The organism is Streptomyces sp. NPDC001668, from assembly GCF_042893155.1.
In the GTDB taxonomy this organism is placed as follows: Bacteria; Actinomycetota; Actinomycetes; order Streptomycetales; family Streptomycetaceae; genus Streptomyces.
This window is the reverse complement of record NZ_JBIAUQ010000016.1, coordinates 1-57,671: the sequence shown is the minus strand read 5'-3', so window position 1 is coordinate 57,671 and position 57,671 is coordinate 1. Positions and strand designations below refer to the sequence as shown.

The 57,671-nt window shown below is 69.2% G+C and carries 38 protein-coding genes, 1 tRNA gene and 3 pseudogenes (1 of these 42 running past the window's edge); 15 read left to right on the top strand and 27 right to left on the bottom strand.

Annotated elements, in window-relative coordinates:
• The 5 genes from ACFYZ8_RS35965 to ACFYZ8_RS35945 all read right to left on the bottom strand — a co-directional run.
• On the bottom strand, positions 1-2,021 hold the 5' portion of the coding sequence (locus ACFYZ8_RS35965) for a KGGVGR-motif variant AAA ATPase (protein WP_388539401.1). 724 nt of this gene lie to the left of the window's left edge; 2,021 of the gene's 2,745 nt are visible here — the first part of the coding sequence; the start codon lies at positions 2,019-2,021; its stop codon lies off the left edge, out of view.
• Between the two features lie 18 nt (positions 2,022-2,039).
• Positions 2,040-2,462 (bottom strand): hypothetical protein, encoded by a 423-nt coding sequence (locus ACFYZ8_RS35960; RefSeq protein WP_388539403.1) that lies wholly within the window; start codon positions 2,460-2,462, stop codon positions 2,040-2,042.
• A 312-nt stretch (positions 2,463-2,774) separates the two neighbouring features.
• Positions 2,775-3,782, bottom strand: coding sequence for a hypothetical protein (locus ACFYZ8_RS35955; RefSeq protein WP_388539406.1), 1,008 nt, complete (start codon positions 3,780-3,782; stop codon positions 2,775-2,777).
• A gap of 418 nt (positions 3,783-4,200) precedes the next feature.
• The gene (locus ACFYZ8_RS35950; protein ID WP_388539408.1) at positions 4,201-5,043 is read right to left on the bottom strand and encodes a hypothetical protein; all 843 of its coding nucleotides are present in this window, start codon (positions 5,041-5,043) and stop codon (positions 4,201-4,203) included.
• Positions 5,040-9,623 carry an AAA domain-containing protein gene (locus ACFYZ8_RS35945; RefSeq protein ID WP_388539411.1) on the bottom strand — a complete coding sequence of 1,528 codons (4,584 nt, stop codon included), beginning with the start codon at positions 9,621-9,623 and terminating at the stop codon, positions 5,040-5,042. Before ACFYZ8_RS35945 ends, ACFYZ8_RS35950 begins: the two co-directional genes overlap by 4 nt.
• A gap of 630 nt (positions 9,624-10,253) precedes the next feature.
• Between ACFYZ8_RS35945 and ACFYZ8_RS35940 the strand changes: the two genes are divergently transcribed.
• From ACFYZ8_RS35940 to ACFYZ8_RS35930, 3 genes are all read left to right on the top strand, one after another.
• Entirely contained in the window at positions 10,254-13,658 is a 3,405-nt protein-coding gene (locus ACFYZ8_RS35940; protein WP_388539413.1) for a CHAT domain-containing protein, read from the top strand.
• Entirely contained in the window at positions 13,655-14,323 is a 669-nt protein-coding gene (locus tag ACFYZ8_RS35935; protein ID WP_388539416.1) for a hypothetical protein, read from the top strand. Before ACFYZ8_RS35940 ends, ACFYZ8_RS35935 begins: the two co-directional genes overlap by 4 nt.
• A gap of 171 nt (positions 14,324-14,494) precedes the next feature.
• Entirely contained in the window at positions 14,495-17,218 is a 2,724-nt protein-coding gene (locus ACFYZ8_RS35930) for an ATP-dependent RecD-like DNA helicase (protein WP_388539419.1), read from the top strand.
• A 71-nt stretch (positions 17,219-17,289) separates the two neighbouring features.
• On the opposite strand, the gene ACFYZ8_RS35925 is transcribed toward ACFYZ8_RS35930, so the two are convergent.
• From ACFYZ8_RS35925 to ACFYZ8_RS35880, 10 genes and pseudogenes are all read right to left on the bottom strand, one after another.
• On the bottom strand, positions 17,290-18,672 hold the full coding sequence (locus ACFYZ8_RS35925) for a Shedu anti-phage system protein SduA domain-containing protein (protein WP_388539493.1): 1,383 nt from the start codon (positions 18,670-18,672) through the stop codon (positions 17,290-17,292).
• Between the two features lie 429 nt (positions 18,673-19,101).
• Positions 19,102-19,639: pseudogene (locus tag ACFYZ8_RS35920) on the bottom strand (GNAT family N-acetyltransferase); the annotation flags it as partial.
• A pseudogene (locus tag ACFYZ8_RS35915) lies at positions 19,639-19,947 on the bottom strand (hypothetical protein); the annotation flags it as partial. The pseudogenes ACFYZ8_RS35920 and ACFYZ8_RS35915, both read right to left, overlap by 1 nt.
• 195 nt (positions 19,948-20,142) lie before the next feature.
• The gene (locus tag ACFYZ8_RS35910) at positions 20,143-21,186 is read right to left on the bottom strand and encodes a serine hydrolase domain-containing protein (protein ID WP_388539422.1); all 1,044 of its coding nucleotides are present in this window, start codon (positions 21,184-21,186) and stop codon (positions 20,143-20,145) included.
• Between the two features lie 111 nt (positions 21,187-21,297).
• Positions 21,298-22,419, bottom strand: coding sequence for a glycosyltransferase family 4 protein (locus ACFYZ8_RS35905; RefSeq protein ID WP_388539425.1), 1,122 nt, complete (start codon positions 22,417-22,419; stop codon positions 21,298-21,300).
• Positions 22,416-22,952 carry a deoxycytidine triphosphate deaminase gene (locus ACFYZ8_RS35900; RefSeq protein WP_266681477.1) on the bottom strand — a complete coding sequence of 179 codons (537 nt, stop codon included), beginning with the start codon at positions 22,950-22,952 and terminating at the stop codon, positions 22,416-22,418. Before ACFYZ8_RS35900 ends, ACFYZ8_RS35905 begins: the two co-directional genes overlap by 4 nt.
• On the bottom strand, positions 22,949-23,488 hold the full coding sequence (gene dcd / locus ACFYZ8_RS35895; protein WP_388539428.1) for a dCTP deaminase: 540 nt from the start codon (positions 23,486-23,488) through the stop codon (positions 22,949-22,951). Before dcd ends, ACFYZ8_RS35900 begins: the two co-directional genes overlap by 4 nt.
• A complete protein-coding gene (locus ACFYZ8_RS35890; protein ID WP_388539431.1) occupies positions 23,485-24,720 on the bottom strand; it encodes a bifunctional metallophosphatase/5'-nucleotidase in 1,236 nt (411 codons plus the stop codon). The genes dcd and ACFYZ8_RS35890 overlap by 4 nt, the downstream gene beginning before the upstream one ends.
• Complete coding sequence (locus ACFYZ8_RS35885; protein ID WP_388539495.1) at positions 24,717-26,000, bottom strand: UDP-N-acetylglucosamine 1-carboxyvinyltransferase; 1,284 nt, start codon at positions 25,998-26,000, stop codon at positions 24,717-24,719. The genes ACFYZ8_RS35890 and ACFYZ8_RS35885 overlap by 4 nt, the downstream gene beginning before the upstream one ends.
• A gap of 39 nt (positions 26,001-26,039) precedes the next feature.
• Positions 26,040-26,471 (bottom strand): ATP-binding protein, encoded by a 432-nt coding sequence (locus ACFYZ8_RS35880; RefSeq protein ID WP_388539433.1) that lies wholly within the window; start codon positions 26,469-26,471, stop codon positions 26,040-26,042.
• 175 nt (positions 26,472-26,646) lie between these two features.
• Here ACFYZ8_RS35880 and ACFYZ8_RS35875 point away from each other — a divergent pair, with 175 nt between their 5' ends.
• Positions 26,647-27,918, top strand: a complete 1,272-nt coding sequence (locus ACFYZ8_RS35875; protein ID WP_388539436.1) for a helix-turn-helix domain-containing protein — start codon at positions 26,647-26,649, stop codon at positions 27,916-27,918.
• Positions 27,915-28,460: a flavoprotein gene (locus tag ACFYZ8_RS35870; RefSeq protein ID WP_168509174.1), complete on the top strand. Its 546-nt coding sequence runs from the start codon at positions 27,915-27,917 to the stop codon at positions 28,458-28,460. The genes ACFYZ8_RS35875 and ACFYZ8_RS35870 overlap by 4 nt, the downstream gene beginning before the upstream one ends.
• On the opposite strand, the pseudogene ACFYZ8_RS35865 reads toward ACFYZ8_RS35870, so the two are convergent.
• The 7 genes and pseudogenes from ACFYZ8_RS35865 to ACFYZ8_RS35835 form a co-directional block, all read right to left on the bottom strand.
• Positions 28,461-29,543 (bottom strand): annotated as a pseudogene (locus ACFYZ8_RS35865) (mobilization protein); the annotation flags it as partial. It abuts the gene before it with no gap.
• A 144-nt stretch (positions 29,544-29,687) separates the two neighbouring features.
• Positions 29,688-29,760 (bottom strand) — tRNA-Arg (locus ACFYZ8_RS35860).
• Between the two features lie 107 nt (positions 29,761-29,867).
• Complete coding sequence (locus tag ACFYZ8_RS35855; RefSeq protein ID WP_359033015.1) at positions 29,868-31,307, bottom strand: polysaccharide deacetylase family protein; 1,440 nt, start codon at positions 31,305-31,307, stop codon at positions 29,868-29,870.
• 98 nt (positions 31,308-31,405) lie between these two features.
• Entirely contained in the window at positions 31,406-35,170 is a 3,765-nt protein-coding gene (locus ACFYZ8_RS35850) for a helix-turn-helix domain-containing protein (RefSeq protein ID WP_388539438.1), read from the bottom strand.
• Positions 35,171-35,270: 100 nt separating this feature from the next.
• Positions 35,271-38,681: a S8 family serine peptidase gene (locus tag ACFYZ8_RS35845; RefSeq protein ID WP_388539441.1), complete on the bottom strand. Its 3,411-nt coding sequence runs from the start codon at positions 38,679-38,681 to the stop codon at positions 35,271-35,273.
• A gap of 193 nt (positions 38,682-38,874) precedes the next feature.
• Positions 38,875-40,464: a helix-turn-helix domain-containing protein gene (locus tag ACFYZ8_RS35840; protein WP_388539444.1), complete on the bottom strand. Its 1,590-nt coding sequence runs from the start codon at positions 40,462-40,464 to the stop codon at positions 38,875-38,877.
• Between the two features lie 104 nt (positions 40,465-40,568).
• Positions 40,569-41,846, bottom strand: coding sequence for a M6 family metalloprotease domain-containing protein (locus ACFYZ8_RS35835; RefSeq protein WP_388539447.1), 1,278 nt, complete (start codon positions 41,844-41,846; stop codon positions 40,569-40,571).
• A gap of 251 nt (positions 41,847-42,097) precedes the next feature.
• On the opposite strand from ACFYZ8_RS35835, the gene ACFYZ8_RS35830 reads away from it, so the two are divergent.
• Both ACFYZ8_RS35830 and ACFYZ8_RS35825 read left to right on the top strand, forming a co-directional pair.
• A complete protein-coding gene (locus ACFYZ8_RS35830) occupies positions 42,098-42,736 on the top strand; it encodes a TetR/AcrR family transcriptional regulator (RefSeq protein ID WP_359033024.1) in 639 nt (212 codons plus the stop codon).
• Positions 42,737-42,871: 135 nt separating this feature from the next.
• A complete protein-coding gene (locus ACFYZ8_RS35825; RefSeq protein ID WP_388539450.1) occupies positions 42,872-44,407 on the top strand; it encodes an MFS transporter in 1,536 nt (511 codons plus the stop codon).
• 106 nt (positions 44,408-44,513) lie between these two features.
• Here the strand turns inward: ACFYZ8_RS35825 and ACFYZ8_RS35820 are convergent, their stop codons facing one another.
• On the bottom strand, positions 44,514-45,023 hold the full coding sequence (locus ACFYZ8_RS35820) for a MarR family transcriptional regulator (RefSeq protein ID WP_359033028.1): 510 nt from the start codon (positions 45,021-45,023) through the stop codon (positions 44,514-44,516).
• A 117-nt stretch (positions 45,024-45,140) separates the two neighbouring features.
• On the opposite strand from ACFYZ8_RS35820, the gene ACFYZ8_RS35815 reads away from it, so the two are divergent.
• A complete protein-coding gene (locus tag ACFYZ8_RS35815; protein ID WP_388539453.1) occupies positions 45,141-45,932 on the top strand; it encodes a dioxygenase in 792 nt (263 codons plus the stop codon).
• A 16-nt stretch (positions 45,933-45,948) separates the two neighbouring features.
• On the opposite strand, the gene ACFYZ8_RS35810 is transcribed toward ACFYZ8_RS35815, so the two are convergent.
• Positions 45,949-46,479, bottom strand: coding sequence for a GNAT family N-acetyltransferase (locus ACFYZ8_RS35810; protein WP_388539456.1), 531 nt, complete (start codon positions 46,477-46,479; stop codon positions 45,949-45,951).
• A gap of 193 nt (positions 46,480-46,672) precedes the next feature.
• Between ACFYZ8_RS35810 and ACFYZ8_RS35805 the strand changes: the two genes are divergently transcribed.
• The gene (locus ACFYZ8_RS35805; RefSeq protein ID WP_388539459.1) at positions 46,673-47,671 is read left to right on the top strand and encodes an RNA polymerase sigma factor RpoD/SigA; all 999 of its coding nucleotides are present in this window, start codon (positions 46,673-46,675) and stop codon (positions 47,669-47,671) included.
• A gap of 469 nt (positions 47,672-48,140) precedes the next feature.
• Here the strand turns inward: ACFYZ8_RS35805 and ACFYZ8_RS35800 are convergent, their stop codons facing one another.
• Positions 48,141-49,112, bottom strand: a complete 972-nt coding sequence (locus ACFYZ8_RS35800; RefSeq protein WP_388539461.1) for a helix-turn-helix transcriptional regulator — start codon at positions 49,110-49,112, stop codon at positions 48,141-48,143.
• Between the two features lie 62 nt (positions 49,113-49,174).
• On the opposite strand from ACFYZ8_RS35800, the gene ACFYZ8_RS35795 reads away from it, so the two are divergent.
• The 6 genes from ACFYZ8_RS35795 (at position 49,175) to ACFYZ8_RS35770 (ending at position 55,159) form a co-directional block, all read left to right on the top strand.
• Complete coding sequence (locus ACFYZ8_RS35795; protein ID WP_359033038.1) at positions 49,175-50,698, top strand: MFS transporter; 1,524 nt, start codon at positions 49,175-49,177, stop codon at positions 50,696-50,698.
• Positions 50,699-50,874: 176 nt separating this feature from the next.
• Positions 50,875-51,636, top strand: a complete 762-nt coding sequence (locus ACFYZ8_RS35790; protein WP_359033040.1) for a DeoR/GlpR family DNA-binding transcription regulator — start codon at positions 50,875-50,877, stop codon at positions 51,634-51,636.
• Positions 51,633-52,580 carry a 1-phosphofructokinase gene (pfkB, locus tag ACFYZ8_RS35785; RefSeq protein WP_359033042.1) on the top strand — a complete coding sequence of 316 codons (948 nt, stop codon included), beginning with the start codon at positions 51,633-51,635 and terminating at the stop codon, positions 52,578-52,580. The genes ACFYZ8_RS35790 and pfkB overlap by 4 nt, the downstream gene beginning before the upstream one ends.
• Positions 52,577-52,711, top strand: a complete 135-nt coding sequence (locus tag ACFYZ8_RS35780) for a hypothetical protein (RefSeq protein WP_388539464.1) — start codon at positions 52,577-52,579, stop codon at positions 52,709-52,711. Before pfkB ends, ACFYZ8_RS35780 begins: the two co-directional genes overlap by 4 nt.
• A gap of 45 nt (positions 52,712-52,756) precedes the next feature.
• Positions 52,757-54,805 (top strand): fructose-specific PTS transporter subunit EIIC, encoded by a 2,049-nt coding sequence (locus ACFYZ8_RS35775; protein WP_359033044.1) that lies wholly within the window; start codon positions 52,757-52,759, stop codon positions 54,803-54,805.
• A gap of 99 nt (positions 54,806-54,904) precedes the next feature.
• A complete protein-coding gene (locus ACFYZ8_RS35770; RefSeq protein ID WP_388539467.1) occupies positions 54,905-55,159 on the top strand; it encodes a hypothetical protein in 255 nt (84 codons plus the stop codon).
• 19 nt (positions 55,160-55,178) lie between these two features.
• On the opposite strand, the gene ACFYZ8_RS35765 is transcribed toward ACFYZ8_RS35770, so the two are convergent.
• Positions 55,179-55,925, bottom strand: a complete 747-nt coding sequence (locus ACFYZ8_RS35765) for a DUF6227 family protein (RefSeq protein ID WP_388539470.1) — start codon at positions 55,923-55,925, stop codon at positions 55,179-55,181.
• A gap of 177 nt (positions 55,926-56,102) precedes the next feature.
• Positions 56,103-57,320, bottom strand: a complete 1,218-nt coding sequence (locus tag ACFYZ8_RS35760) for an Ig-like domain-containing protein (protein ID WP_388539473.1) — start codon at positions 57,318-57,320, stop codon at positions 56,103-56,105.
• Positions 57,321-57,671 lie beyond the last annotated feature (351 nt).

Here is a 57,671-nt window from a genome sequence, read left to right as displayed (position 1 = left end):
CAGGCGAGCACGTCGATCAGCAGCACGCGCAGTGCCGTTCGCTTGGACTCGTTGTCGAGCGACTGCAGCAGGTCCTCGAGCCCGTCGATGACGAACACTGCCCGCGCTCGTTTGCCGAGCTCGGTCAGAGCGGCTTCCGCGCCGCTACTGTCCGGCGGATGTACACCTGCCGCAATGGCCAGGCACTCCAGCCACAAATGCCGCCATTGGAGTTCGTCTTGCGCATCAAGCGTCGTGAGTCCTCTTTTCAGCCGGTCCTTGATTTCTTGAGAGGTGGCAGCCCGGCCCGACTCCCCGCCGTGCCCAGTTACAAACGCGTCCCGCAAGTCCTGAGTCGTGAGGTCGTCATACTCCAGGTTGTCCGATTCGAGCACCGGAACCACGGGCACGCCCAGTTGAACGTCGTTGATGCCGGACTGCTCGGCAAACTTGTCCCAAGACTGGGCTGCACATGCCTTCGCGTACATGAAGGTTTTGCCGGCGCCTTTGGCGCCGACCACGAGCGCCTGGGGCGGCTCTGTGCGGTGGTCTCCCAGCAGCCTGCGTAGCGGATCGGTCACCAGGAAGCCGCTGGCCGACGACATGCCTTCTCGCTCGGCGTAGACGTACCGCTGAGCCGTTTCCGCTAGTCGGCGGCGAAGCGTGGTGAGGCCGACGGTGTCCAAGAGCTCCTTTGAACCGGACGCAGTCGGAGAGTCCAAAGTGGGCATGATCGGCTCTAGAACTTCGGCAACTTTGCAACTCTCTAGTACTCGCATCACGGCGTCCCAGGAGGAGGGGAGAGCGAGTAGCTCTTCTCGAAACGGGCTGAGCAGAGGCTGAGAAAGGAGGTCAGTGTCTACTTCGCCGGTGTCGTGAGTATCTGTATCTGGCTCATCGTTGGGGCGTCTGAGTGATGCGAACAGGGCACTGCCAAGTTCACTACGTGCACGTTCCGCTTGGTCCTCGTGTACGTCCTGCCGATACTGAGTGATGATCACAGAGCTTGCCGGGTCGACACCCTGCACCGTCGGCGCCCGGTGTCCCAGCTGCCGCAGTAGCCTCTCGGTTCCCGCCAGCGACTGATGGCTCAAGGTGGTGACGAAAACACGCTGGACACGGGGGTCGAGTAGTACAGGGGCGGACAACTCGGTTGCTCCTGCACGCAGGTCCACGACGATGGTGTCTGCACCGACGCGGGCGGCGAGTGCCACGAGTGCTTCGGTCAGGAAGTATGGGGAGCGGCCCGGCGTCAGTAGATCTTCTGGGTCGATCCGGGGTGGGCCCAGCAGTGGCCTGCGACTGGCAGGGACCACGGTCACGCGCCCCCCGCTGGTGTACCGTCCGACCTGCTGATTTGGCAGATACGCTGCGGCGATGTCTACGGCCGTCGACCAGCTGCCGTCCTCGCCTCCTTGCAAGAGAGCGAGCAGGTCCTCGTAACAGAAGTCGAGCTGACCCCCTTGGGCTCGGTGCATCCATGTGATTCCGGGAGCCTCAAGGTCGGCGTCGATCAGCAGAACGCTGCCGCCGCGCTGGGCCACGGCGTCAGCCATGGCGACCGCGTGAACCGTACGCCCCACTCCGCCCTTGAAGGAATGGAACGCCACCAGTTGTACGTCGTCGGCGAAGGACTCAGTGACGGGCCGTTCCAGTGGGTCCGCCAGCTGCGGAGTGATGTGCTTCTCGCGTAGCAGCGGGACACGGCGCGGCTGGATCACGTTCTCCGGTTCGGCACTGAGCGTGACGGGCAGGCCAGCAAACTCCGTAGACCGCGGATCGTCGAGCCCCAGCATGAGAGTGCCGTCGCGCCATTCGGTCGAACCCGCTCCGAATGCCTCGTCCAACCATTGCTTCACTTCTTCGGTATCCGTACCGGAGACAACAGTGAACTCGAGGCCGTCCCACCACCCATCCGCCGCTCGCAGCCAACGAGGCCACCGGCCCGCTGCCGCTAGGAGAGCAAGGTGGTCTTCCACGTCCACCCATGTGAACAGATGCTCGGGGGGAGCCAGCCCCTCCAGATCAGTTAGTTCGGCCACGGCCTTGTACTCCTACCCCTAGTCCTGCTCGCACCAGCTGATCAGAGCGCGAAGCGCTTCCTGGGCTTCCTTCTCGTCCGCTGAGTCAAGCTTTGCACCATAGCGCCATGCCTGATGTAGATCGGCCAGCGCGACGGAGCCACGCGTGGGCGGGTGCATTCTGCAACTCTGAAGTCGGTCGAGGCGCGCGCCCATTGCCCGAGGCAATCGCAGTTCCTTGGCGAGTTTGCGAAGGTCATGGGTGGGCTCCAAGGCCGTAGAGTCGCGGTGCCCGTGCCGCACGAGCAGCCGCTCCTTGAGCCCGCACTCGGCGGCGTAAAACAGGAGGAGACAGACCGTGGCCACGTCTCCGAGCGCGCTGTTCGAGTCAACTGACTCTGCTGAGTCGCGCAGCTGATCTCGTCTCCTCTGGAGCGCTTTGACCCCCACCTGAAGCACCATGGCGCCATCCTTTCACCACAGCGCGTAGGTTCCCCCGGACAGAGGCAAGGCGGCAGCTGGGTGCTCGGTGAACGTGCTGCTGGATGCCCGTGCTTGGATCTCGAAGAGTTAGCGGTCTGACCATGGAGCCCGAGTCTCGGGCTGGTGGTCGCGTTACAGTGCGGCGCGGCTTTTCGGTTAGATGCACAACCCTGCGGGGTGGTGCCAAGGCGTGAGCCCCGTGTCGGTGCTCGTGAGCCTGTTCCGCAGACCGGGTCAGACCCACGAGCTGCGCCAGTGGAAGAGCCGAGTAACGCTTGCGTGCAACTTGGACTAATCGCGCAGTAGACGCATACCCAGTACGGAACCGTCCGGATGTATGGAGACGGGACCGTTCCAGCGTGGGGCCCAGACGTTGCGTGGCCATGTGGTCCGGCGAGCGTAGATTTCCCGGCGGTACTGTTCCACCCGTCCTTCCTCAAGGTGGCGGAAGAGATCTTCCGCGACTCCGGAGAACGCCTCGACTCGCTTCCGGTTGAGCCGGAAGACGTGGTCGGTGCCGACGAAGTCGATGCCGAAGAGCCGATGCCGTGCGTCCTGGACGCTGTCCGTGGCCGCATCGGTCAAGCCTGCGAAGTGTCGTTGCCCTTGCCGTTTCGTCAGGTACGGGACGGTCGCACTTGTGTCTCCAGCGAAGGCCGTAAGGCCGGCTGCGGCTGTGCGGGCAAGCACGTGTTGAAACCACCCGTACAGTTCGGGACTCACGTGATAGCCGGGTTCGGGCTCCGCGGGCTTGTCGTTTTGCGAGGGTGGCTGGATGCCGGGATACACGTTCTCGTCTTCCAACGCGTGATCAAGAACGCGCTCCGGAGCGTCCAGCCAACCTCCCTCTCCACCCGCCTCCAGGGTGTGAACCGCCAGCGGGCCGTCGAGTGGGAGTTCTGTGCTGAACACCAGACACGGTGTCTCGTCCCACGCCCCGATGTGCACTGCCTCCACGTGGGCGGAAGCCGAGGCAAGCTGAGTGTGAGAGGCGGAGAGCCCGCTGTGGTTGCCCTTACAAGCGATCGGGAAGACGCGAGAGGGCTCGCCGGGCCTCCATACCTCGGCGAAGAACTGCGGTCGGTATCGGTAACCCGTCTTTGGACCGGAGTCCCTGCTGGTCAAGGCCCGCCCTGCGCGCAGAGCTGTGTCAGCCGGCACGATCGAGACGAAGTGGTTCGGATAGCGCCTGCTCAGGAGCCGTGTAGCGAGAGCCAGCGCGAATCCGGTGCCGAGTTCTCCCGACTGAAGTGCCTTGTAGTACTCCGCGGTCTCCTTGCCCTCGGTGGAGAGCGCCATGAAGGAAGTCTGAGTTCCCGGTGAGAGCCTGGTTGTACTTCAGGCAGCCCCAGTGTTCGGCGAGGCCGCGTCCCGCTCCGCGTCGTGCCAAGGTGATTGCCCGTCCAAAGGAGTGCAGTACATCCCAGGGCGTGAGTTGTGCGAGTCGGCCAAGATCCTGTGCGGGTATGGGGTCCAGCCCAGGCTTCCGGCGAAGCCGGTCGAGCTCCTTCTCCTCTCTCTGCTTGTCGTCGTCCGCCGCCGCGATGCTCACGTCCCCGGCCAGTTCCCTGTTCGAGTGGACCGCGACGTTGGACGGCTCCGCTAGGTCCCTCAGCACTTCTGCCGTGATCTTCAATCTGCTCCCCTCGTGATCCGATGTGCCTGGATTGAGCGCTTGTGGCCCGGCGGCCACGCCGCAGATTTCTTGCGTGGCGGCCTACGTGTCCGCTCCGAGATGGCTGGCCGCGAGGTCGTTGAGGGTGCCGTTCACGACGTACCAGGACACGGTGAGCGTGTCGCGGTCGGGAGAGTGTGCCTCGCGGAACTCACGCCGTGGGTGGACGAAATTGCGGTACTCGCGAAGTGTCTGGCTGTATCGCTCCATGTCGATGTCGATCCAGCCCGCCTGGTGGCAGATGTCGATGAGGGCCTTGAGGCCGATGAAATTGGGGTCCTTGTTGCTCAGCAGGGAGGCGTTGCGCTCCTCGATCACCGTAAGCAAGACACCTTCGAGGAGGCTGCCCAGCATGATGATGGCCGCGATGTGAGCACCGTTGCCGAAGCAGGTGCGGGCTTCGTCAAGTCGGCGCTGGAGCAGTGCGGCCATCCGTGGTTCACGGATGATCTCTGCCATGGTGGCCTTGAGCTCGACCGGTGCCTGCTGGCCCGGGTGTGCCAGAGCCGGGTCACAGACAACGATCCGGGGTCGGCCGCCTGGATTCTCCAGACGGAAGCCCTCGTGGACAAGGAAGGTGTTGACCGCGTTGACGACGGTCGCGAGGACACCGGGTTCGTCGAGGTACTCGCGTGCGTCTGCGAGTCTGACCAGTACTTTCTCCAGCTCGGTCGGGCTGTCACGACGAGCAGTGAGGAGCTGGAGAGTCCACTCGCCCCGGTACTCGCCGTCGTACTCGGGCACATTGAGCCACCCGGCGTTCTCCAGGAACTGGGCGATCTCGAAGCCTCTGCGGTAGTAGAGGTGGTCGTCACCGCAGATGACGCGGGCCAGCTCCTTCAAGGTGTTGCCGTCGAGCGGGCCCAGAACGGCTTCTTGCGTCATGCGGCGTCGTCCTCTGCGGTGTTGTCGTCGATTCGGTCGTCGATCTGTTCATCCCCCGTGTCCTCGTCGTCGGTGAGCCCGTCGTCCGAGGAGAGGTCGAGCGGCTTCCACTCGGCTTGAGAGCCGGCTGCCTTGGCGGCTGAAGCGGAGCGCGGGTAGCTGGCGGGGCGGATCTCCTGGCGGTCGAGTTCCTCCCACAGGCCGTCGAGCGCCGCGTCGGGATCGAAGCGGAATTCGCTCTCTCGTACCCGCCAGAACTCCCAGCCCACGCGCTTCAGTTCGCGGTCCCGCCGCTGGTCGTTCTCGATCTGCTGCCGCGTGGCGTGGTGGAAGGCGTCGCCATCGCACTCCACGGCGAGACGGCCGCGTGCTCCCACGACCGCCAAGTCAATGCGCTTGCTGCCGGCCGGAAACTGCGGGATCACGTGGTAGCCCCGCTTCTTGATCTCCAGATACACCTGCTGCTCGAAGAGCGAGTCGAAGGGAGCCCTACGGACGTCCGGCAGTACCGGTCCGATGTCGTCGGCGGCTTCCAGCGCGGCGGGCGGGTTCTCCATGTATGTCAGGAGGTTGAGCCGCAGGTCGTGCGGCTTGAGACGGTCCGGCGGGACCGAATAGAAGAGCCACATCTGATCCTGGGCCCTGCTGGCGGCGACGTTGTACGCCTGCTGCTCGCTCTTGTTCCCGCCCGCTGCCCGCGGCGGGTTCGTCACGACCATGGACAGCAGGATCACGTGACGCTCGTCGCCCTGGAACGAGGCCGCGTTACCGACACGGATCCGGTGGCGCTCGCGCACGGTGGCCGGCAGCCGTTCGATGAGGGACTCCAAGAGCTTGATCTGCCCGAAGCCCTGGAGCACGATCACGCCCATGGTCTTGTCCTGGTAGGCAGGGTCCTCGGCCAGGCGGGCCAGGCAGTCGATGATCGCCTCGGCCTCCTTGGGGTTGTGGACACGGCTTTCGCGGCCCGCGACCACGGCGCCCTCGACGAAGTGGGTACGCAGCGGGTCCAGCCGTTCGGCGCCGTACTGCCGCAGGGGCAGGAGCTTGTTGTTGTAGAACGTGTTGGAGGACCAGTTGATGATCTCCGGCACACAGCGGAAGTGCTCTTCGAGGCGGATCACCTTTGGGAAGAAGGTGGACAGCAACTGGTACAGGTTTGTGTGCGGCGTGTAGAGCTCGCGCAGTCGGCTGGGCATGTCCGGCAGATGGGCGGCCAGCTTGTCCCGGATAGCTTGGTGACGGCCGTTGCGGGTGAGGGCGGGCGCACACTGTTTGTCGTCACCGACGACGATCACACGGGGAGCCAGCCACAGGAGGAAGAGCGCGTCCATGCCCGCCTGACTGGCCTCGTCCACGATGACGACGTCGAAGGCATCCCGCCTCGCCTGCACCATCTCGGCGACCTGGGGGATGGGCATGACCCACGCGGGCACCGCGTCCTGTGCCACGGACATCGCATCGCGTGCCGCGGCTCTGAAGAAGCCGGTGTTCTTCCCCTTGCCCTTACCGAGGGACGCCATGTGGGTCCGGTACGCCTGGAGCGCCGAGCGCTGTTCCTGCGTCATCCGCTCCAAGCAGTGCAACCGACCCCAGGCCGCGGCGAGTTCGCCGGTCACCTGCTCCAGCCGGTCTTCGTGCTCGCTCAGTTCGCCTTCAAGCTTGCGCTCCAGCCCGGGTGTGCGCTGCCTGTCCAGGAACTGTGAAGCCTTCGCCCACGCCCACGCCCGCTCCAGGGAGCCCAGCCGTTCCTCCCAGTCGGGATCATCGGCGTTGTCGAGGAGGCGGCCCGCGAGCAGGGAGTGGCTGGCGCGCAGGGCGCCCAGCAGTTCGTCGCACCGACGCGTACGGTGCTCCCGCCGGTGTGCGGCCACCAGTGCCTCCAGGGCCTCGGCATAAGCCTCCACGTCCTCGTCGCGGAGAGCCTGGACCAGGGCCACGGACTCCGTGGTCAGCTGCGTGCCGCTCACGGGGGTGCGAAGGAGTTCGTCCCATGCGGCCAACTCCGCAACGGCCTCGTCGGCGGCGCGTCGGCCACGGAGCGCGGCGACACCGGCATTGAAGTCCTGCCACGCCTGGCGGGAGGCGATCGTCAGCCGCACCCCGTGACGCACGAGAAGCGCGTCGATGCGGTCCCGGGCCAAGCCGAAGGCCTCTATGTGCTCAAGGCGGTCGGCGCGTGAGGTCAGTTCGGCCAGCCGTACCTCCACGTCCCCCGGCGGGACAGCGGCGTTTACCTGCTGCCAACGCGTGGCCGCGCCGGCGATCGCGGAGTGCGCCCGGAGGTGGGCCAGCACGGCGTCCAGGTCCTCAGTCGTTTGGGGCGTATGGCCGTCGACAGTGCAGCAGTCCAGCAACTCCTGTGCGTTCTTCTGCACTTTGCCCGGGAACCGGGACCGCAAGGTCTTGCCTGCAGCCAGGTGATCCCGGAGAGCGACACCGATGGTTGTCAGCTGGCCTGCCTTCAGGGCGGTCAGGTCCTCGGGCATGGTCACCAGACGCAGACCCAGCGCATCCACGTCCCCTGCGGCCATGCGGATGTCGCTGGTGACGGCTGCCACCCGCTGCCACAGTGCGAGGTCGGATCGGCAGAGCCGGTCCGTCAGCGCTCGAGTGATCCAGGAGCCGGGATCCCAGCGTGTGGCGTCGGCAGGCATTCCGAGGTGATGAAGGGCTGTCTCGGAGGCATCGAGCAGCGAAGCCAGTTGGGAGGTCACGGACACGTCGAGATGGGCGAGTACGTTCCGGATCTCGACGGCCTCTGCCGACAGACCCTCATCGCTGAGGCGGCTGGCCGCGAATACGTCCGCGGCTTGCCGGGGCGAAGGAAGATCGCCAGGCACGGGAAGCGCGCCGCCGGCCCGCGGTTCACCCGCGCCGTCACGCAGCAGGACGAGCAATTCGTGGGCCTGTTCGGAGGCCAGCGGCGGGACGTCCTCGGCGGTGTCGGGCAGACGGCCAATCCATCCGAACTCTTCGGTACCGGCTTGGACCCGCTCCACGATCTCGGCGAGCGTTCCTGCGTATCCCGGTGCCACGCTCCGATGCCGGTACTCGGCCTCCCGGAGCGAGATCACCTGCTCCGTGAGCGTCTCGATCCGTCCCCTTGCCTCGTCCCGCTCCCCGGTGAGGCGGCGGATCTCAGCACGTAGTTCGGCGGGGTCACTGGCGGCCACCTGGTCGGTGAGCGCGTTGATGGTGCGCTCCAGTTCGCCCTCGCTTTCGCCGTTGTGGCGAGTGGAGCTGAGGAGCAGCACGCACAAGTCCCTTACGGGTTGCGGAAGCTTGTCCCGCAACACGGTGAGCGGCTGGTCGCGAGCGCTGGTGACGAGTACCCGCTGGCCCTGTGCGAGCAGTGCCGAGACAAGGTTGGCGATGGTGTGGGTCTTGCCCGTCCCCGGCGGCCCCTGGACCACCACACCGGTGTCGTGCTCCAGGCGCCCCAGCACGCTGCGCTGTTGAGCGTTCGTCTTGCCCGGGAACAGGGGATCGTCACCGAAGAGCGGCGCCCTCTGGATCCCGTCCCAGGTGGAACGATCGGCGGTCTCGATGTTCATGGCCATCTGGGCCAGGCCGAGCGGTGCCTGGCCCTCCGAGGCCACCGTCTCGGCGATCTGGTCGTAGAACCGCAGCAGCGAGTTGAGGTTGCGTGGGCGCATGACCAGGGCTGGCGCGTAGGTGAGACGCGCCCCCAGTTCAGGTGCGCGGGGTGGCTCCCACGCTGCACTGAAGCCCATGGGCCGAGTGGTCGCCCGCTCCTGCCACTGCGCGAGCTGCTCCAGCGCCTCGGGCCCCAGCGGGTCCATCCCGCGAGCCGTGATCTCCTCCGAGAGAGCGGCCCCGCGCTCGCGTACCCAACCATCATCACTGTCCAGGAAATCCTGGTCTTCGAGACGCAGGGCGCTCTCCGGCGACAGTTGCACCGTAAGCCGCGCCGTGCGGCGATCCACGGCTGTCTCTACCCGATGGGTGAACAAATGGCGGTGCACTACGTCACCGTCCGGGGTGACCCAGGTCAAAAGCCCTATGCCCAGGACGAGTTCCGTCTGGTCGTCCTCCCGGGCTAGCTTCTGGTGCCACGCATACAACCGGTCGTAGAGCTCGCGGAGCGGTCGTTCCGCGCGCTCCCGCGCCGCCCACCGGCGCCAGCGATCCAGCCACGTTCCATAGGCCCGCAGCACGTCACCGGCCTCTTCACGGCGCAGGGTGCCTTCCTCTGATGGCGGCTCTTTGTCGTCCGCAACGCGCACCAGTTCGCCTCCCGGCCCTTCCTCCGCAAGAGGCGGATCGCCTCCGTCGGGGTCCAGGCAACTCGTCGGCTCGACCCAGCCGTCGAGTGAGTCGGGCAGGTCGGGTGGCGCACTCTGCAGCACGTGGTCGAGCGTAAGAAGCAGGCCGTCAGGGCGGGGTGCCGGCCTGCGGACGGGCTCCGGCAGCCTTGCCAGCCACAGACGTTCACGGTTGCGATCGTCACGCTGCCGCTGGTGGCTGCTGTGGACCATGTCGCGTAGGAAGTTGACCAGTCCTGCTGTTTGCCCGATGACATCGGGGTCACTCGCATGGCGCCGCGGATTGTTCACCGTTCTCCTCTCGGCCGCTGACGAACGTTTCAGGATGAGGGTCGGTTGAGAGCACAACAATGAGCCCGGGGGAGGATGACCGGATCTGTCTCACGGATTCGGCGCCGCGCACGTCGTTGAATGGGCTGTTCGCGGGCGTGCCGAAGGGGCCGGTTGGGCGCGCTCCGCGGTCCTTCCGTCAGAGGTCTCTACGCAGGTGGGAGGCACTGTGGAGAGGCTGACGGAAGATACCGGCACCGGCTTGAAATCCGAGGTGCTGCGGGTATGCGAACGAAGGGTTGAGTCTACGGCGAATGATGACCGGTTCCGGTGCAAACCAGACGTCCGGCTTGGTAGCCGAAGCGCGGAGTCCCCACGTCATGACAGCCGGCGATTACCGGTTACTGCTCGGAAGCCTACGAGGTGGCCCCACAGGCGGACCCGGCACAGATATCTGCCGGCGTCGGCGATCGAGTACGCGGCTAAGTACTTGGGCGTTGGCGGGCATGCTGCCGCACTCGAGACCTTCATCCTGGGGCCGGGGAGCAAGCGGGTCCGACCAGGGCCGTGCCATTGTTGAATCCGTTGATGACCGGTTAGCGCGGGGGGAACGGCGTGAGGCTGTCGCGGGACATCACCGGGTGGGCGTTCATGGTGGAGGTGGACGGTGTCTGGCGTGCCGGACTCGCGGTAGGACTGGCCGGCATCAGCCCGTTCACCGCCGGTGACGGGACCGGAGGTAGCCTGTTCACTCGCGCGAACAGTTGGTGGGGCCTCCCGGTGCTCCTCTCGATGAACGAACTGCCCTTCAGCCACCCCGTCGATCACAAGTGGTGTGTCACGCAGGCTGACGGAGGCGTGCTCTCCGTCTTCAGCCCAGATGGCGCGTACTTTGTGCATGACCTCCGCCTGGAAGAGCCGCCTGGCTGGCGGGAGACGGCGATCGCATCGGGTTCGGTCATGCTGGTCGTCTCCCACGTGCTGCCTGCTATGCATGATCCGATCGGCGCGCTCGACTTCGAAACGCGGCAGGGGATGGTGTGCGCCGGCTCTGTGCGCTTCGGAGAGCCGACCTACGAATCGCGTGATGACGAGGATGGCCCGCCGAAGGTCAGATTTTTCATCGACCCCGTCGGCACGCTGATGGAGCTTGCACATCACGTGTGCAACCGGATCCTTTCGCTGTCCCAGGCGAAGCAACAGGCGCGCGAACTGGAGCAAACGCGACAAGCCTTGGTGGAACATGCGGACCAAGTGCCCGCCGAGACGATGGTGGAATTGCTTTTCCGGGACGAGTTCCACGATCACCGCGGTCTGGTCGAGCTCATGTACGTCTACTGGAGGCTGGTTGCCGAGGTCGCCGACACCTGTGGGGCGGAGGCCGCCTGGCGGGACGCGGCGCTCCGGACTGTCGAGTCGGCCGTCGACCTGGTGGCGGCCCGGTGTGATCGCGCGGTGTTCGAGGAAACCGACGCGGTGGTGTCACGGCTGATCGACAAGCTGAGCGATCCCGCCGAACTGGAAGCCGGGTTGCTGGCTGCCGCCCGGTTGCGGATGGCCACTCGGGGAGCGGAGGACTTGGCCGCCGACCACTACGCCCGTGGGATACGTACCGTCTGGTCCGCTCGGCTGGAGGCTGACCTGTACCGCACGTGGTTCACCGACGAGGAGCCCTTCCAGGCCGAGTCCCACCGGCTGGTGACGGAGGCGGGACATCTGGTGCTGCGCGCTCTGGAATTGGACGGTGGGACGCGAAAGGTCCGCCTCCAGGCGTCGTTGGCGCAGATCCTCGCGGACGAGGAGGGAGTTGATCGAGATGCCGCCGGCGCCGCGTTGTCGTTATGGCTCGACTCGTCAACCGCCGACGATCTGGATGTCGCCCTGTTTCTGCTCAGGGTGATGGACGGGATTCCCCCGGCCCTGGTCGACGGGTTGCCCAGGGCGGTGTTCGGGGCGCCCCTGGCCGATTTCGTCGCCGCCCATGGCAGCAACGTAACCGCGAAGGTGATCAGCCAGGGCGTCAACTTGGCCCGGGAACACGCCGACCGGCCGCTGCTGCGCACCGTGCTGGACTGGGCAGAGCGGCTCGGGGTCCGCTGGGGCCCCGCCCACCGCAGGCAGTTGATCGAGGCACGGCTTCACGTGCTGCCCGACGACCCCACCGACTGCCCGGGGCCCGACCATGCCCTCGCGACGTCGTTCCCGGAATCCTGGACCCCGACACAGCGGTCGGCGGCGCTGCTGCATACAGCCGCACACGCCCGCGACTGGGGCCGGCCTGCGCTGGGGATCACTCTCCTGCGGCAGGCGGGCGATGTACGCAGCGAAGAGTTCCGGCTCTTGGTAGCGGATCTGTACTACCAGTCGGCCAAGGAGGGCGAGACGGTCTCCGGTCTTGACCCGTTCCCTTGGGATCGCTATGCGTACGCGGCACACACCTACGCCTCGCTTGGCTTCGAGGAACTGGCGCGGGCGAGCCTGGTGCCGTTCGCGCAACATTTGGGCAACCTCGGCGGCGACGAACTCAAGGCAGCACTGTTCGCGATCATCCTGAACGTGCCGAACTTCGACACGAGCCGCGCGCCCGAACTCGGCGTGGTGCTGCGCGACCTCGTGCACTCGGCGGTCTGGCAGCTCACGTTGGAATCCGAGAGGCTGCCGATGGGGCTGATGCTCGGTTTGCACCAGGCGGGCAAGGGACCGGAGCTGGGCGCATGGGGGCGGATCGACGGCCCGCTCGCGCTGCCTACGTACATCCAGCACTTTCTCGGCAAGCTGCGCGACTTGGAGAAGCCCGCCGCCGTCCATGGTGCGTCCGGTGCGTCACCGCACCTGCTGAACGCACTGGACTCCGACCATCGTCCCGGCGGCCACGACACCCACCAGATCGCCCGGAACCTGCGGTGGCACATCTCGTCGCTCATCGACCACGAGTTGAGCCGCCGCTCGGCACCGCTCATCGACGACCAGCACCTCTGGGCGAAGACGCACGAACTGCTCGACGACCGGACCGTACTGCTCACCTGGTTCCTGCCCGCCGCTGTCAGCGGCGCAGCCGTGCTTCTCGCGGTCACCAGGCAGGGCCGGTCCCTGGCCGTGCACTTGGGCGACGGCGCGGACGAGAACAACGACCGGCACCCGGTGGCGGACCGGGTCGAGGCGATCCGGACGGAGGTCCAACGCGACCCGCTGTTCGGCAACGTGACACCGGAAGGCAGCCAACTGCTGCGGCAGCCAGGCGACATACCACTCGGTGCCGGCGAACTGTGGGACAAATGGCGGGCCCAGGGCAAGGACCGCATCCTGGCATGGCCGCATGGCGCGCTGCACTACCTGCCGCTACCGCTGTGCCGCACCGGAGACCGCATGATCGCCGATGACTGGACGGTCACCACCATCGTCGGCCTCGAGGTCCTGACGCCCACAGCAGACCCCGTACGGCCGCGCCGCACCGCGGTGCTGGCCTCCGCCAACGGCGGCGTGCCCTACGGGCTGTACGCCGAACCGGCGTTGGAAGAGCACGCGCGGCAGGTCGCCGACGCGGTCGGCACGGATGCCGTCACCGGGCCCGCGGCCACGCGTGACAGGCTGCTCGCCGAACTGACTATGGCGGACGTGGTCCACATCGCCGTACACGGGAGGCTGGACCAGGACGCGCCGTGGATGCATTGTCTCTACCTCACTCCAGACCGTGATGACGACGGCCGGGTCTTCGCCTACGACTTCCTCGAAGCCGACCTGCGCGGTGTCCGCCTGGTCACTCTCGCCGCATGCGAGTCCGCGCTGGGCCGGTTCGACCGCGCGGACAACGTCCGTGGCATCCCGGCGGCACTGATCACCGCTGGCGCGCAGGCCGTCGTCGGGTGTCTGTGGCCCGTACGCCCCGAGCCGGCCACGTACTTCTACCACCACATGCACCATCGGATCGCTCACGGCACGGACCCCGAGCCCGCCTTCCGCGAGGCCCAACTCGCCACCCGTGCCCGGCATCCCCACTACCGTGACTGGGGAGCGTTCACCTACGTGCATGGTCGGAGCAAGGGAGCCATGGCATGACCGAGGTCTGGTTGCACGAAGTCGAGCTCGTGCCGGAGCGCACGCTCGGGAGCCCGGCCGACGACGAGCCGCTGCGCGGCAGGCTCACGTTCGGCTGGGACGTGCTGCCCGCCGACCACGAGGGCGTGCCCGCCCAGTGGGCGTCCTACGTCAAGGCAACGCCCGACCGCGAGTTCCGGCAACTGCTGATGGTGTGCTCGTTCCGTCCGGAGACACCGGCCGGCAAAGGTACGTTCCGCCACGCCTCCCTGGGGGTGGCACTGTCCACACAGGACGGCCGGGCACGGCCCGTCGCGCGGCTGATCGACCCCGGCGAGCGCACCCGTCCGGTTGTCGGCTCCGGCATGGGCATGAACTTCACGGTCAAGGCAGGTCTGCTGGACGTGGGCGTGGAGAAGCCCCCGGGTGCGGGGCCGGAGAGGGACGAGTGGATCGTCCGCGGCCACGGCGCATCCCAGCCGAACCCGCAGTGGGAGTTCCGCCAGCTCAAAGGCTTCCCGCTGGTCGGCGACCACCCGGTGGCAGCGCTGGTGGAACTCGTTCCCGACCGGCTGAACACGGCGGAGGTGCTGGTGGCGGCAGAGCTGGAGCACCGCAGCTGGGGGATCCGCCGCTACCGGGCACGCCTCGCACCGACGCCACACGCCATTGTGCTGGCGGGGTGACCCCGCCACATCCGTCAACGGAATGCGCGATCATCACGGTGAGGACCGCCGAGGCCGGACAGGAAGCTCCTCTCCATGACCGCAGAGTTGGACGGTCTGACGGCCACCTCGCCAACAGCAAGTAACCAGGCGGAAGAACCGAGCAGCTTATGAGTGGGAGGGCAAACGCTTGTGACAACCGTTTACGAGCAGATTAAGAGCGCGGATGAAGTAATCTGCCGGAATATCGCGTCGCTAACGGACCAGCGGGCACTGCTCTCACAGAACGTCCTCGCCCAGCTCCGCAATCTAGTTGAGGGCGTCTCGGTACGTCTTCATACTGGCCGGTCTGACACCGAGTTCAACTATGCAGCTGTGGAGTCCGGACTCATCTTTGTTAAGGGCAACGCAAAGCTCAACTTCCTCGGCAAGTTCCACAAGCTCATCCAGATGAGTGCCTCCCATTACACGCTGGACGGGGACACCTCTGAGCGGTTGATGCTGAAGTACTACGAGTATCTTCATCGCATCCGCAGCCTGCTCAAGGAAAGTTGCGGGATCGCAGTGCTGGCCAATCTCGAGGCATTCCCGGTCGACCTTGATCCATCGCTGCGGGAGTACCACGAAAAGATCGCCGCGAGGATCGAGGCGGTCCGTCCGAAACCAACACTGTCGGACGCTGGGGCGCGAGACCGGTACTACATCCACAGAACGCGCCCGTTCTTCGTAGGGGGTCGCATCTACTACGAGGTCACCTTCTATCGAGCGGTCAATAAGGTGAGCAAGTTTGACCGTATCATCGCCTTCACCGAGATCGACATGACGGACGAGTACGCAGCCATGCTTACGCTCCAGAGCGACTCGATCGAAGTGCTTGGCCAGAAGATGCCGGTTACGATCATCCGCGAGTGGGAAGTTTCCATCCGGCCATGCGAGTTCAACAACTTCGCTCGTCTTCTTGGTGTCGTCACCACCGTTCGGACCAACTCTTCGGAGTACCGCTACCTGATGCAGGGTTTGACAGCGACTTCGGGCAACCTGCTCGACTTGATTGATATGCCTGACGAAAAGTATGCGCCGCTGAAGGCGGCAGGTACGGCTGGCTCCACCAAACCGCAGATCTTCCCAGTGCTGGATGAAGCACGCCGCATCGTATGGTCAGCGAGTCAGGGGCACAACGTCATCCGTTATCTCATGCTGCGGATGTACAATCAGGTTCTGAAGTCGCAGTATTACTGGGAAGGCTGTGGCCTCCTCTCCGGGATGAAAATGCAGTATGGCTGCATCCCGTTCGATACTATGCCGCTCTGCACCTCGCTGCCGGGGCATAATCCGCGGTACTGGGATCTTGTTGAAAGCCTCGATGTGACCGGCCGAGACCATGAACTGCTCGCTCGACGTGTGAAGAACAACGTAGAGAATCACGGAATGCTCTACACGCGCGAGGCCGATCTCGCGGAGCTCGGAGATGTCAACGAGCTGATTTCCGCTTACAATAGAAAGCTCTACTACAAGCATAAAGAGCGGCGACGGCTCGTACGGGACAAGGGGCATGTCTTTATTTCTGGGTACGAGGACGATACGGTCGCCATCGTCGAGAAGCTCCAGAAGCGCGCGTCGTCCGGAATAGATGGCTACAGCCAAGCCGTTGAGCGCTGGCTCGATGAGAAACCTCGCGGCATCGACGATGAGGCCAAAAAGGATGCGCTCAAGCTGTTGTTTGGCCAGTCGCGTGTCGCGTTGATTTACGGCGCAGCCGGTACTGGCAAGTCGACAATGGTGGATCACATTGCGAATTACTTCAACGACAAGGCGAAACTCTTTCTCGCGCACACCAACCCGGCGATCGACAACCTCAAGCGCAAAGTAACTGCGCAGAACTCAACCTTCCGGACGATCAGTAGCCAGATCCGCAGAAGCGCCGCAGATCAGGAGTACGACCTTCTAGTTATCGATGAGTGCAGCACGGTTAGCAACACTGACCTAATTAAAGTGATGGAGGAGACATCCTTCAAGTTGCTCGTGCTCGTTGGCGACGTCTACCAGATCGAGTCGATCCAGTTCGGAAACTGGTTCGGCATCATCCGCTCCTTCATCCCGAACACCTCGGTGTTCGAGCTGACGACGCCCTTCAGGACTAAGAGTGAATCGCTCCTTGGGTTCTGGGGCAAGGTCCGGAACATCGATGACGATATTGCCGAGGTAATTGCTCGCAACGGATACTCGACTGTGCTCGACAAGACACTGTTCGAAGCTCAAAGCGACGACGAGATCATCCTATGCCTGAACTACGACGGCCTCTACGGTATCAACAACATCAACCGATTTCTCCAGAGCAGCAACCCCGGTGCAGCAACCACTTGGCGCGTTTCAACGTACAAAGTCGGCGATCCGGTCCTCTTTAACGAGACCGAGCGGTTCCGGCCGGTGATCTATAATAATCTGAAGGGTCGAATTGTCGGTATCGAGCGCTTCCCTGGCCGGATTCAGTTCGATGTCGAACTCGATCGAACGTTCAGCGAGTTCGACATCAATGGCGACGAACTCGAATGGATGGGAGACGCGACTGTGCGATTCTCTGTCTACGAATACGACATCAGCGACGAGGACAATGACTCGCTGAACACTTCCGTGCCGTTCCAGGTGGCCTATGCAGTTTCGATCCACAAGGCGCAGGGCCTCGAGTACGACTCCGTTAAGATCGTCATCACCGATGCTAATGAAGATGACATCACACACAGCATCTTCTACACGGCCGTCACTCGGGCGCGTGAGCGCCTGCGGATCTTTTGGACGCCAGAGACGCAGCAGGCCGTTCTCAAGCGTCTCGATCGGATGATCAACCCGAAGGACGTTGCTCTACTGTCTAGCCGCCGTGGCCTTATTCCGGTCGCCGGGACTCGGCGAGCCCCCTGATCCCTCGGCGAGACGGATCGGCGGCTCGCGCTCAAGAGTCCAGGCTCTAGCGACACACCCGCAGCCCCCTATCAGTCTGAGGCCGTCAGGTTGATTGTCCGCTGTGCGTTCTCGATTAGGCGGCCGTATGTAGTGACGCTCAAACGCGTCAGGTGCGAGTTGAAGGTACGAATGGTTTCGTCGATCTCTTGGGGCGATGCGTCTGTGGTCACGAATCCGCTGTGCCCCATCACGACCGTCATCGACGCGCGTCGGCAATCGATACCCAAGTCCACTAGGATCTGGGGCCGCTTCTCGTCCAGCTCGCGTAGGTAGTTCATTGCCTGCCCGACCGCTTTGTTGACCTCTGTGCCAACGATCAGGTGGTTCCGCTGGCCGGTGACCAGCCGCTTGATGTTGGCCTTCTTGAGTTCGACGCCGTGCAGAGTGCCGTCTGGCCGGAGTAGAGCCAGGTCCAGCTGGTCTCGCAAGGTGATGTTGCGGCGGACCGTGCCTGGCAGGAACTCGCCTCCGAAGATCCAGGTCATCCGCTCGATGAGTCTCTGCAGGTCGCCTTCGCTGCTTTCGGGGTTCTCGACTGCGGTACGCAGCTCATCCAGATCAGCCTGCCGTCTAGCGCGTTGGACCAGAGTCGCGAGCAGTTGAGCCTCGTCGAGTTCAACGAGGGACGTGGCGGTTGCTGGCTCGCTTTCCAGAACGGTAAGCAGCTTTCGGATGGCGGTCGCGGCTGGCTGGTCACCGGCAGGTTGCAGCCGAAGGCTGATGCGAGAGGCGTTCCGGAACGGATCTACTTCGCCCGTTGGCATCGAGACGCCGTTCAGCTGGCGAAGCCGGAAGAGCGGAGCTCGAGTGTCCACTATGTGTGGCCGACGATTGTACGAGGACCGAATATCCCGTTTGCCGGTATCCACCCAGCACTCCACCGGTGATTCGGGTTCAATCGCGAACTCCCCGAGGTAGAGGCTCTCGCTGCGGTGCGCGACGAAGACCCGCAGTGGTACCCCGCGCCTCCAGTGGGCGAGCGCGGCCAGGTTGTCGTCCGAGATGGTGTCTGTCCACTGTGACTGTCCGGAAGCAAGCAGCACAGGGCCATCCCACCGAGGAGCAATTTCGCCCGTGGCGGAGCGATCGAGGAAGAGGAATGCGTTGGGAGTTCTTCCACTGGCACCGACAGTGAGTCGTGGGCTGCCTCCGTAGACATCGTGCAGTTCGCTCCGTTTGACGACTGCCCCGGGCGGAATGCTCCACGCTGTGGGCATGTCATCCGGTGCCGGTACCTCCTCCACGAGTTGAATCAAGTCTCTCCATCGCTTGGCGGCCAGATCGAGCGCTACCAGCTGACGCCCTTTAGTCGCCGACCGTGCCCGCTTCACGACGTGATCAAGGCCCGAAGCCCGGAGTACCTGGGCCGAGACAGGGGCCGCGAACGAGAGCTTGCCGAAGGACAGACGCACCCTGACATGAGGGGGAGTCGACCCCTCGTCGCTCCTCTCTACGAGCCGCGCGAGCGACCAATCAAGCGAGTCGGACTCCACCGGGGTCGTGCTGGCTATGTCCCCCAGCGCCACTACGCCGCCGCCGCGGCCCCTCCGCCACAGTAGTACTGCGTCGCCTTCCTCAACCCGAGACGGGTGACGGTTGAAAGCGACGAATCCCAGCCCCCGGCCGACTGGGAAGATCCGCGAGTCATCTCGTACGCGGACGTCTTGTTCTCGGCGGCTAACAGCCAGTACTTCACGTCTCTCCTCCCACACCTGGAGTACCACGAACGTACAGCGGCTCATTCGCTTGTGGAGAGAGATCGACACCGGCTGTCGTCGTGGGCTGTCCACTTCGAGCGGCTGCGCCGTTCGAAGGAGGCGGGTCACCTTGGGTGCCGGTCTACGGATGGCGCGGATCATCACGGTGAGGACCGGCGAGGCTGGTGACGGTTGGCTTTGGCCGATGTCCCCGTACCCTCACGACTTGTAGAGGGTCTGGACTTTTCCGTCGCCGACGGCCGGGTTGACCATGAGCGTGACGTAGGGCTCGTCGTGGGTGGAAGAGGAGGGCATCGTGGATGCGGCGGGCGGTGCCGGTCTTCCGCCAGGTCGGCCGGACGCCGATCTCCTTCAGGGCCACTGTCGGGTGCTTGGTGTACTTGTTCGCCGGCGTCGGGCTCGTGCGCTGCCAGTACCGGTTGCCGTGCTCAATGGTGTTGCCGTAGGCGTAGCCGACTGGATGTCCGTGTGGGCACGCGAGGACGGCCGTGAATCCTGGCTCGGTGCTGTGCCGGTCAAGGCGCTCGCTGAACGCGGTGACCGCGTAGTTCGGCAGGTGGAGGAGCGGGGCGCGTACTGCGGCGTACACGTTCAGGAGGTCTCCGCGGGCGGTGTCGAGAGTCGTGAACGTGCGCAGTTCGATGGCGGGCGCCGTTGCCATGCAGCCATCCTCCAGGCGGCGGTGTGCTCGGTCCAGGTCTGCACGGTGGAGCTGCCCGGTGCGATGGCGCGCAGCACGGCCCCGAACTCCTGCAGCACGCGCGTGACCCGGGCATGCTGGGTGGCGGCCTGGGTGGGCAATTTCAAGGCGGTGGCCGTGGCGGCGTCGGGGGCGCCCTGGGCGAGCCGGGTGGTGGCGATAGCGCGAGATCGGATCATGTGGGGCCGGAGGACGGACAAGCAGCGGTGGGCGTGGTACTCGGCGGCGGAGTAGTCGCCGAGCGCCAAGTGTGCGGAGAGGGCGAGGGATCCCCGCGAACTCCCGGTGTTGTCCGCGCTGAACGACAACCGTTGTTGGAACTCCCCTACATATTCAGCCGCCCCGACCAGAACGGCCGACTGAGCGCCTCCGCGGCGCTGGGCTGCCCGCCGTGTATTTCGGACCCTGCACCGCACAATGCGGGGCCGGCTGTACCCCTCTCAACGGATTCGCTGCAGGTTGCTTCAGACAAACGCAAGCGCACGGAAGGTGTTGCGGACGTCGGTCAGGGGCTGGCGGTCGCGGGTGTAGTAGAGCTTGTTGGTCAGGAGTACGGCCCAGCGCCCCTGGTGGGGTGAGATCCACATGCCGGTGCCGGTGAAGCCGTAGTGGACCCAGATGTCCTCAGCGGGGTGCGTGCCAGGGGCGGGATGCCAGAACAGGCCGCGTACAGGTTCTAGGGTGCCGGTCTGGACGGTCAGTGACTGCCCGGTCCAGTCGGGGCCGAATCCAGCTTGCCCGTGGCTGGTTGAGGTGTCCAGCATGTAGCGCAGGAAGAGGGCGAGGTCGTCGAGGACGGTGAAGGCACCGGCGATCCCGCACACTCCGCCCAGGAGCCGGGCGGAGAAGTCGTGGGCGACGCCCTTGAGGTGGGTGTCGGTCTCCTGGTCGAGTTCGGTCGGTGCGCACCGCGTGGTGATTTCGGCAGGCAGGGGTCCGAAGCGGGTGGAGTGCATGCCCAGCGGCTGCCAGGTCCGTTCCGTGGCGAGCTGGTCGAGGCGTCGCCCGGAGAGGTGTTCGGCGAGGTATCCGAGGATGAGGGCAGCTCGGTCGGTGTACTCGACGGCCTCGCCGGGCGGGCGGTGCAGGGCCTCGTGAAGGACACCGTCGCGGATGTCCTGGGGGTCGGTGCCGTAGAGGTTTTTGAGCTGGGCGCGGAGCGGTACGCCAGCGGTGTGGGTGAGTAGTTGACGGGTGGTCACCGCACGGAGCGGGTGGCCGTCGACTTCGGACCAGAAGGCACCGAGCGGGGCGTCGAGGTCAAACTTGCCTTCCTCCCGCAGGGCTCCGATCGAGGCCCACACGGCGAGGATCTTGGTGAGGCTGGCGGCGTCGAAGACGGTGTCGGGCTGCATCGGCACGTTCGGCTCATTGGGGTCTAGGACCCCGGTGGCGCCGTGGGCGCGGGTGCCGGTGGCGTCACCGACTGCCCATACGGCGCCGGGGTAGACCTTGTCGCGGACGCCTTCGTTCAGGAGGGCTTCGATGCGGTCGGTGCTGTACGTCATGGTCTCCCTGTTCGCCGTGGCCAACCCGCCGGATCAGCGTAGTGACGCGGGCGGGACCAGTGGGGCAATGGCGTGTCGGACGTCGGCTGCGGAGGCTGGTCGGCGTGTGTCTCAGGCGAGCTGGCGGCCAAGGTCGGCCAGGGCCTGGGCGGTAGTGGTGAGGGGGTAGCGGGCGGCGTTCGCGTAGCCCGTCTGTCGCAGGGCGGGCAGCAGGCCGGGGGCGGTCCGTAGGCGGTCGAGGTCGCGGGCGAGTGCGGTGGAATGGGTGAAGTCGGTGGCCACTCCGGACGCGGCGAGGACTTCGTTGAGGCCGGGCACGGGTTGGTACAGGACAGGCAGACCGCATGCTTGGGCCTCCAGCGCGACCAGGCCCATGGCTTCCAGGGTGGTGGACGGGATGACCAGGACGTCGTGCTCGGCGAAGGCTTTCCATAACTGTGGACGGCGGAGCCAGCCGAGGTACCGGGCCCGCACTCCGGTCCGTTGGAGGAGCGGGGCCAAGGCGTGGAACTGGGCTCTGGGGGCGGCGATGCTCAGCTCGACTCCTGGAATGGGCGCCAGGCCCGTGATCAGGCGCTCTGCGCCCTTCTCGGCGGTCAGCCTGCCTGCGTAGAGAAGTCGTAGGTGGCTGGTGGAGGTGCGGGCGGCCCGCGCCGGCGGATCGGTGAGCAGATGGTCGGGGATGCCCCACGGAACGCGGACGAGCTTGCGGCGGTCGATCTGCGGGGCGAGCTTGAGAAGGTGGTCGGCCATCGCGCCGGTGGGGACCACGATCACGTCGGCGGCCCTCGCAGTCTCGCGCAGGACTTGGAGCTGGTCGCGGTGGGCCTCGGCGAAGATCAGGTCGGTGCCGTGGACCAAGGCGATCCTGGGGTGGGCGGGCAGAGCCCGGAGCAGGGCGGGCGTGGCGCCGAAGGTGAGGTGCTGCAGGTGCAGTACCCCGATCTGGGCTGGATCGATCGCGGTCACCAGCGCCCGTCGCAGGGCTGCGACGTAGTGGCCGAAGGCGGCGCCCTCCAAGCACTTGCCGGCGACCGTCAGCAGGTCGAGCCCGGCGGGAAGGTGGGCTTTGGGGCGGGTGGGGGCCAGCATGAAGGCCCGTGCGGGGATGAGGGGCTTATCGCCGGTGTACAGGTCGAGAAAGAGTTTGACGCTGCCGCCGGGGCTTCCGGCTGGAAGGTCGAGGAAGGTGGCGGCCAGCGGCCCCGCGGCCGGGCGGACGAGGGGGCTCACAGCGCTCCTTGGGGGATCTCTTCGTACAGGCGGGAGATGTCGATGCCGTGCGTGGCGGCGTACTTGGCGCGCTGTTGCTGGTAGCTGGCCGGGGTGCCGAGGGTGGTGAGGAAGACAAGCTTGCCGAAGGTCATTCCCGGATAGACACGGGCGGGTTTGGCGGCGCGGATTTCCAAGGTCCAGCGGATCGCGTGGCCCTGGTGGCCGAGTGGGGCGGAGACATGGACCCAGATGCCGAGGGCGCCGATGGTGCGGTTGCCGTTGAGGAGCTGTGCGTACGTTTCCGAGCCGGTCCTCTCCAACGTGACGCCGAGGTAGAGCATCCCGGGCTGCAGGACCAATCCGGAGGCAGGGATGACCAGTTCGGTGAACGTGGTGGGGGCGGCGGCGTCCAGGTCGCCGTCGCAGATGCGGATCGTGTCGCCCAGCCGCCAGTCGTAGGCGTTGGGGGACAGACGTGCCGGGTCGTAGGGCGCGATAGTGATTTCGCCCGCGCTGACGGCGGCGGCGATGGCGGGGCCGGTGAGGATCACGGGGCGACCGCCTGGGCGTGTGCCGCATCCCGCCAGTAGCAGGAAGGCTGAGGGCCGGCGGCGCCCTGGTACTTGCCTCGGTACAGCTCGACGTCCCCGGTGGTGACGAAGAACATGATCTGCCCGATCTTCATGCCCGCGTACACCCGCAGAGGGCGGATGGGGGACAGCATCAAAGTCCACTGGCCGTGGAAGCCGATGTCACCGATAGGGGCGGTGATCTCGACGAATAACCCCAGCCGTCCGACCGAGGAGCGGCCGAAGAGCAGTGGGATGAAGAGGTCCGAGCCGACCTCCTCGACGGTGTGGCCGAGGTACAGCTCGCCGGGCTGGAGGACGTATCCGTCCGTGTCGATTCGGATCGTGTGCGTGGGGTTGGCGTGGTGGGCGTCGATGACCTTGGTGGCGTACGTCAGCAGGGTGGCGCCCAGGCGGACGTTGTAGCTGTTGGGGTTCGTCTGCTCCGGGGCGAACGGGGTGATGCGAAGGCGTCCATCGGCAACGGCCGTGTTGATCTCGGGCCCGGTGAGGATCATTGAGCGCCCCCTTGAAGAGCGTCGGCAGAGTCAGTGAACGGGGCCGCCAGGACGCTGCGCACCGCCTGGCCCAGACGCAGTCCGGCTTGATGAGTGCGGCCGCCGAGATAGGTGTCGGCGATGTAGTCGGTGGTCAGCACTATGCGCGCTGTGGGTGGAAGGGGCATGGGCGCGACTGCCAAGGGGCCGACGTGTTCGACGAGATGAGCGAGCAGCTTGGCGTGGTCCTCGGACTGATCGTCGGGGAAGAAGGCGTGGACGAGCTGGTTGCCGAAGGGCTCGATGGCGAGCAAGTCGCCGAGAGTGAGGACATCGCCCAGCGGTACGGGGCGTAGAGCGGTCTCGTTGAGGATGACCCCGTCCGCTCCGAGGCCGGTGTGTAGGCGGGTGGCGATCTCGTCCAAGAGGAGTCGTCGGTCCAACAGGGTATTGAGATATGGCTCGTTCACGATGCCGAGCCGGCTTCCCAGGGTGCTGTTGAGGAGCGCGATCTTCTCCTGCAGTACGGCGAGGTCCTCGGGGATTGCGGAGGTGTCGGGGAAGGCGCCTACGCGGGCCGCCCAGCCGGCCCCGACCGGCTCGGCGGTGGCGTACCCGACGCCGAGTTCGTGGCCCTTGACGACGAGGGTGTCGCCGACGGGCACGGGGCCGTAGGTGTTGCTGTGGCAGTGCCCGGCGAAGATGACGTCCGCGAAAGAGCAGGCGGCGGCCAGCTTCAGGTCCTCCTCGAAGCCCGAGTGGGACAGCACCATCCAGGCGTCGGCACGGTGATGGTGCTCCAGCATCACCTCGCGCAGGGCCTGGGCCGGGTCGGTGACGTGGTGGCCGGTGCGCTGGTTGGCAGGGATCGCGTTGAAGGCTTGCAGGCCGATCACCGCGGTGACGGCAACTCGCCGGCCACCGATGTGCTCGATGCGCACGCGGTCGAAGAGCGGCCTGCCGCTGCCGTCGGCTGCGTTCGCGCACACGGTCATCTCGTGTAGCTGCGGTTCGAAGTAGTGCGGCCAGCCGTGGTTTCCGGGGGCGAGCAGGTCGTACAGGCTTGTGAGGACCTCGCTCTCGATCTGACCCTGGCCGAAGCGGTAGAAGCCGGTGCCTTCGAAGAAGTCGCCGCAGTCCACGACCAGGCTCTCGGCCCTGGCCGCGTGGAGGTAGGCGAGCATTGGAGTGGCCTGGGCGAAGGAGGAGTGGACGTCGGTCGTGGCGGTGATTCGCTGGAGCTGCCGGGTCATGGAGTGACCTCGCAGATGTCGGCGCCCAGGGCGTGCAGTTTGGTGGGCAGGTCGGCGTGGCCGCGCCGGAGCTGTTCGAGGCCGCCGAGGGTGGTGACGCCGCTCGCTGTGAGGCCGGCGATGAGCAGGGCCGAGCCCGTGCGGATGTCGGTGGCCTCCACGCCGGCGCCGGTCAGCTGCTGCGGTCCGGTGAGGCGGCATTGGGTGGGCGAGAGCTCGTGGATCTCGGCGCCGAGTCGGGCGAGCTGGGGGAGCAGGTTGCCGTGACGGCCGGGGTTGATGGTGTCGGCGAACTGGTGAGTGCCGGGCAGACCGAGGGCGAGGGCCATCAGCGGTGGTTCGAAGTCGGCGTCCAAGCCGTCGGGGGAGAGGGAGGCGATGGCGCGCAGTGATCGCCCGGTCGGCTCGGCGTCGTGGGCCCGGACGGTGAGAGCATCGTCCTCGGCGTCGGCGGGGACTCCGAGCCAGTTCAAGGCGGAGACCAGGGGAGCGACGTCGTCGCCGCGTACGCCACAGATGCGTGCGTCCCCGCCGGTCGCCGCGACCGCACAGGCCAGGGTCCCGGCTTCGACCTTGTCGCCGGGCACCGACCAGACGGTGGTCCCCGTCGGGACGGAAGTGGGTGGTGACAGCGTCAGGACCGACTCACTGACCCGGCACTCCCATCCCGCCACCTGCAACGCCTCTACGACGCTGATCACTTCAGGCGAGAGATTGGGGTGGCCGAGGCGCAGGGGCCGGCCGGCTACGACCGCGCGCAGGAGGGCAGCGACGCTCGCCCCCCGAGAGCGGAACGGCAGCACCACGGACACGGTTCCGGTCCCACCAGTGGCTGCTTCCACGAGGTAGCCGCGTCCATCGACCGTTGTGCGGTCACCGAAGCGCTCGTAGACGTTGAAGTGCTGCTCCATCCCGCGTTCCCCGATCCGGCAGCCTCCCGGCCAGGGCAGCCGGGCTCGCCCGGACGCGCCGAGCAGGGCCGGTACGAGGTAGTACGAGGCCCGGATGTGGGCGGCGACCTCGGGATCGGGACCTGGCTGGGGCTTGTCGCTCGGCAGGATCACGGTGGTGTGCGGATCGCTGACCGGACGGGCCGTGTGCCAGCCGGCCTGTCGGAGCAGGGCGAGCATGGTCTCGACGTCCATGTTCGACGGGACGTTGCTCAGATGCACCGGGTGATGCAGGGCCGCGGCGGCGGCCAGCAGGGGCAGGGCCGCGTTCTTGGAGCCGTCGACGGTGATGGAGCCGGCGAGTGGGCTGCCGGGTCGCACGGCGACCACTTCTGCGGCGACGGGGGGAATGCGTACGGCTGTCAACGGTCAACTCCTCTGCAAGGGAAGGTGTGATGCGGTGGGTAGTGGGGTGCTGACCATGAACTCGGCCCAGCAGCGTTTGCCGGGCGGCAGCGGATCGAAGCCGTGGCGGTCCGCGAGTGCTGCGACGAGGAACAGCCCGCGTCCGCCTTCCTCGTCCACATCCGACAGGCTGACCTGTGGGACGGCAGGGTTGGCGTCGTTCACCTCGATCCGCAGTCCCTTGTCACTCAGGCAGGCGCTGGCCGTGATCGGGCCGCCGTTTGCGTGCCGGACCGCGTTCGCGATGAGCTCTGCGGCCACCAGCTCTGCCGCGTCCAGGAGTTCGGGGCCGAGGAAGGCGCCGAAAGCCCGTATCCCGTTCGCGAGCTGCTGGCGCGCGGACGCTGCGGCAGCTGGCGTGCCGGAGACGGGAATCCGGATGTGATGCGCTTCCATGAGCGGCCTCCTGGTCGGTTCGGCCACTCCACGCAACCGCTCCGGAGGTAAGCGGAACCAGTCGGTGTGCCGGGGCTGCATCACTTATGCAGGAGCTGCATCACTGCCAAATGCCGCTCGGTTACTCTCGGTTGAGCAGGCAGGATCGGCGACGGCAGAAGGGGCCGTGGCACAGATGGCCGAGGCACAGAGTGAAGCGAGACGGATCGGCGAAGTGATCCGTCAGGCACGCGTGTTACAGCGGCGCTCGCAGAGGGACGTTGCCGCCGCGCTTGGGTATCACCAGTCGAAGGTGAGCCGCCTGGAGAGTGGCAGGGGTACCGACGACGTGCGAGTGCTGCGCGAGATCGCGCAGGTACTGGAGATTCCGCCGCATCGTCTCGGCCTCGCCGCCGCTTCTGATGCCAGCCCCGCCGAGCCCGGAACAGAGGACATGCACCGCCGTACCTTCCTTGCCGCGAGCGTCGCCGCGCTCGCGGCTCCGCCGTCGTCGAGCGCGGCGCATCACGACCTGATCCAAGTCCTGTTGCCAGGCACGAACCCCGCGGCCACCGGGCAAGCCCTGGGCCTCGACGAGCTGCGGGATCGGGCACGGGCCGTACGCCGGATGTTCTGCACGTGCGACTACGCGGAACTGGAGCAGACCTTGCCGGGTCTGATCGCCGACCTGCGTCAGGCCGCCGGAGGCTCATCCGGCTCGGCGGAGGTGTCCGGGCTGCTCGCGACCGCCTACCAGACGTCGGTGAGCCTGTTGCTGAAGCGGGCCGATCAGGGCAATGCCTGGCTCGCGGCCGGTCGGGCCATGGCCGAGGCGGAACGGTCCGGGGATCCTGTTGTCCTCGCCGCCAGTGTCCGCGTCCACGCTCACGTCCTCGTGCGGGAGAAGCACACGGCCCAGGCCGTGAACATGGTCCGCCACACTGCCGACCAGCTCACCGGCTCCTACGACCAGCGCCCGCCCCGGTACCTGGCAGCGGTTGGTCTGCTGTTGCTCCGCGGAGCGACCGCCGCCAGCAGAAACGGCGACCGCGACACCACCCAGGACTTCCTCACCGAAGCCAAGGAAGTCGCTCGCTACGTCTCCTTCGACCGGCCCGACGCATGGGCGAACTTCAGCCCCACCAACGTCGCACTCCACGAGATCAGCGCAGCCGTCTCCTTCGGTGACGCCGGCATCGCCCTGGAAACCGCACGGCCGCTCATGCGGCGGCACATTCCTGTCCCCGAGCGCCGGGCCGCGCTGTGGGTGGAGACCGCCCGCGCCTACAGTCAGCAGGGCAGGCTCGCCGAGGGCTACCAGGCCCTGCGTATCGCCGAGAGCTGCGCGGCACAGGACATCCGCCGCCCCGCCGTACGCGAACTGGTCGCCGACATGGCAGCCCGCGACCGTCGCCGGGCACTGCCCGAGCTGCACCACTTCAGCCGCCAACTGGGAGTGCCCGCGTGAGTGATCAGCCCGACAAGCCTTTCCTGCAGATCGTGGTCTGCGCGGCTGGGATCGCCGCCGACGTCGGCAGACTGATCACCGCAGCACAGGAACTGCACTGGGACGTCGGCGTCATCGCCACCCCCCAAGGACTCGGCTTCCTCGACGCGGAGGCGGTTGAGGCGCAGACCGGCCGCCCCATCCGCTCGGCATGGCGATCACCAGGTGAACCGCGCCCGACTCGGCCCGCGGATGCGATCGCGGTCGCCCCGGCCAGCTTCAACACCGTCAACAAGTGGGCCGCCGGGATCTCCGACAATCTCGCCCTGGGGGTCCTGTGCGAAGCACCCGCCATGGACATCCCGGTCGCCGTGCTGCCGTACCTGAACTCAGCCCAGGCCGCCCACCCTGCGTACCGCCAGAGTCTGGAACGGCTACGCGAGATGGGCGTCCTGATCGGCTCGTACGAACCGCACCGGCCAAAGGCCGGCGGCGGGGCCGACCGCTACCGCTGGGAGGAAGCCCTGGAACTCCTCGCGCCCAAGCTGTCCGCACCGGCCTGATCAGCGCCGCCGTGTCGGTGCCCCCTGCGGTGGCCGAGCAATGGCTGCCGCAGGGTGGACCGGCGCGCTGGGCCGTTGCATGGCGCTGTGGGCCCTGGCTGCCTGGGCCCAAGGACCGGGAACGTGGCGCTCGCCGAGGCGGCGGATACGCCAGGTCAGCGCGGGCGGGGCTGTGGCGTCGTCCAGGGTGCGCTGGCTAAGCGCCTGGTCGATGACGGTGGCCGGGTTGTGTCCTGCTGCTTCGGCCTCGGCGAGCACAGTGGCGAGTGCGTCCCAAGCCGAGTCGGCCAGGACGCGCTCGGCGTGCTCCGGCACCGCCTCATGGAGGTGGTGGGCGAAGCGGCGCTTGGTCTGCGGGCTGGGCGCCCGGCTGGCGAGGCCGACCAGGACCGGCTCGGCGACCTGCGCGTACGCGACCTGCAGATGGACGAGGGCTTGTTCCGCTGCTGCCTCCTGTTGGGCGTGCTGGCGGGTGCGGTGCCAGTGAATCGCGTAGGCGACCGCGGTGAGGGCGACGTCCAGCAGCATCGCCAGCCCGGCACCGTCCCCGTGCCGTGCGGGGTCCTTCCAGATCGCCTGGACGCTGCGGCGCAGGACGCGTGTGCTGTCCAGGTCGGCGGCGATGCGGGAGCGGGTGGCGCGCTCGAAGACGGCCGCGGCCTGTTCAAGTTCGGCCTTCAGCGCCGACGGCGCGGTGACCGCCAGGAGGTCCAGTGCCGCCCCGAGCGCGACCAGCTGTCCCTGCCCCGCGGGGTCGTCGCCGTGGGTGAGGTGGTGGGGGATGCGTTCGGTGGCGGCGGTCGCCTGGTGCCACGGATTGCCCGGCCGGACGGTGACCGGTTCGGGGCTGGTGGTGGCGAGACGCCGACGGATCTTGGGGAGGGAGAGGTCGGGGGCGAGGGTGGAGCCGGAGTAGAAGACCGGCTCGCCCTTGTCGTTGGTGTCGCCGGGCAGGGCGAAGTTGCAGCCGAGGGCGTCGCCGGACGGGCCGCGCTTGAGGCGCACGCTCACGCCGGTTGCCTCCAGCAGGGCGAAGAACTCAGTCTCGTCCGCTGCGGCGGCGACGGCTCGAGCTTCTCGTACCGTCGCCGGGCCAGCTCGTCCTTCGCGGGCATCTCGCACAGCTCCCCACCTCCGCCCGCAGCCGCATGTGTGCCATATGTGTGCTGCGAGTACGAAGGCCCTCCCGTCCGATGGACGGAAGGGCCCTGACCTGGCGTTTTGCTGTGCCCCCGGCAGGATTCGAACCTGCGACACCCGCTTTAGGAGAGCGGTGCTCTATCCCCTGAGCTACGAAGGCGAGCCGACGTCAGACAGGGTAGCCGATCGAGGCGTCGGTGTTCTTCCCGGTTCAGGGCTGGGTCAGGTGATCCGGGAGATCAAGCCCGCGGGCCCGGTCGCCGTGCCTCACATCGTCGCCCGCAGATGGCTCACCGTCACGAAGTGGTAGCCCTGGGCCGAGAGGGTGCGCAGGATCTGCGGTACGGCGGCGACCGACGTGGGGTGGATGTCGTGCAGGAGGACGACGTCGTTGCGCTTCACCTTGGAGATGACCGACTGGGCGACCTTCGCGGCGTCGGGGTACTTCCAGTCCTCGGTGTCCAGGGTCCACAGCACCGCGGAGAGCCGGGTGGCCCCGCGGACGGTGCTGTTGACGGCGCCGTAGGGCGGGCGGAACAGGGTGGGTTCCTGGCCGGTGGCCGCCTTGATCGCGGCGCTCGTGCGGTTCAGCTGGTAGGCGACCTCCTCGGCGGTGAGCTTGGTGAGGTCGGGGTGACTGTAGGAGTGGTTGCCGACCTCGTTGCCCGCGCGGGCCTCGGCGCGCACCAGGGCGGGGTGGGCGACGACGTTCTGGCCGACCGTGAAGAAGGTGGCCCGGGCGTCGTACTGGGCGAGATAGGTGAGGAGGGTCGCGGTGTACGTGGCCGACGGGCCGTCGTCGAAGGTCAGGGCGACGCACTTGACCTGCTCGCAGTCGGTGTCGTCGTCGCCGGAGGCGGTGTGCGTGGGGACCGCGGGCGTGGGCGTGGCGGTCGCGCCGAGGTCGAGCGAGCCGGACGGGCTGACGCTCTGCTCCTGGACGCGCTTGCCGAAGGCGGACAGCCAGGGCGTGACCGTGGCCTTGGGCAGGGTCACGACGTAGGACCCGGCGGCCCCGGCCCCGACCGCGCCGGGGTCGAAGGTCACCCGCAGTCCGCCGGTCGCGGTGAAGGCCATGTCGTCGAGCTCGCCGGTCAGGGCCGACGGGTCGTCGAACGCCTGGGCCAGAGTGTCCGCGTCGGTGCCTTCGCGCCCCTCGAGCCCGCTCCTCAACGCGGCGTAGAAGGCGTCCCGGGAGCCGCTGTCGACGAGGTCCGGCGCGGTGCGGGCCATGCCCTCCCGGCCGTCGTACCAGTAGGTGCGCCGGGCCAGTCCGCTGCCCACCCCGCCGCCGCCGAGGGTGGTGAGCCGGACGCCGAGGACGTCCCCGGAGGCGACCAGCAACTGGTGGCTGATGTTGAGTTCGGTGCCGGCGTCGGTCGCGGAGCCGTCCTCGCACGACTCGCGGAAGGTCGCCAGGCGCCCCTGGACGTCCTTCTTCATCTCCGCCGTCATCGCGGTCGCGCCGGGCACGTCCGGGTAGCTGGTCGCCCAGGCGCAGGAGGTGGACTCGCTGTTGTCGCTGACGATCTGCAGGCCCTTGATCCTCGCGGGGTCGACGGTCCGCGTGGGGGAGGGGGCGGCGGACGCTCCGGGCCGCGCGGTGGCGGTCCCGACTGCCGTTCCGGGGGATCCGGACGAGCAGGCCGTCGCCAGGGCGAGCGAGCCGAGGAGCAGGAGGGAGGGGAGAAGGCGATGAGTGCGCATGGGTCCGCAACCTGGGGTCGAAGGGGTTTTCCGAAACCCGATCGTGCAGGTCAGGGGCTTTTTTCAGCGACCGTCGACGTCCCCCTGAACAAAAAACCTCAGGGGCACACCCGTCGGTACGGCGCGTCGGACACATAGGTCCGCCACTGCGCCTCGGTGAGGCCGCCGCCGAACCGCTCGCACAGGACGCGGACGACGTCGGCCGGGGCCACGGGGTGCCTTTGGAGGAGCACGTTCGGGCCGCTCGCGTAGAGGACCGAGTCGTCGCGGGTGAAGGCGAGGGCGTCGATCTCGTCGCCCGCGGTCGGCAGGTCGGTGCCGAGCTGCTGCTGTCCGGCGGTGTCCCACAGCCGCAGGGTGCCGTACTGGCCGCCGACGGCGAGGGTGGCGCCGTCGGTGGAGAAGGCGAGCACGTTCACCGCCTCGGCCTCGCCCTGGGCGGCGGTGTCGGAGGTGCCGGTCAGGATGCCGAGGCGGGTGCGCAGCTCGCCGTCCCACAGGGTGACGTGCCCGGTGCTGTCGCCGACGGCGAGCCGGGTGCCGTCGGGGCTGAAGGCCAGCGCGGTGATCTGGCGGCCGTCGGCCAGCGAGCGCCCGGTGACCTTGCCGGAGGGCAGCTCGGCGTACTGGTCGGAGGAGCCGGCGAGCAGTCCGCCGTCGGGCCGCAGGGCGAGCGTGCCCGGATACAGGACACCCTTGGGACCGGCCGTACGACGGTGGGTGGCGGTGTCCCACATCTCGACCGTGCCGCCGTTCGCGTCGCGCACGGCCAGCAGGGTCCGGCCCTCGGGGCCGAGGGCGAGGCCGGAGACGGCACGGTCGGCCGCGCCGGACGTCTCGAACGTCGTACGGACGCGGTGGGCGCCGGTGTCCCAGACGGTGAAGCGCTGCCGCAGGGAGCCGTGGGCGGACACCGTGTCGGCGACGGCGAGCGCCTTGCCGTCCGGGCTGAAGGCGAGCTGCGGAATCCCGCCACCGTCGCCACCGCCACCGCCACCGTCGCCGCCACCGTCGCCGCCGGGAAGCGGACCGAGCGTGGCATGCGCGAGGACCGCCCCACCGCGGGTGGCCCGCAGGTCGAGACGGTAGGACGAACCGGAACCCGTGACCGTCGCCAGGACCGTGCCGTCCGGGCTGAGCGCGGTCGCGTCCGTCGGGGTGCTCCGCCAGGGGGTGTTCAGACGGTCGCTCAGATTGTCCGTGTGGACGGTGGCGCCGTCGAGATAGCGCAGGGTCCTGCTGCTCCGGTCCGGGTCCCAGGTCAGCTCCCGCACCTCGGCCCCGGCCGTCGGCGTACGGAAGACCAGTCCGCCGCCGTTCGCCATCTGCCATACGGCGACCTCCTGGCCGTCCGCCGTGGCCAGGAACTCCCCGTCCGGGGAGAGCGCGGCGTCGCTGAAGCCGGTGGCTTCGCCGCTGGTGAAGTCGGCGAGGGTCCGTCCGGCCGAGACGTCCCAGACGGTCGCCGTGGTGCCGTGGACGGAGGCCAGCCGCCGGCCGTCCGCGCTCAGCCGCAGCAGCCGGGAGCCGCCGTCCGCGCCCGAACCGGTGCCGCACACCGTGCCGTCCGCCTTCTCCCAGGCGCCCGGCAGCCGTCTGCCGTGGACGGTGTCCCACACCTGAGGTGCGCCTCCGGCCGTGCACAGGGCGAGGAGGCGGCCGCCCGGACCGGCCGAGATGTCGGTCAGGTCGGTCGGCATGTCCTTGGTGAACAGGATCTTCCCGTCGCCGGTCCGGCGCACCCGTACCGGGCCCGGTCCGTCCGTGGGGCCGGTGACATAGGCGCTGCCGTCGGCCGCCGCCCCCCAGTAGCTCGTCTCCGCCAGGTCGGCGGCGGACTCGCCGGCGGTGAAGTCCCACAGGGTGTCGCCGCCCTCGCCGGTGATGACGAGGAAGCGGGAGTCGGGGCCCATCTGCGAGGCCTCCGAGGCGCTGGGGAGGTGGTACGTGGCGGTGACCCGGTGGTCGGCCATGTTCCGCACGGTGACCCGGGAGCCCGTGACGGTGACGAGGGTGCGGCCCTGGCCGGTGAGGAAGCGGCGGGCGTTCTCGCCGGTCCGGGGGTCGGTGTAGGCGTCCCGCTCCGGCCGGGACAGGGACTCCAGCAGGGCCGAGCGGGACTCCGTCAGCGGGGCCAGGCGCCATGCGGCGACGGAGAGCAGGGCGGCCGTACGGGGGTCCGTGGACCGCAGGCTCTCGGACACCGTGGCCAGGCGCCGGGCGGCCGCCTTCGCCGCCTCCTCCTCGCTCACCTCGTTCCGCTGCCAGGCCAGCAGCCCCGCGGCCAGCGCGAGCACGAGGAACACCGCGAGCCCCACGCCAAGATTCCGGGTACGCCGAGCGGCCCGCACCCCGGCCACCTGCTCGGCGTCCCGGCCGGCGAGGGAGGCGGCGAGGAAAGAGCGCTCCAGCGGGGCGAGGTCGTCCTCGTGAGAGCGCGGTCCGGACGGCGTCCCGCCGCCGAACAGCTCCTCCGCCCGCGCCAGCCGCGTCCCCCGGTACAGCGCCCCCGCGTCCCGGTTCAGTTCCTCCCAGGCGCGGGCCGACTCCCCGAGCTGTCGCTGCGCGCGCAGCCGCTCCCGGTCGGCCTCGATCCACTCCGCCAGCCGGGGCCAGCCGGTGATCAGGACTTCGTGGGCCAGCTCGACGGTGTCGCCGTCCAGGGCGACCAGGCGGGCGGCGGCGAGGCGTTCCAGGACGTCCTCCGCGCCGGGTCCCAGTTCGGCCCGGGACGCGGGGCGGCGGGTGTCGGCGGCGCCGTCGCCGGGGGCGATCAGGCGCAGCAGGACGCGACGGGCGGTGCGGGCCTGCTCCGGGGCGAGAGAGCCGTAGAACTGTTCGGCGCTCGCGGCGATCGCCCCGCGTACCCCGCCCGTCTCCTCGTATCCGGCCAGGGTGAGGGTCCGGCCCCGGCGCCGGCGCCAGGTCTCCAGGAGGGCGTGCGAGAGCATCGGCAGGGCGCCCGGCTGCTCGGCGACCTCGTCGATGATCCGGGTGGTCAGCACCCGCTCCACGTTCAGTCCCTCGGCGCTCGCGGGACCGGTGATCGCCTCCCGCAGCTCGTCCCGGCTCATCGGTCCGACCAGCAGGTTCGCCCGGCTGACCGCCTCGGCGAGCCCGGGATGGGAGGCGCAGTGGCCGTAGAAGTCACCGCGGACGGCGAGGGCCACGCGCAGCCCGCTCGACTCGTCGCGGGCGCGCAGCAGCAGGTCGAGGAAGCGGTCGCGTTCCTCGCGGTCGTGGCAGAGGGTGAACAGCTCCTCGAACTGGTCGACGACCACCCAGGTGTCCAGTGCGCCGTCCAGCGGCGTGAGCGCGTTCGCGTGGGTGTGCGCGGGCCGGTCGCCCGGGGTGAGGACACGGATCACCGCCGGGCGTTCGCCCCCTTCCGCCGTCCGCAGCGCCGGGATCAGCCCCGCCCGCAGCAACGACGACTTGCCGCTGCCGGACGCGCCGAACACGGCCGCGAACCGGTGCGCGCGCACCAGCGCGAGCAGCTCGCCGACCTGCTTGTCCCGGCCGAAGAAGAGGTCGCTGTCGCCGGGCTCGAACCGTGCCAGGCCCCGGTAGGGCGCCCGCTCCCCGGCGGACGGCACCCGGACCTCCGCGTCCGCCTCGCGCCAGCGCCCCTCCCACTCCTCCGGGTCGGCGCCGAGCACCTCGGCATAGGCGCGGACGACCGCGAGCGAGGGCAGCTGGTCGCCGGCCGCCGCCTGGGAGAGCGCCGTCGTCGAGTAGCCCGCCTTCTCGGCCATCTCCCGGTACGGCGGCTTCCCCGCCTTCTCGCGCAGCAGGCGCAGGTCGTACGCCAGGCGCTGCACGGGTCCGGCATCGGGGTCCACCGGCTTCTCGCGTCGTCCCACCGGGCGTACCTCTCGAGCCTCACCGACCATCGAACGGGCGCCCAAGGTACGTTTCTCCTCCTCTCCGAGGCAATTCCGGCCCATTTGTCGGACAGTGAGGTCAGCGCACCGTGCGGTACGCGTTGTGGATGGTGCCGGTGTAGGTGTTGCCGTCCGTGTCGGTCAGGGACGACCGGAGGGTGACCGTGCCGGCCTTCCCCGGGTGGGTGAGGGCCAGGTACCGCTTGCCGGTGCGGTCCTGGTGCACGGCCGCCGACCTCCAGGTGCGGCCGCCGTCGTACGACACGCTCACGGTCAGAGACTTCAGGTGCCCCTTGGCCGCGGCCGGGCCCTGGAGGGACAGCGGCACGGTGAGGCGGGCGCCCGCCTTCGCGGTGCCGGTCAGGCTCAGCTTCGGGTGGAAGCGGACCACGGAGAGCGGAAACGCGACGGCCTTGCTGTCGCCCGCGTCGCCGGAGACGAAGGTCCACACCGCGTCGACCCGGTCGCTGACCTTGACGTCCGAGCCGCGGTCGGCGCTGACGGACAGCCGGTAGCGGGTCTTCTGGGCGAGCAGCCGTCCGTAGACCTGCGGGCAGGTGTCCTCGGTGAAGGAGCCGATGACGCGGGAGCCGGTGGTCAGCCTGGTGGTGATCGTGGTCCTGGGGAAGTAGCCGAAGTTCCCCGCGCCGTCCGCGAACATCGGCACGCACACGTTGTAGTAGCCGCCGGTCCGCGTGCCGCCGATGCCCGCCCCGACGGCCGGTCCGCCGACACCGCCGTTGAAGGTGACCCGGTAGGCGCGGTCCGGTGCGAAGCGGCGGGCGGTGAGCGCGGAGACCGCGTCCTCGTTGTGCATGCCGTTCGCCACCCGGGCACCCAGGTACCAGTCCAGGCCGCGGTCGGCGCTCAGGTACTGCGTGAGCGACGCGGTCGGCGCCGCCCGCAGCTCGCCCGTCACGCCGAGGGAGGCCCGGCCGAGCTGCGGCCAGCCGGCGTAGGACCAGTCCGCCTGGGGAGCGGTCTCGGCCCGGGACAGGGCGGTGGCGACCGAGGCGGTCACCTTGGCCATGCCCTTCGTGGAGGCGAACGTGCGGGTCAGCCCGTTGAAGTAGCCGCCCTTGCGGGTGCTGACCAGGTCGTACGCCGGTGAGGTGGCCGTGCGCTGCCAGATCCCGCCGAGCTGGGCGACGAAGGACCCGGCCGGGGCGCCGGAGCCGATCTGGCCGAGGTAGGTGGTGCTGTCGACGGTGGTTCCGCCGGCGTAGTCGTAGGTCGGCTTGGCGCCACGGGCCGCGAAGAGGACCTGTGCGTCGCGCAGCTTCGCACCGCGGTCGGGGGCGGTGACCTTCACCGGCCTGGTCCTGCGGCCGTCGAGGGCGAGCGAGGTGTCGTGGTCGAGCACCAGGCGCGGCGCCACCATCACGGCCTCGCGTCCGGTGTCGTCGATGCTCTGGGCGTCGATCACGTAGTGCCCCTTGGGCAGCCGCACGGTGGCCGTGCCGTCGGGGTGGTTCCTGCCGTCGTCGAAGGGTGTGTACTGCCTGCCGGTGTCCAGGTTCGCCACCGTGACATCGGGCGTCTCGTCGCGCTTGCCGTCGCGGCGGGTGACCGTCAGCTTCAGCCTGTACGACTCTCCCGCCCGGACCACGCCCAGGGCGGTGCGCGTGCTCTGCCCGCCGCCGCTCGCGGTGACCGCGCCCGAGTAGGCACCGTCGGAGCCGCCGAGGCGGGGGTCGGCGGTGGCCGTGGCCTGTGCGGTGCCGCCGGCCGGGACGGTGAGCCGGGCCGGGGAGACGGTGAACATGCCGGTGGGGGCGCTCTTGCCGCCGGGCCCTGTGGCGGCGGTGGTCAGGTCCAGGGTGACGGGCTCGGTGCCCGCGTTGCGGTAGGTGAGCGTGCGGCTGACCGGCTTGTCGTCGGTGTGCGGCCAGGCGGCCGTGCCGAAGTCGGCGGAGGACGGCTCGGTGGTGACCTCGGTGCCGGTCGCCCGGGTCAGGTCGACGCGGCCCGCGCCGGTCTCGTAGGCGGTGGTGCCGGTCAGCGGCTTCGCGGAGGCGGTCAGCGCGGCCTTGATGCGGTCACCGGTCCAGCCGGGGTGTTCCTGGGCGAGGATCGCGGCGGCGCCCGCGGTGTGCGGGGTGGCCATGGAGGTGCCCGACATCGTCACGTACCCGGGGGCGACCTCCTCGCCGAGGGTGCCGTGGACGGCCGCCGCGGCGACGGTGTCGACGCCGGGTGCGGCGATGTCCGGCTTCAGGGTGCCGTCCGCGGTCGGGCCGCGGCTGGAGAAGGAGGCGAGCCGGTCGTCGCCGTCCACGGCGGCGACGGTCAGTGCGGAGGCGGCCGAGCCCGGGGAGTCGACGGTCGTGCCGGACGGTCCCTCGTTGCCCGCGGCGATCACGAAGAGGGCGTGCGAGGAGGCCGACAGGTCGTTCACGGCCTTCTCCATCGGGTCCGTCCCGGTGGCGTCGGTGGAGCCCAGGCTCATGCTGACGATCTTGGCGCCCTGGGCCACGGCCCACTGCATCCCGGCGATGATCGCCGAGTCCGCTCCGGCGCCGGTGTCGTCGAGGACCTTGCCGACGAGGAGTCGCGCGCCCGGCGCCACCCCCTTGTACTTGCCGTCGCTCTGCGCTCCCGAGCCGACGAGGGTGGAGGCGACGTGGGTGCCGTGGCCCACCTTGTCGTCGGTGGAGCCGGAATCGGAGAAGTCCTTCGACGTGAGGATCCGGCCCTTGAGGTCGGGGTGGGTGGCGTCGACACCGGTGTCCAGGACGGCGACCTTCACGCCCTTGCCGTCGTAACCGGCCTTCCAGGCGGAGGGGGCGCCGATCTGCGTGACCCCGCCCTTGGGGTCGGGGGTACCGCCTGCGGGGGCACCGGCCGCGGTCTCCGCCGTCGTACGGACCCGTCCGTCCAGCCAGACGTGGTCGATGCCGGGTGCGGTCGTCACGGTGCTGCCCCGGTCCGCGGGTTCGGTCAGGGCCTGCCACACCTTGGCGGTGTCCGGCTTGTCGGCGGTGACTGCCTCACCGTGGACGGCGGGCAGGTCCAGCACCGAGTCGGTGTCGGCCGCGAGGGTGCTCCGGGCGGCGGCCCGGGTCCCGGCGCTGCCCTTGTAGGCGACGATCAGCGGCAGCCGCGTGCGATGGGCGTCGTCGTACTTGTCCTCGACCAGTTCCGTGACGTCGAAGAGGCGGCGGTCCAGCTTCCCGCGGGCCAGCAGCCGGGCCGCGTCCCGGGGGATGACGTAGGTGTGGCCGTTGAAGCTGCGCACCGAGTAGCCGATGCCGCCGCGGCCCCTGCCCGGCCGGACGCCGGTGAGCCGGCGCCGGCTGTCGACGCCGACGGTGTCACCGGTCAGCAGCGTCACATGGGCGGTGGCCCGGAGCGCGGTGCCCGGTGCCGTGGCGGACACGTCGGCGGCGGCGGGGGTGACGGCGGCGGTGGCGGTGAGCCCGGCGACCGCCAGCAGCGCCGGTATCCCGTACGCGGCGCTTCTGCCGGTCCGGCTGTGCTTGTTCAGCAAGGTGAGGTCTCGCTTCCCCGTGGGTCGGTGGAGGGTTCCTGGGCACGTCGACGAGGGGGAGTGCCGACGGCCGGAACCGAGTCTCGGGGCGCGGGGAATTGGTCAGTAGCCCGTCACGGGCACTGAAAAAAGGGAAAGGAACGCCGCGGGGTCAGAAGGACGGGGTCAGAAGGACGGGCTCAGAAGGACGGGCTCAGAGAAGCGCGACCTTCGTGAAGTGGCCCGCCGCCCGGAGTTCCGTCTCGATGCGGCTCGCCGTCAGGCGCAGTTCGGGGAGGAGTTCGTCGACGCATTCCCCGGGCGTGCGGCCCGCCGCGTGCAGGGCCACGTTCACGGCGGCGACCACCCGGCCCGTACGGTCGCGCAGGGGCACCGCGAGGGTGCGCAGGCCGTCCTCCCAGTCCTCGTCGAGCAGGGCGTACCCCTCGGTGTCCGACAGCAGGACCCGGCCCAGGGAGGTCGCCGCGGCCGGCAGCCGGGTGCCCACCCTGATGTCCACGCTCATGATCTGCGGGGACATCGCCCGTGCCGTGTACTGGATCTCCGCGCTCGGTCCCGAGGACACCAGGACCGCCAGTGCCGTCGACTCGCCCACCCGCGCCGACAGGTCCCTCAGGTGCGGGGTGGCGATGCGGGGGAGGGAGGTGCGGGACAGGGGCGGGAAGCCCAGGGACAGCACCCTCGGGGTCAGGGTGAAGGTCCGGGACTCCGGCTGCTGGCGGACCAGGCCCAGGTGTTCGTAGGTGATCAGGGCCCGGCGGGCCGTCGCCCGGGCGAGGCCGGTCGCCCGCGCCACGTCCGTCAGGGTGAGCGCGGCCCGGCCCTCCCCGAACGCCGTCAGCACGGTGAGACCCCGGGCCAGGGACTCGACGAAGTCGCGGCCCAGTTCGGTCTTGGACGCGCCGATCCAGGAGGCGAGGTCCGTGGGGGGCGGCCCCGGGGCCGGCTCCGGGGCGGACGCCAGCTCGCGTTCCATCTCGGCCACCGTCGCCCGCAGTCGCGGCAGCAGGGTCTCGCGCAGGTCCGCCGCCGAGTGGCGGCTGGTGTGGCTCACGACGTTCGCGACGCAGGCGATCCGGGCGGTGCGCGGGTCCCGCACGGGGACGGAGACCGCCACCAGGCCCGGCTCGATCAGCTGGTCGTCCAGCGCGTAGCCGTCCCGGCCCGCCTGTGCCGCCTTTCGCTCGAACTCCGCGTCCGGGAAGGGGAGCCGCCGAGGGGGTACGGCCGAGAAGCCCCGGTTCTCCGGGTCCGCCGCCCGGCGTTCGCGCCACACCCGCCAGTCGCCGTCCGTCCACTCGGACGCGAACAGCGGTCCCGGCGCGGTGCGTTCGGCGGGGAGCAGGTCGCCGATGCGGAAGCTGAGGGACATCGCGCGGCGGCGGGTGGCCTGGTGGATGAAGCGGATGCCGTCGCGGTCGGCGACCGCCAGCGAGACCGACTCGTCCAGTTCGTCGGCGAGGGCGTCGGCCCGCCGGGACAGCAGGGCGGGCAGGCGCAGGGCGGCGAGATAGGCGTTGCCGAGTTCCATGAGCCGGGGGGTCGCCACCGCGTCCCGGCCGTCCAGCCGGACGTATCCCATGCGGGCCAGCGTGGAGGTGATGCGGTCGACCGTGGAACGCGCCAGGCCCGTCGCCCGCTCCAGGCCGCTCAGGCTCAGCGTCCCGCCCGCCTCGGTCAGCTCCCGCAGCACCCTGACCCCCCGGATCAGCGGAGCGACCGCCTCGGCCGGCACGACGGACTCCGGTACCGGCGGCGGGGCGGTGGTGATCTCAGCGGGCATCGGTTCTCCGGTACGGCGGTCGCGGCACGCCTACGGTAATCCGCCAAGGCAACTCCGGCGCGACACCGGCCTCCACGGAGCCGGCCTGCCCCACTCACCCCGCTCTACCCCCGCGTGATCCACACCCGGTAACGGCCCTCCCCGTCCGCCCCCACCACCCGGACCCGGACGCCCCGGCCCGCGTCCCGGAACTCCTCCCCGGCCGTGAACGGCGCGTCCGAGAGTTCCGCGTGGACGTTGGGGCTCCGGGTGCAGCCCCCGCTGTCGGGCCGCGAGTCGTACACCCGCACCGGGCCGCGCCCGGTGTCCACGTCCGCGTCGACCCGGTAGACGAGGACGCCCGGCCGGCACACCGTCTCGTCGTTGCCCTCGCGGGTGCGGAGTTCGACCGCGTAGCCGGTGCGGCTGCCGAGGGGCACGAAGAGGAGCTTGGTGCCGGGGCCCGGCCGGGCCAGCGGGGTCAGGGTGTACTCCGAAGTCCCGGGTGCCGTCACGCAGTTGACCTGCGTCGCGTCCAGCCAGCCCAGCTTCCACTTGTGCCAGCCGAGGAGGTCGTTGTTGGCGCCCCAGTCCTCGCTCATGATGTCCCAGTGGCCGACCGCGCCCCCGCCGTCCTGGGTGTAGAGGTCGGGCAGGCCGAAGACATGGCCGTTCTCGTGGGGCAGCACCCGGTACCCGGTCTGCGGGAAGGAGCCGGAGCCGTCGTCCTGGCGGGAGTACACGAAGGAGGCGTTGGCGACGGGGACGCCGTCGGCGACCGGGGCGTCGGTGTTGCCGGCGAAGCTCACCGACAGGACCGTGTCGAGGGCGGAGGGGCCGGCGTTCGGGGTCACCAGGACGTTCAGGAAGTCGTACGACCGGAAGTCCACCCTGGGGTCGGCGGCGGCCACGATGTCCTGGACCAGCCGGCGGTAGCCCGGGTCGAAGGGGGCGCCGCGCTCTATGCCGTAGGCGCGGAACGACTTCGGCATGCGCAGCCAGTCGGTGATCGGGGTCTCGGGGCGGTAGTCGAGACGGCCGTAGGAGCTGGTGCGGAACCAGTCCTGGGTCTGCGGGAAGAACTCGCGGAAGCGGTCGAGGGCGGGGCCGGAGCCGGGCGCGTCGGAGAAGTCGACCATCAGGGTGAGGGCGTGGACGGTGCCGGTGGAGCGGGAGTAGCCGCCGGGGGTGGGCAGGCCCTCGGACATCTGGACGGCCGGGCCGCCGCTGATCAGGCAGGGACCGTGGGTGCCGGAGCGGGCCAGGGCGACGGGGCCGGCGGTCGTGGCGCCGGGGGTGAGGCGCTCGGTGCCCGCCGAGGTGCTGAGCGTGAGGGTCAGCGCGGTCACGGACGCGAGGGCGGCGATACGGCGCGGGCGTATGCGACGTCTGGTCCACGGCATGCGAGCACCCTCCGGAGCGCGGCAGCCGCTGGTCGGAAGGCTGCACCTCTCCGATCACCCTGTGCCGGGGGAGGGGTGCTCGCGCGCTGGAGGAGACCGAACGTGGGTATCGAAAAGCCTGTGACTCAGGTCACAACATAATTTCTCCTCAACCCGAAATAACCGGGGAGCGTCTCCCCGTTTAGACCTGTGTCCGAGCGAAACGGGGACTGAGTCCCCGGATCACCCGCCAACAGACCGAGGAGTACACCGTGCAGACCGCTCTCTCCGTGCAGCGCAAGGCGCCCCGCGCCGACGCCCTGCGCAACCGCGAGCGGATCGTCACCGCCGCCAGCGAGATGTTCACCGAGTTCGGCCCCGACGTGCCGCTCGACGAGATCGCCCGCCGGGCCGGCGTGGGCAACGCCACGGTGTACCGCAACTTCCCCGACCGCGACGCGCTCGTCCGTGAGGTCGTCTGCTCCGTCATGGACCGGACGTCCGAGGCGGCCGAGCTCGCGCTCGCGGAGACCGGGGACGCCTTCGGCGCCCTGGAGCGCTTCGTGCACGCGTCCGCCGACGAGCGGGTCACCGCGCTGTGCCCGATGATCCAGGGCGCCTTCGACCAGCACCACCCCGACCTGGTGGCCGCACGCGAACGCATCGAGCAGCTCGTCGAGCGGCTCATGGACCGGGCCAGGGCGGCCGGTCAGCTCCGCGCGGACGTGAGCGTCGGTGACCTGATGGTCGCCGTGGCCCAGCTGAGCCGGCCCCCGGCCGGCACCGGCTGCCTCACCCTCGACGGGTTCGTGCACCGCATGCTCCAGCTGTTCCTGGACGGACTGCGGGCCCCGGCCCGCTCCGAGCTGCCGGGTGCGGCCCTGACCATGGAGGACCTCCGCCAGGCCTGATCCGATCCGACCCGACCGATTAGTTCAGAGCGCGAGCACAGTCTCTACAACGACTTTCGACCGGCCGTCAGCGACGACGGACCGTCCCCTTTCGACATCTTTTTTCCGTTCCGAAGTCCCGAAGTGGGTACCCCCATGTCTGCAACAGCCTCAAAGGCTCCCGGCGCACCGGCCGTGTCCGGTGACGCCAACCGCTGGAAAGCGCTCGTCTTCATCGCGCTCGCCCAGCTGATGGTCGTCCTCGACGCGACCATCGTGAACATCGCCCTGCCCTCCGCCCAGGCCGACCTGGGGATAACCGACGGCAACCGTCAGTGGGTCGTCACGGCCTACGCCCTCGCCTTCGGTGGACTCCTGCTCTTCGGCGGCCGGATCGCCGACCTGTGGGGCCGCAAGCGCGCCTTCGTCGTCGGCCTGATCGGCTTCGCCGCGGCATCCGCGCTCGGCGGCGCCGCCACCAGCGGCGGCATGATGTTCGGCGCCCGCGCCCTCCAGGGCGTCTTCGGCGCACTGCTCGCGCCCGCCGCGCTCTCCCTGCTCGCCGTGATGTTCACGGACGCCAAGGAGCGCGCCAAGGCCTTCGGCATCTACGGCGCGATCGCCGGTGGCGGCGGCGCCGTGGGCTTCATCCTCGGCGGTGTGCTGACCGAGTACATGGACTGGCGCTGGACCTTCTTCGTGAACATCCCGTTCGCGATCGTCGCCGCGCTCGGCGCGTACTTCGTCATCCGTGAGCCCGAGGGCGGCCGCAACCGCAACCCGCTCGACATTCCCGGCGTGCTGCTTTCCACCCTGGGCCTGGTCGCGCTGGTCTACGGCTTCACCCGCGCCGAGTCCGACGGCTGGGGCGACTCCGTGACCGTCGGCATGTTCGTCGCGTCGGCCGTCCTGCTGATCGCCTTCGTCGTCACCGAGGCCAGGACCAAGGCCCCGCTGCTGCCGCTGCGCGTCATCACCGACCGCAACCGCGGCGGGATCTACCTCTCGCTCGGCATCGCGATCATCGCGATGTTCGGCACCTTCCTGTTCCTGACCTACTACCTGCAGATCGTGAAGGGCTTCACGCCGATCAAGACCGGCTTCGCCTTCATGCCGATGATCGTCGGCATGATGGTCGGCTCGACCCAGATCGGCGCCCGCCTGATGACCCGCGTCCCGGCGCGGCTGCTGATGGGCCCCGGCTTCCTGGTCGCCGCGGTCGGCATGCTCCTCATGACCCAGCTGGAGATCGGTTCGTCGTACGCCTCGACGATCCTGCCGGCCATGCTGCTGCTGGGCCTCGGCATGGGTACGGCGTTCATGCCGGCCATGTCCCTGGCCACCCTGGGCGTCGAGCCGCGTGACGCCGGTGTCGCCTCCGCGATGGTCAACACCTCGCAGCAGGTCGGCGGCGCGATCGGTACGGCCCTGCTGAACACGATCGCCGCGTCGGCCACGACCTCGTACATCAAGGACCACATCGGCTCCGCCACGTCCAAGTCGCAGCAGCAGCTGGTGGCGCTGGAGGGCCAGGTGCACGGCTACACCAACGCGATCTGGTTCGCCGTCGGCATGCTGGTGCTCGCCGCGGCGATCGTGGTGACCCTCGTCAACGCCGGCCGTCCGGACACGACCGCGGTGGCCGCCGAGGGCGCCGAGGAGGAGCTGGCGGTGCCGGTCGTCGCCCACTGACGGCGACCGCCCCGCGGTACCCCTTCGAGAACCTGGTGCGTACGGGGACGGGGACGCCCCGTACGCACCACCCCAGGAACTGCCCTGGCACCCCTGAGCGAGCGGCTCAGCGGAGCCAGGGCAGATCCGCGCCCGCCTCGTTCGGCTGGAGTCCCTCGGCGACGATCTGCATGATCTCGCCGAGGGACTTCTGCTGTTCCGGGGTGAGCCGGTCGAAGACGGCCCTGCGTACGGCCCCCACATGGCCCGGCGCGGCGCCCTGGAGCATCTCCAGGCCCGGGTCCGTGAGCACCGCGAACTGGCCGCGCTTGTCGTCCGGGCAGTCCTCCCGGCGCACCCAGCCGTTGCGCTCCAGACGGGCGATCGCGTGCGAGAGCCGGGACCGGGTGATCTTCGCCTTCATGGCCAGCTCGGTCATCCGCAGCCGCCGGTCCGGGGCCTCGGCGAGTCCGACGAGGAGCCCGTAGTAGATGTGCGGCATGCCGGCGTCCCGCTGGAGCTGGCGGTCGAGGTGGTCCTCGAGAAGGGTCGTGGCGTGCACATAGGAACGCCAGATGCGCTGCTCTTCGTCGTCGAGCCACTGGGGCTCCTGGTCGGGGACGGATGCCGTGTTCATGTATCCCACTCTACGAGCTTTCTCCTTGAAGCTTAAACAAATGAGGCGTACAGTCATACCTGGAAGCTTTAAATTTGAAGCATTCGATGCATCGCTAGTACCGGAGGAGTCCCCGCAATGTCCGCCGACACGCTGGAGCGCATGCCCGCCCTCTATCTGAGTCACGGCGCCCCGCCGCTCGCCGACGACCCGGTCTGGCCCGGTGAGCTCGCCGCCTGGTCCGCGGACCTGCCCCGCCCCAAGGCCATCCTCATGGTCTCCGCCCACTGGGAGGAGGCCCCCCTCGCCCTCGGCGCGGTGCGGCCCGTCCCGCTCGTCTACGACTTCTGGGGCTTTCCCGAGCACTACTACAAGGTGACGTACGACGCCCCCGGCGCCCCCGAACTCGCCGAGTCCGTACGCAAGCTGCTGCGCGCCCCCGGCACCCCCGTGCAGGACATCCCGGACCGCGGACTGGACCACGGCGCCTACGTCCCCCTCGTCGAGATGTTCCCCGAGGCCGACATCCCCGTCCTCCAGATCTCCATGCCGACCCTCGACCCCGTCAAGCTCATGGAGATCGGCCGCAAGCTGGCCCCCCTGCGCGACGAGGGCGTCCTGATCGTCGGCTCCGGCTTCTTCACCCACAACCTCGCCGCCCTGCGCCACACCGGCCCCGGAGTGCCCACCTGGTCCTCGGAGTTCGACGACTGGGGCCGGCGGGCCCTTGAGGCACGGGACGTGGACTCCCTGCTGGACTTCCTCAACAAGGCCCCGGCCGGGCGCTACGCCCATCCGCGCACCGAGCACTTCGCGCCGCTGTTCGTCACCATGGGCGCGGCGGACGTGAGCGGTGAGCTGGACGCGCAGAAGTCCGTGATCGACGGGTTCTGGCTGGGGATGGCCAAGCGGTCGGTGCAGTTCGGCTGAGCCTTCCCACGCCGGCCTACAGCTCCTTCTCGTACCAGGCCACGTCCCAGTAGCGGCCGAACTTCCGGCCCACCTCCCGGTAGGTGCCGACGTGCCGGAACCCGAAGCGTTCATGCAGCCGCGTGGACGCTTCGTTGGGCTGGGCGATGCCCGCGTAGGCGCGGTGCAGGTCCTCGCCGGCCAGCGCCTCGAAGAGCGCCTTGTAGAGGAGGGTGCCGACGCCCCGGCCGCCCGCGTCCGGCGCGACGTAGACGGTGACCTCCACGGAGGTCGCGTACGCGGGCTTCGCGCGGAAGGGGCTGGACGTGGCGTACCCGAGGATCCGCTGTGAGGTTCCTGTCGAGTCCGTGTCGGTGGCAACCATCAGGCGGTACGGGCCGTCTTCAGGGTGGGAGAGCAGCCAAGGGCGGCGCTCTTCCGGGGTGAAGACAGCGGTGTCGAACGTGATGGGCGTCTCACGAACGTAGTGGTTGTAGAGGTCGGTGAGGGCCCCGAGGTCACCTTCGACTCCCGGCCTGACCTGCACCTCTGTACGTTCTGACGGCATCGCACCTCCCCATGTGGCCGGACAGGGTACTGCAAGATCAGAAAAATAGCGGCACCGCTTGGGAATTCTGTCCGGTTTCCAGTCGTTGTTTCCATCGGATGCAGGGCACCCGAGGAGAGTCCGGAAAGCAACCGGAGCCGGGACCCAGCGTCCGAAGGACCACCCGCTGACCCCACATCGCAAGGGAGCACGCATGGCAACCCGTGCCGTCGCCCGTCGTAAGTCCGCCACCGGCGGGTCTACCGACGCGGCACGCAGTGTTCGCGTCCATGGCGGCGAGATCGCCGACCGCGACCTGGTCGGCATGTACCTCGACGAGATCGCGCGTACGCCGCTGCTCGACGCCGCCAAGGAAGTCGAGCTGTCCCAGATCATCGAGGCGGGTGTGTTCGCCCGACAGGTCCTCGACGGGTTCGAGGAAGCCAAGGCCGACGCCTCCCGCGAGGAGCTGGAGGCCCTGGTGGAGGAGGGTGAGCGCGCCAAGGACGTGTTCATCCGCTCCAACCTCCGCCTGGTCGTGGCCGTGGCCCGCCGCTACCCCCGCAGCGGACTGCCCCTGCTCGACCTGATCCAGGAGGGCAACGCCGGCCTGGTGCGCGCGGTCGAGAAGTTCGACTACCGCAAGGGCTTCAAGTTCTCGACGTACGCCACCTGGTGGATCCGTCAGGCCATCACCCGCTCCATCGCCGACCAGTCCCGCACCATCCGGCTGCCCGTCCACCTGGTGGAGGAGCTGGGCCGCATCCGCCGCGTGCAGCGCGAGTTCAACCGCGAGCACGGCCGCGACCCGGAGCCCGCGGAGATCGCCGCCGAGCTCGGCTCCAACCCGGAGCGCGTGATCGACGTCCTGGACTGGGCCCGCGACCCGGTCTCGCTGAACATGGCGGTGGACGACGACGGCGACACCCAGTTCGGCGACCTCCTGGAGGACACGTCGGCGGTCTCGCCGGAGCAGTCGGTGCTGACACTGCTGCGCAGCGAGGAACTCGACGACCTCATCGGCCGCCTCGACCAGCGCACCGCGTCCATCATCAAGATGCGGTACGGCATCGAGGACGGGCGCGAGCGCACCCTGACCGAGGTGGGCAAGGAGCACGGGCTCACCCGCGAGCGGATCCGGCAGATCGAGAAGCACGCCCTGCTGGAGCTGAAGAAGCTGGCCCGGTCCACCGGGTTCGACGCGGCGGCGTAGGCGGGGTGTGCCCGCGTACGCCGGGTGGCGAAAGACCGCGTGAACATGGCTGTACTAGGCCGCTTTAACCTGCCGGACCCTGGGCACAAGACTTCAGGGTCCACCTGTTCGAGTCCCGGAGGCCATGCTTTCGGACCCGCCTGAACCAAGTCCCGACGCAATCCCCCCCCGGCGCCGGGACTCTCCCCGAGCCGGACCTCGGCGCCCCTCCCCCCGGGCGCCGGGGTCCGGCTCTTTTTCTCGCCCCGGGAAAGCCGAACGGTGGGTCACCCCGTACCTGAACCACGGGGTGACCCACCGAAGGGGAGATTCTGTCACACCGACGGGGCGCCTCCGGCGGTCGAACGGGGGTTCCAGGGCGGGTGCGGGTGCGGGTGCGGGTGCGGGTGCGGGTGCGGTGGGGGCGGGCGTTCCGCGCGGCCCGCCCCCACTCGGCCGCGGCCGCCCGTCGTCCGAACTCCCCGCCCCCTCAGGCGACTTCTCCCGACGCGCGGATCAGCCGGCCCCCCAACTCCCGCACCGCCGCCACGAGTTCCGGCGGCTCCTGGACCCGGAACTCCACCCCCGTCATCGCCAGCCGCACCGCCATCCAGTCCACCGGGTCCCCGACGCTCGTCCGCAACCGGCACCGGCCCTCGCCCAGCGACTCCGGCACCCCCATCCACCCCGGCACCCGGGGCCCCACCTCCGACACCGCGCCCTCGAACGTCACCACCAGCTCGTACGTCTCCTGACGGCGGTACATCGACTGCCGCAGATACTCCGCCGCACTCCCCGTCGGCAACTCCCGCGGTGCGAACCGCGCCCCCGTGGCGAAGGGGTCGGTCACGCGGTCGACCCGGAAGGTCCGCCAGTCGGCGCGGTCGAGGTCGTAGGCGACGAGGTACCAGCGGCGCCCGGTGGAGACCAGGCGGTACGGCTCCACGACCCGTCGGGACTCGGCGCCGTCCTTCGCGCGGTAGGCGAAGCGGAGCCGTTCGTGGCCGGCCACCGTGGACGCCATCACGGTCAGGGTCTCGGTCGGGATGCTCGCCCCGTCCCCGCTGGTCAGCGGAGTCGTCGCGGCCTGGAGGGTGGACACCCGGTGCCTGAGGCGGGACGGCAGGACCTGCTCCAGTTTCGCCAGCGCCCGTACGGACGCCTCGTCCACCCCCTCGACCGCGTGCCCCGCCCCCGCCCGCAGCCCGACCGCGATGGCCACCGCCTCCTCGTCGTCCAGGACGAGCGGGGGCAGGGCCTTGCCCGCGACGAGCCGGTAGCCGCCGTCGGAGCCCTTGGACGCCTCGACGGGATAGCCCAGTTCGCGCAGCCGGTCGATGTCCCGCCGGACCGTGCGGCGGGAGACCCCGAGGCGGTCGGCGAGTTCGCCGCCGGGCCACTCGCGGGGCGTCTGGAGGAGGGAGAGGAGCGTCAGAAGCCGTGCCGGGGTGTCTGTCGTCATGAGTTCGAGAATGCCGTACCACTAGGACACGATCTGACCTAATGCGGTCATAGCTTCAGGGCATGACCTCCACCGAGACCACCCTTCCGGGCGCCCTCGACGCACAGCCCGCCCCGGGCGACCGGCGTCGCTGGTTCGCTCTCGCCATCGTGATGACCGCGGCCTTCATGGACCTCGTCGACGTCACCATCGTCAACATCGCCATCCCGTCCATCCGGCAGGACGCCGGCGCCTCCGTCAGCCAGATCCAGTGGATCACCGCCGGTTACGCCCTCGCCTTCGCCGCGGGACTGATCACCGGCGGACGGCTCGGTGACATCCACGGGCGCAAGCGGCTGTTCCTGGTCGGCATCGGCGGCTTCACGCTCGCTTCGGCGCTGTGCGGCTTCGCCGCGAACCCGGAGATGCTGGTCGCGGCCCGGATCCTCCAGGGCGGCATGGCGGCGATGATGGTGCCGCAGGTCCTGTCGATCGTGCACGCGACCTTCCCGGCGCACGAGCGGGGCAAGGTGTTCGGGCTGTTCGGAGCGGTCGTCGGCCTGGGAGCCGTCTCCGGTCCGCTGCTCGGGGCGCTGCTGACCGAGTGGAACCTCTTCGGGCTCGAGTGGCGGCCGATCTTCCTCATCAACCTGCCGGTCGGGATCATGGGGCTGGTGCTCGGAAGCCGTTTCATCACCGAGTCCAAGGCCCCGCGGGCCCTGAAGCTGGACCTGGTGGGCGTGGCCATGGTCGTGCTCGGACTGCTGATGCTGCTCTACCCGCTGACCCGCGGCGAGGAGCTGGACTGGCCGGTGTGGGGATACGTGTCGATGGCCGGCGCGCCCCTCGTGTTCGCGGCACTGGTGGCGTACGAGAAGCGCAAGGGCGAGCGGGACGGGTCGCCGCTGGTGGAGCTGTCCCTGTTCAAGGTGAAGAGCTTCGCGGCCGGGATCGCGGTGCAGACGGTGTTCGGGGTCGGGCTCGGCATCTTCTTCCTGGTGTGGACGCTGTACATGCAGACCGGCCTCGGCTGGAGCCCGCTGCGGGCGGGGCTGACCGGGGTGCCGTTCTCGCTCGCCGTCTCCACGGCCGCCGGGCTCTCGGTGCAGAAGCTCGTGCCGCGGTTCGGCCGCGGGGTGCTCCAGGCCGGCGCGCTGCTGATGGTGGTGGGTGTGCTGCTGTACCTGTGGGAGGCCGAGCGGTACGGCATGGCGATCAGCTCGTGGCAGATGGCGTTGCCGCTGGTCGTGATGGGTGTCGGGATGGGCCTGATCGTCGCGCCGCTCACCGACGCGGTCCTGTCGGAGGTGCCGCGCGAGCACGCCGGTTCGGCCTCGGGACTGATCAACACCGTGCAGCAGATGGGCAACGCGCTCGGACTCGGGCTGGTGTCGGTGGTCTTCTTCGGGGTCATCGGCGACGCCCTGCGCCCGGAGCAGATCGGCCCGGCCTTCGTGGACGCCTTCCAGCACGCGCTCGGGTGGGTCGCGGCCGTGATGGGCGTGATCTTCCTGCTGATGTTCGCGCTGCCGAAGCGGCCGGCGCTGCATTTGGAGGGGGCCGCCGAGCTTCCCGCGGCGGAGGAGAAGGAGCCCGAGCTCGTCTGAGTCCCGAGACGAGGGGCCCGGTACCTGCTGAGGTACCGGGCCCTGTTGTCGTACGCGGACCCCACCGGAAGTCCGTTCATGCCCGGACGGCGTCCGAACCTGTTTACTTTCCGGAAATCCGGGCGTAGCCTCCCACTGAAACCACACGTTCGGGCATCAGTCGGAGGCGAGCGGACATGTACGCACCGGAGCGGCAGCAGGAGATCCTCCGGCTCGCCCGTGACGGCGGGCGGGTGGACGTCGTCTCCCTGGCCGAGGAGTTCCAGGTCACCGCCGAGACCATCCGGCGCGATCTGAAGGCCCTCGACCGCGCGGGGCTGCTGCGCCGGGTGCACGGCGGGGCCATCCCGGCCGGGCGCCTCGACTTCGAGCCGGACCTCGCCGAGCGCGAGACGACCGCGGCCGACGAGAAGGACCACATCGCCAAAGCGGCCCTCGCCGAACTGCCGACCGAGGGCACCCTGATCCTCGACGCCGGCACGACCGTGGCCCGCCTGGCCGCCGCCGTCCCACTGGAGGCCTCGCTCACCGTCGTCACGCACAGCCTGCCGATCGCGGCCCGCCTCGCGGACCACCCCGGCATCCAGCTCCACCTCGTCGGAGGGCGGGTACGGCACCGTACGCGCGCCGCCGTCGACGCCTGGGCGCTCAGGGCCTACGGCGAGATCCGGGCCGACGTCCTCTTCGTGGCGGCCAACGGCTTCTCCGCCGAGCACGGCCTGACCACCCCCGACCTCGCCGAGGCCGCGGTCAAGCGCGCGGCGATCGCCGCCGCCCGCCGCGTGGTGCTGCTCGCCGACTCCGCCAAGCACGGCCAGGAGCACTTCGCCCGCTTCGGCGACCTGAGCGACGTGGACCTGCTGATCACCGACAGCGGGCTGAGCCCCGAAGACACCGCCGCCATCGAGCTCGGCGGCACGGAAGTAGCGCGTACATGATCCTCACCGTCACCCCGAACCCGTCCCTGGACCGTACGTACGAGGTCCCGTCCCTGGAGCGCGGCGAGGTCATCCGCGCCACCGGTGAGCGCATGGACCCCGGCGGCAAGGGCGTCAACGTCTCGCGCGCCGTCACGGCCGCCGGCCGGCGCACGGTCGCGGTGCTGCCCCTGGGCGGGGCGCCGGGAGCGCTCGTCGCCGACCTGCTCGACGCGCAGGGCATCGAGGTCGCGCCGGTCCCGGTCGCCGGAGCCACCCGGTCGAACATCGCCCTCGCCGAGTCCGACGGGGTGCTCACGAAGATCAACGCGCCGGGTCCCGAACTGACTCCCGAGGAGCAGGAACTCCTCCTGGAGACCGTGCGCGAGCAGTCGCGCGACGCCTCCTGGATCGCGTGCTGCGGGAGCCTGCCCCGGGGGCTCGCGCCCTCCTGGTACGCCGAGGTGGTCGCGCGGGCGCACGCCGGTGGCGCTCGGATCGCACTGGACACCTCGGGGCGCGCGCTCCTGGAGGCACTGCGCGAACGGCCCGACGTCGTCAAGCCGAACGCCGAGGAGCTCGCGGAGGCCGTCGGCCGCCCCCTGTCCACGGTCGGTGACGCGGTGAAGGCCGCCGAGGAGCTGCGCGAGATGGGTGCGCGGGCGGTGCTCGCGAGCCTGGGCGCCGACGGACAGCTGCTCGTGGACGGCTCGGGCGCCTGGTTCGGCAGCGCGCGCGTGGACGCCGTACGCAGCAATGTCGGCGCCGGCGACTCGTCGCTGGCCGGCTTCCTGATCGCCGGCGGCAGCGGCCCGGACGCCCTCGCCTCGGCGGTCGCGCACGGCGCGGCGGCCGTCCAGCTGCCCGGCAGCGTGATGCCGACCCCGGACGACCTGGACCCGGCCGCGGTGACGGTCACGGCCGAGGTGCCGGTGGACCGGGTGCTGAAGGAGCCGGTGTCATGACCGGCCAGGCCGCGGCTTTCGGTACGGCGGTCCCTCGCGCCGTCGACACGGCCGTACCGGCGCTGTTACTCCGCGCCGCCGCCCTCCTCCCCCTGAACCCCCACCGCACCACCCCCGGTCCCCACCCCTGACGCCCTCCCCGCCCCCCGGGCGATACGCGTGCGAAGGAGCCCGCGATGAGCGACATGATCACCGCGGACCTGGTCGACCTCGACCTGTCCGCCGACACCAAGGAAGCGGCGGCCCGTGCCCTCGCCGAGCGCATGGTCGCCCTGGGCCGGGTGACCGACCTGGAGGGCTTCCTCGCCGACGTGGCCGCCCGCGAGGCACAGATGCCCACCGGCCTCGACGGCGGCATCGGCATCCCGCACTGCCGCAGCGCACACGTCACCGAGCCGACGCTCGCCTTCGGGCGCAGCGCCGCCGGGATCGACTTCGGCGCGCCGGACGGACCCGCCGACCTGATCTTCCTGATCGCCGCACCGGCCGGTGCGGACGACGCCCACCTGACGATCCTGTCCTCGCTCGCGCGGCAGCTGATGAACACCGAGTTCACGGACGCCCTGCGGGCCGCGGGGAGCCCGCAGGGCGCCGCGGCGCTGATCCGCGGCGACGAGACGCCGGCGGACGTCGAGGCCGCTGCGGGCACCACCGAAGACTCCGTTGCGGCATCGGCGGCGGCCTCCGCCGATGCCGCAACGGCCCCCACCACTTCCGACGCTCCCGAGACCCCCTTCCGGATCGTGGCCGTCACGTCCTGCCCGACCGGTATCGCCCACACCTACATGGCGGCCGAGTCACTGGAGAACGCCGGCCGCGAGGCGGGCGTCGAACTCGTCGTCGAGACACAGGGCTCGGCCGGCTTCGAACGGCTCGACCCGGCGGTCATCGCCGCGGCGGACGGCGTGATCTTCGCCCACGACGTCCCCGTGCGCGACAAGGACCGCTTCGCCGGCAAGCCCACCGTCGACGTCGGCGTGAAGGCGGGCATCAACCGGCCCGCCGAACTCATCACCGAGGTGCGCGGGAAGGCCGAGCGCGGTGAGGTGACGGCGGGCTCCGGCGGGGGAGCGGGAACACCGGTCGAGCGGGCCGGCGAGTCCGGCGACAGCTACGGCACCAAGCTCCGCAAGTGGCTGATGACCGGCGTGAGTTACATGGTCCCGTTCGTCGCCGCGGGCGGTCTGCTGCTCGCCCTCGGCTTCGCGATCGGCGGCTGGCAGATCGCGAGCGCCCCCTCGGTCATGAAGCACTTCTCCTGGACCGAGATCGACAGCTGGGGCGCCCTGCTCTTCCAGATCGGCCAGGTCGCCTTCGGCTTCCTCATCCCGGTCCTCGCCGGATACATCGCCTACGGCATGGCGGACCGCCCCGGTCTCGTCCCCGGCTTCGTCGGCGGAATGATCGCCTCCAACATCGCCGCGGGCTTCCTCGGCGGACTGGTCGCCGGTCTGCTGGCAGGCGCCGTGGTCCTCTCGATCCAGCGCATCAAGATCCCGCCGGTGCTGCGCGGCATCATGCCGGTGGTGGTGATCCCGCTGATCTCCTCGCTGATCGTCGGCTTCCTGATGTTCGTCGTGATCGGCAAGCCCATCGCCGAGGCCCAGAAGGGGATGACGGACTGGCTCAACGGCCTCTCCGGCACCAACGCGATCCTGCTCGGCGTCCTCCTCGGCCTGATGATGTGCTTCGACCTCGGCGGCCCGGTCAACAAGGTCGCCTACGCCTTCGCCACCGCCGGAATCGCCGTGCAGGACCCCAGCGACTCCGCGATGAAGGTCATGGCCGCCGTGATGGCCGCCGGCATGGTCCCGCCGCTGGGCATGGCGCTCGCGACCACCGTCCGCAAGAAGCTCTTCACCCAGACCGAGCGCGAGAACGGCAAGGCCGCCTGGGTCCTCGGCGCCTCCTTCATCTCCGAGGGCGCGATCCCGTTCGCCGCGGCCGACCCGCTGCGCGTCATCCCGGCCTCGATGGCGGGCGGCGCGGTCACCGGCGCCCTGTCGATGGCCTTCGGCGCCACCCTGCGCGCCCCGCACGGCGGCATCTTCGTGGTCCCGCTGATCGGCAGCCCGTTCCTCTACCTGATCGCCATCGCGGCGGGCGTGTGCGTCACGACCGCGCTGGTGGTGGTCCTCAAGAGCATGCGCAAGCCGGCACCGGGCACGACGGCCACCGCGACCCCCACCGCCAAGGCGGAGGCCAAGCAGCCCGTCGCCGCCTAGCACCTGCCCCTTTGGGGCGACTGTGAGGTGTTCACGGCACCTGCGAGATACGTCACGGTCCGGGACCAAAGTCCCGGACCGTGGTGTCTACTGGAACGCATGCCTGAGCACGTCTCCGTCTACCAGTTGCTTGGTGTGACCCTGCTCGTCCTGGTGGTCTTCGCCTGGACGGCGGGGTTGGCCTACATGCTGCGCCACGGCCGCCACGAGGCCGTCGTGTGGCGCGTCGCCCACGGTCTGCCCGCCCTCCCGCGCCCACGTCAGGCCGCCCCCGGCCATGAGCGGGTCGAACTGACCCCGGCGGAGGAGGACGCGTTCGCGGGTCTGGTACGACAGCTCAGCGGCGGCCGCTGAGCCCGAACCGCGGGCCGGGTCAGGACAGTTGCGCCGCGCGCCGCTCCATCGCGTCGCGGGCCGCGTCCTCGGTGACGTACACCTCGCACATGTGCCGCCCGTCCGGCGTCGCCGTGTGCTCGACCTCCCACAGGGAGAGCTCCGCGCCGTCGCGCAGCAGGAACGCGTGCTCGTACAGCGAGAAGCCCAGCCCGGCGCGCCCCGCCCGGCACGGGCGCCCGAACGCCTGCGTGATCTGGTGCGCGAACGCCTCAGCGAGCAGCGCGGCCGTCTCCGGGCCCGGCCGGTCCGCGTTCTCCGCGCGGCGCAGCAGCCGGCGCGCGTGGTCCGCCGAGTCGTCCGGGACGTAGGCGTGCCGCGGCGGCTGCACGGGCTCGAGCTGCACCGTCACCGGCAGCTCGAAGTCCGGGGTGTCCGGCGGCAACGGCAGCCGCGCGGTCGCCGCCCGCAGCTCCTCCTCGTCGACGTACACCTCGTGCTGCGGGACGCTGTCCCGCGCGGTGTTGTGGACGATCTCCCACAGAGTGAGCGCCGAGCCGTCGCCGAGCAGCCAGGTGTGCCGGTACGTCTCCCGGTGCAGCCCCGCGCTGTGGTGCGCGGAGTGCAGCGAACTGTCGTACGCCAGCGCGCAGTCCAGCCGCCGGATCGTCTCGTCGGGCAGCTCGAAGGAGTTCAGGGCACGACCGAGGAGCCGCGCGAGGTGCTCCTCCGGAGACTCGGGCGACTCGGGTGGTTCGTACGCTGCCGTCTCGTACGGAACGCTCAAGGTTTCTCCCGGCGTTGCTGCATGTCACCTTGTGGGTGCATACCGTAGCCCCTCGGTCGGACATCATGTCCGGGAACCGAGAAAACGTACGCCCGTAAAACGCCCGGGCCGCGCAGGATGTTCCCGCGCGGCTCGACGATCCGTCAAAACCCCCTGATCAGAAGGGGATTGTGGCGATCATGAGGTACCCGTGGCGCTCCCCGCGACCCACTCGCTCCACGACATGTTCCAGCCGTTCAGCCCGTTGTCGGGCGCCACGGTCTTGTCGGGGGAGTTCTTCACGATCACCACGTCCCCGATCAGCGAGTTGTCGTAGAACCACTTGGCCGGGGTGTCAGCCTGCCCGCCCTTGACGTCCCGCAGCCCGACACAGCCGTGGCTGGTGCCGGTGCGCCCGAAGGGCGGATTCCCCTGGTTGTACCAGTAGTTGCCGTGGATGAAGGTCCCCGACCGCGTCAAACGCATGGCGTCCGGAACATCAGGAATGTCGTACGCGTTGGCCAGCGCGACCGTCCGGCTGTCCATGCGGATCTTCTTGTACTTCTCGGAGATCACCATCTGCCCGTTGTACGTCGTGAACTCGGGGCTCCCCGTGGAGATCGGCACGGTCTTGACGGTCGTCCCGTCCCGCACGACCTTCATGGTCTGCGTGTCGGCGTCCACGGTGGACACCTGCGAGCGCCCGACCGTGAAGCTGACGGTCTTCTCCTGCACACCGGTAAGGCCATTGGCCCCCTCGACCCCGTCCAGGTCGATCTTCATCGTGACCTTGGAACCGGCCTTCCAGTACTCCTGGGGCCGGAAGTCCAGCCGCTGCGCCCCGAACCAGTGCCCCACCACCTGCTGCCCGCCGCTGGAGCTGACGGTGATGTGCGACTGCACGGCCTTCTTGTCATTGATCGCCTTGTCGAAACTGAACGACACCGGCATCCCCACACCGACCGTCGCCCCGTCGTCCGGCGTGTACGTCCCGACGAAGCTGTTCGCCTTGGACACGGTCGTGAACACGGACCTCGCGGTCACGGACTTACCGTCCGAGTCCTTCGCCGTGGCGTCGATCTCGTACTTCGTCCCCCGCTCCAGCTGCTCCCTGGGCTTCCAACTCCCCCCACCGGCGGCCATCGAGCCCGGCACGTCCTGCCCGGTCCCCGCGACCGTCATCTTCACGCCGGTCAGCGTGCCGTCGCTGACCTTCACACCGGTCTTGTTGATCGACGCACCCGCCGAACCGTTCTTGGCCGAGAACACGATCTCCGCCGCGGAGGATGTCGCGGGGTCCTTGCCCTCACTCTTTCCGTCGGAGTCGCCTCCGCACGCGGTGAGGCCGAGGGCACCGACCATCAGGACGGCACAGGCCCCCAGCGCGGGCCGCGCTGCTATGTCCGGCGTTGTCACGGGCTGCTCCAGATTCATGTGATGTACGAAGTCCGCCCCACTCCACGAGAAAGAGGGACCCGGTCCCCACCCGGGTTCCCCACCAGGGCGACGTCAGCTGCGCTGGGCTTGGGCGGGGCGCCTAGGGGGGTACCGGGTGCGGTCGTGGGGCGAGTGCGGGTGCGTTGTGGCTGGTCGCGCAGTTCCCCGCGCCCCTGGGGGGTTGCAGTTGGCCTGCGCCGGGACGGACCGTTCTCTCCCCCTGGCGCGCCACCGTGGGCCGTTGGCCGCGTACGGCGGGAAGGGGACGGGGTGGGGGGTGTCCGCCCGCAGCGGCCGGCGTCCGTTACAGGGCACTACTCAAGTGACCGA

Coding starts and splice junctions, on each gene's coding strand:
- ACFYZ8_RS35910 (WP_388539422.1), bottom strand. CDS start 21,186: ATGACGTACAGCACCGACCGCATCGAAGCCCTCCTGAACGAAGGCGTC.
- ACFYZ8_RS35835 (WP_388539447.1), bottom strand. CDS start 41,846: ATGCCGTGGACCAGACGTCGCATACGCCCGCGCCGTATCGCCGCCCTC.
- pfkB (WP_359033042.1), top strand. CDS start 51,633: ATGATCCTCACCGTCACCCCGAACCCGTCCCTGGACCGTACGTACGAG.
- ACFYZ8_RS35955 (WP_388539406.1), bottom strand. CDS start 3,782: ATGGCGCTCTCCACCGAGGGCAAGGAGACCGCGGAGTACTACAAGGCA.
- ACFYZ8_RS35810 (WP_388539456.1), bottom strand. CDS start 46,479: ATGCCGTCAGAACGTACAGAGGTGCAGGTCAGGCCGGGAGTCGAAGGT.
- ACFYZ8_RS35775 (WP_359033044.1), top strand. CDS start 52,757: ATGAGCGACATGATCACCGCGGACCTGGTCGACCTCGACCTGTCCGCC.
- ACFYZ8_RS35840 (WP_388539444.1), bottom strand. CDS start 40,464: ATGCCCGCTGAGATCACCACCGCCCCGCCGCCGGTACCGGAGTCCGTC.
- ACFYZ8_RS35880 (WP_388539433.1), bottom strand. CDS start 26,471: ATGGAAGCGCATCACATCCGGATTCCCGTCTCCGGCACGCCAGCTGCC.
- ACFYZ8_RS35855 (WP_359033015.1), bottom strand. CDS start 31,307: ATGCGCACTCATCGCCTTCTCCCCTCCCTCCTGCTCCTCGGCTCGCTC.
- ACFYZ8_RS35800 (WP_388539461.1), bottom strand. CDS start 49,112: ATGACGACAGACACCCCGGCACGGCTTCTGACGCTCCTCTCCCTCCTC.
- ACFYZ8_RS35805 (WP_388539459.1), top strand. CDS start 46,673: ATGGCAACCCGTGCCGTCGCCCGTCGTAAGTCCGCCACCGGCGGGTCT.
- ACFYZ8_RS35935 (WP_388539416.1), top strand. CDS start 13,655: ATGACCGAGGTCTGGTTGCACGAAGTCGAGCTCGTGCCGGAGCGCACG.
- dcd (WP_388539428.1), bottom strand. CDS start 23,488: ATGATCCTCACCGGGCCCGAGATCAACACGGCCGTTGCCGATGGACGC.
- ACFYZ8_RS35815 (WP_388539453.1), top strand. CDS start 45,141: ATGTCCGCCGACACGCTGGAGCGCATGCCCGCCCTCTATCTGAGTCAC.
- ACFYZ8_RS35795 (WP_359033038.1), top strand. CDS start 49,175: ATGACCTCCACCGAGACCACCCTTCCGGGCGCCCTCGACGCACAGCCC.
- ACFYZ8_RS35950 (WP_388539408.1), bottom strand. CDS start 5,043: ATGACGCAAGAAGCCGTTCTGGGCCCGCTCGACGGCAACACCTTGAAG.
- ACFYZ8_RS35790 (WP_359033040.1), top strand. CDS start 50,875: ATGTACGCACCGGAGCGGCAGCAGGAGATCCTCCGGCTCGCCCGTGAC.
- ACFYZ8_RS35820 (WP_359033028.1), bottom strand. CDS start 45,023: ATGAACACGGCATCCGTCCCCGACCAGGAGCCCCAGTGGCTCGACGAC.
- ACFYZ8_RS35825 (WP_388539450.1), top strand. CDS start 42,872: ATGTCTGCAACAGCCTCAAAGGCTCCCGGCGCACCGGCCGTGTCCGGT.
- ACFYZ8_RS35875 (WP_388539436.1), top strand. CDS start 26,647: ATGGCCGAGGCACAGAGTGAAGCGAGACGGATCGGCGAAGTGATCCGT.
- ACFYZ8_RS35890 (WP_388539431.1), bottom strand. CDS start 24,720: ATGACCCGGCAGCTCCAGCGAATCACCGCCACGACCGACGTCCACTCC.
- ACFYZ8_RS35960 (WP_388539403.1), bottom strand. CDS start 2,462: ATGGTGCTTCAGGTGGGGGTCAAAGCGCTCCAGAGGAGACGAGATCAG.
- ACFYZ8_RS35940 (WP_388539413.1), top strand. CDS start 10,254: ATGGTGGAGGTGGACGGTGTCTGGCGTGCCGGACTCGCGGTAGGACTG.
- ACFYZ8_RS35780 (WP_388539464.1), top strand. CDS start 52,577: ATGACCGGCCAGGCCGCGGCTTTCGGTACGGCGGTCCCTCGCGCCGTC.
- ACFYZ8_RS35770 (WP_388539467.1), top strand. CDS start 54,905: ATGCCTGAGCACGTCTCCGTCTACCAGTTGCTTGGTGTGACCCTGCTC.